We start from the raw sequence: 55,265 nt of genomic DNA on the forward strand, positions 1-55,265 counted from the left end.
GCCGACAATGCCGAGCAACCGATCGGATCGATCGATCTGCTCAGTGCCCAAGAGCGGCACCAGATATTGCACGACTGGAACGATACCGCTCGCGAGGTGGACCCCGCCACGCTGCCCGCGTTGTTCGAAGCACAGGTGCGCCGCGATCCCCAGGCAACCGCAGTGGTGTACGAGGACGAGCAGTTGAGCTACGCCGAGCTCAACGCGCGTGCCAACCGACTGGCGCACGGCCTGATCAGCCGCGGCATAGGCCCCGAGAGCGTGGTGGGCCTGTGCCTGGAACGGTCGCTCGATATGGTGGTGGCGCTGCTGGGCATCGTCAAGTCCGGCGCGGCGTACTTGCCGCTGGATCCGACCTATCCACGGGATCGCCTGCGGTTCATGCTGGCAGACGCCCGCCCGGTGTGCACGATCACGACCGCAACGCTGGCCGGCAGCCTGCCACCAAACACCGAACTGCTGCGGCTGGACGACCCGGCCGTGATCGCGCAGTGCGCGGTCCAATCCTCCGAAGACCCCACCGATGCGCAGCGCACCGCACCGCTTCATCTGCTGCATGCCGCCTACGTCATCTACACCTCCGGCTCGACCGGAATCCCAAAGGGCGTCGTCGTCTCGCACCAGGGACTTGCCAGCCTGTTGGCAAGCCTGAGCGATCAACTTCCTTTGGGAACCGAGACCCGAGTTCTGCAAGCGACTTCAGCCAGCTTCGATGTGTCGGTTGCAGATTTCTGCGTAAGCATCCTGTCGGGAGGCTGCTTAATTGCCGCGCGGCGCGAGGACTTGTTGGGAGATGCGCTGGTTGCGATATGCGAGCGATATGCGGTCACGCATATTTCGGCGTCCCCTTCTCTTCTGGGCACCATCCCATCCAGATCCCTGCCGGGCAGCATTGAACTGGTTTGTGCCGGCGAGCCATGCACGCAACAGCTTGCGCGGCAATGGTCTGGCGGGCGTCGCATGATCAACGCCTATGGCCCCACGGAGACCACCGTCTACACCACGATGAGCAGCCCCCTGTCCGGAGCCGAGCGTCCACCGATCGGCCGTCCGATCTGGAACACGCAAGTGTACGTACTGGACGGCGCCCTGCAACCCGTGCCAACGGGCGCGGCCGGCGAGCTATACATCAGTGGCGCGGGCCTGGCCCGCGGGTATCTGGGCAGACCAGGCCTGACCTCGGAACGGTTCGTGGCAAACCCATTTGGCCCGCCGGGCAGCCGGATGTATCGCACAGGCGACGTGGTGAAGTGGCGCCCGGACGGCGTGTTGGATTTTGTGGGCCGCGCCGATGGGCAGGTGAAAATCCGCGGGTATCGCATCGAGCCGGGCGAGATCGAGAGCGTACTGCTGAGCCACCCTTCGGTGAACCAGGTCGCCGTGGTGGTACGCGAGGATCGCCCAGGCGAGAGACAACTGGTTGGCTATGTGGTGGCGACCGATGGTAGTGAGCCGGACCCTGCCGAGCTACGGCGACATGTCGCCGCTCGGTTGCCGGAATACATGGTGCCGGCGGCGGTGATGGTGCTGGACGCATTGCCGCTGACACCGAACGGGAAACTGGACCGTCAGGCACTGCCAGCGCCGTCGTTCGTGGCCAGCCTGGGCCAGGAGCCGCGCACGCCGCAAGAAGAGATTCTGGCCAGACTGTTTGCCGAGGTACTTGGCCTGGATCGGGTCGGGATCGAAGACAACTTCTTCGACCTTGGAGGGCACTCGTTGCTGGCAGTACGATTGCTCAGCCGGATACGGTCGACGCTAAAGGTTGAACTCGCTGTTCATGCGATTTTCGAATCGCCAACGGTCGCGAGCCTGGCGCAAAGGCTGTATCAACAGAACGATACACTGCATTCCTTTTCGGGGCTTCTTCCCCTTAGAAGCAAAGGCGAATTTCCACCCTTATTCTGCGTGCATCCCATTACGGGTTTGAGTTGGTGCTACTCCAGCTTGATGGCCCCGATAGAGCGCAATTATCCAATATACGGAATACAGGCCACAGGGCTACTGCAAGAGCGTGCTTTGCCCATTTCAATTACTGAAATGGCGGATCAATACATAGAGCAGATTCGGGAAATTTCTCCGAACGGACCATACTACTTGCTGGGATGGTCGTTTGGCGGATTTGTCGCGCAAGAAATAGCATCCCGGATCTGCGCTCGCGATGATGGATCTATTCTCGTTCTTCTCAACTGCTATCCCGACGCTTTTTCCGACACGACAAGACCGCCCGCCCCGCTCGAGGAAAGCTCCGAAGCGCTGGAGGATATCTTCGCGCAGTACGGGATTCCCGCTGATCAAATTCCTTCTCCGATTTTTGGAAGATTGAAGAAGGTACTGATAAACAATTCTTCAATATTGGAAGAACATCGACCGTCTGCAGCAAATGTAGATTGGGTATTCTTTCAAGCCATGCATAGTCACGGCGCTGAAGATCCTTCGGCGTGGCAGAAATATATTACGGGCTCTTCGATGGCGCATGAGATTGAGTGTTCGCACATGGAGCTAGCGCTTCCGGAGAATCTCACGGCGATAGGACATATGATTTCTGCCGTACTGAAGCAAAAATCGCAGACAGACAAACCTAAGGATGACACTCATGGCCGGCCCATTTGAAAACGACCAAGAACGGTATATTGTATTAATCAATGACGAAGGCCAGCATTCCCTATGGCCTGAGTTGATTGCTGTGCCTGCCGGCTGGAGCCGATCGTTTGGCCCGGAGAGCAGAAAATCCTGTCTCGAATATGTGGAAAAGCACTGGACGGATATGCGGCCGGAATCTCTTGCTAAAGCGACCGCCCAGTGACGTCGGTCTGGACACGGAAGCACTCACCAGCGCCCACGTGCTAGCTGACGAAACGCGGCAAGTACAGCGAAATCGCCGGGAACAGGACCAGGATCGCCAAGCGGCCGATGTCACTGATGACGAACGGCGTCACCCCGCGGAAGATCGTCTGCGATGACACGCCCGGCAGCAAGCCCCGCAGCACAAAGACATTCATGCCGAACGGCGGGGTGATGAAACTGATCTCGGTGACCACTACCACGATGATGCCGAACCAGATCAAGTCGAAACCCATGCTCTGCACCAGTGGGTAGAACACCGGCACGGTCAGCAGGATCATCGACATGCTTTCCAGCACGCAGCCCAAAACAAGATAGATGCCGCAGATGGCAAAGATCACGACCAACGGGCTCAATTGGTAGCGTTCCACTAGGTCCAGCAGGTCGCTGGGCAGCGACGTGAAGTTGATGAAATTGGCCAGCATCAGCGCGCCTATCATCACCACGAAGATCATGCCGGTGGTTTTGACCGATTCCACCACCACTTCCACGAACTTGCGCCAGGTCATGGCCTTGCGGCAGCAGGCGAATACGAACCCCAGGAACGCGCCGACGCCGGCGGCTTCGGCAGGCGTGAACACGCCGGCATAGATACCGCCCATCAGTATGGCGATCATGGCAAGAATCGCCCACACTTTGCCCAGCGCCTGACGGATTTGCGGCCAGGTGCTGCGTTCCCCCTTGGGGCCAGCGGCGGGGTCGCGATATACCACCCAGCTGACCGCGAGCATGTAGCAGCCTATAGCCAGAATGCCCGGCAGTACCCCGGCGGCAAACATTTTGCCGATGCTCTGTTCCGTCAGCAGACAGTACACGACCATGATGATGGACGGCGGAATCAGGATCCCCAGCGTGCCGCCTGCCGCAATCGACCCGGCTGCCAGCTTCTCGCTATAGCCGATACGGCGCATTTCAGGATAGGCCACCTTTGCCATGGTGGCTGCCGTGGCCAGACTGGAGCCGCAAATGGCACCAAAGCCGCCGCACGCCACGATGGTGGACATGGCCAGCCCACCGCGCCGGTGCCCAAGTACAGCATGGGCGGCCGCGTACAGCTCGCGCGACATGCGCGACTCTGTCACGAAGTTGCCCATCAAAATGAAAAGCGGCAGCACCGACAACAAATACTGGAAACCGCTTTCGTAGATAACGGATCCCGCCATGGCGTAGGCGGCATTCCAGTTGCGCAGTAGTCCCAGGCCGATGAACCCTACCAGCGCCATGGCGAAAGCCACCGGCACGCGCACGAACACCAGCGCCAGCATGGTGCCCAGGGCGATCAAGGCTTCGGTCATGGTGTCGTTTCCTCTGGGGCCGATAGGGGCCGGCACATATTGGATAGTTGGTAAATGGCGTCCAGCGCCAGCAGTACCGCCATGGCGTAGACGAATGGCGCGAGCGGAATACCCAGCATGGCGGTGATGTCGCCGTAGTCGGCGGTGCTGTCTGCCTTGCTCCAGGTAACCCAGGCCAGAAAGCCGCTGACCACGCCGGCGAGCAAGGCACCGAAACGGTCTTGCAGGCGTACGGCGCGCGCCGAGAACAGGTGGCTGAAGCCATCTACAGTAATGTGGCCGCGCGCACGGGTCATTAGAGGAATGCCAGAGAAAATGACCGCGATCATCATCAGTTCGACCAGTTCCACCGAGCCGAGGATGGGGCGGTTGAACAAATAGCGGCCGGTGGCATCGATGACAGTCAGCAGGCTCATGCCGCACAGGCTGATCACCGCCACGGCCCTGAGCGCGGCCTCAATCACGTAGTTCAAGTATTTCAAGCTGTTCTCGCAGTAGCGGGCACCCGGGCAATCCCGGGCGATACGTCGCGTCCGGGGCGCGTTTATTGGCTGTCGAGCTGCTTGATCTCGGAGCGGAACGACGCCAGGGCGGCGGGACCGTCGATGCCCTGGGCCGCGGCGGCGTCCAGCCAGACCTGCTCGAAGCCTTGCGTGCGCTCGCGCACCGCCGCCACCAAGGCGTCGTCCGCCTTCACGACCTGTATGCGCCCACTGTCCAGCACTTTGTGGGCCTCGGCATCGTGCTTATCCCAGGCTTTGCCGGCGATCTCCGCCAGATGCCGGCCCGACAGTTTCAGCACGATGTCCTGGTCCTGCTTGGACAAGCGCGCGAAAGCGTCGCGGTTCATGATCACGGCATGGGTATCGGAGTACAGCCCGCCGGGGAACACGGTCGCATGCTTGATGAGGCCGTCCAGCTTGAACGACACTAACGATTCGGCCGGGAAGAACACGCCGTCGACCACACCCGTGCTTAGCAGTTCATACGACTCGGGGGCCGGCTTGGCGATCGGGGTGGCACCCACCGCCTTGGCGACATCGGCGGCCATGCCGCCGCCCACGCGCACTTTCAACCCCTGAAAGTCGTCGATGTCGGCAACGGGCTTGCTGGTGGTGAACACAATGCCGGGGCCATGTGCATAAATGCCAAGCAATTGCACGCCTTTGTGCTCGTCTGCCTTGAGCAAGTACTTTTCGTAGGTATCCCACGCGGCAACCGAACGCGACACCGCCGTATTGCCCGAGAACGGCATCACGGCGAACTTGGTCAGCTGGAAGCGGCCCGGGTAGTAGGCATGCGATACGAACGAGATGTCCACCAAGCCGTCGCGCACCGCATCAAAGTGGCCAGCGGGGTTGGTAACCGGCTTGGGCAGCAGGCGCAGCGTGACTCGCCCGTCGGTGGCCTGTTCGATTTCCTTGGCCCAAGGCATGATGAAGTCCGCCACCACGGCATGCGTGGGTGGCAGCCAGCTCGACACCGTCAGTTGGACTTTCTGGGCGTGCGCAGGCAAGGTCGCGGCAAGTGCTGCACCGGTGATTGCGATGTTTGCCAGGGTTTTGATCATTGTGTCTCCTCGTGTGGTCTTTGTGTTTTGATGGGCAACGATAGGCGGGCGCAAGCGTGAGCAGGCCCTAGAGGGTCTGGGCCGCGTGATCCAGCAAGGTCTGTAGATTGCCGTCGTGGCGAAATCCCGCAGCGCAGGCGGCGGGCGTGGATAGCGGCGGTTGACTGCCGAACTGCGCTTCAATAGCCGGCTCGGGGGCATAGCACACGCGCGCGCTGGCCGTGCCATCGCCTCGTGCATCGAAGGCCGCAACGATCTCCCGCACCGATACATGCAGCGCGGGCAGGGTCCAGGCTGTTTTTTCGCCAGGTGCCTGAGTGGCTAACCAGGCTGCGTTCAACAGATTGTCGATGCAGCACGTGCGAGACATGAGCCACAGCGTTGCGTCGGGGCCGACCGGCATGGTGCACGATTGGCCGGCAGCTAGCGAGCGGATCAGCGTGCTGGAAAATGCTGACCAGGCGCCATTAGGCGCGGGCGGGCGCGGCACGATGCCGGGCAGGCGCACCGTACGCGCTCGCAGAAAACCGCGGCGTGTGTAGTCCGCCAGCAGAATCTCCATGGCCAGTTTGTGCGCGCCGTAGCTCAAGGCCGGCGCGGCAGGGGTTTGCTCATCGACGTGATCGGGTAGCGGTGCGCCGAACACGGCGATGCTGCTGGTGAACACAAACCCGGGCGATTTGCCTTGCTGGCGCAACCGCTCCAGCAATTGCAGCGAGCCGGTCAGGTTGACCTGCAGGCCCAAATCGAATTGCTCTTCGGCACGCCCGCTGGCCACACAAGCCAAGTGAAACACTAAGTCGGGCGCAGGCTCTGTTATCGCCGCCAACACCGCCGAGTCGGCAAAGCTGCCTTCAATGCCGCGCACGCGAGGGTCAGGCGGCAGCTCGCCCAGTTTCACATCGCACAGGGTAATCCGGGCCGGCACCCCATAGCCGGGCAGGTCGGTCAGCGCACACAATCGCTCGACCAAAGCATGGCCGATGTATCCGCCGGCACCGGTAACGAGAATGTTCATGGCGTGTCTTGATTGTCCAGTATGGCGTGGTAGGCGTGCCGCCATACCAGGTTGGCCGAGGTGTCGCCTTTCGGGATGTATTCGCAGCCGACCCAGCCGGCGTAACCATGGTTTGCCAGCTTGCGCAGTGCACCCGCTACGGCAGGAGAGGCGGGGTCGGGCTCGTGGCGTCCCTGCGGGTTGGCAAACTGTACGTGGCGCACCAGGGGCAGCACGTCGTCAAGCGTCGTGCCCAGGTCCAGACCTTCACGCTGGGTATGGTAAAGATCGAACTGCAGGCCGACTGCATCGTGCCCCACGGTGTTGATAATGTCGGCGACTTGATCCGGCCGGTAGTAAAAATAGCCCGGCAAGTCAGTGCGGTTCAGCGCCTCCAGCGTCAGTGTCACGCCTGCTTGTTGCGCCCGCTTGGCAGCTTTGCGCAGGTTGCTGATCAACGTGGCGCGGCAGGCGCTAGGCACGGCACCGGCAGGCGGCACGCCCGCCATGACGTGAATCATCCGGCATTCAGTGGCCTCGCACACCTGCAGGGCGCGCTGCAATGCATGGCTGAAATCGTCTTCCCGGCCTGGCAAGCAAGCCAGCCCCTTTTCACCCGCCGAGCCCACCGGCGTGTTGACCAGCACCAGTTCCAGGCGATGGTCGCGCAGCATCGTGGCCAACTCACGGGGGGCGAGGTCGTAGGGAAACAATATTTCCGCACCGGCAAAGCCGTCGCGCGCCGCCGCAGCCATGCGTTGCGCCAACGGCAGCCCCGGGTACAGCAGCGAAAGATTGGCAGCCAGTTTCATCGTGGTTTCTCGTGAGAGGCGGGGCGTTCGGGCCAGGCAACCCGCACGATGTCGGACAGGTCGGCGTTGCCCAGGCCTTGCGCGGCGGCCGCCCGATAGCTAGCCAGCACGCCGTTCAGGCCCGCCAATTCGGTGTCGGTGACGCGCGCCAAGGCTGCCACGTTTTCGACGTCTTTCAGCATGGTGGCCACCGAGCCCAGCGGCTGGTCGATAGGGCCGGTCATGCGCGGTACGAAAGTCTGCAACAGGGTGGAGTCGGCCCAGCCGCCTGCCAACGCGGTATTTAACGCAGCCGCGTCGATGCCGCTGCGCTGGGCCAGCGCGACCGCCTCGGCGACCGCGTTCACAGTGCTGGCGACGATAGTCTGGTTGCACAGTTTGGTGACTTGGCCCGCCCCCACCGCACCCATGCGCGTGATACGGCCGGCGTAGGCACGCATGTATCGCGACGCCGTGTCGATGGTGTCGGCCGGCCCGCCTGCCATGATGGACAGGGTGCCGGCCTCGGCGCCAGCCACGCCCCCTGAAACCGGTGCATCCACCCAGACGCGGCTACTGATTTGCCGCAGTTCCGCGGCATAGCGGCGTGCGGCATCCGGAGCGATGCTGGAATGATCCACCAGCCAAGCACCGCCGGCGTGATGTACGCCTTGTGCACCAAATACCGTGTCGTACACGGCACGTTCGTCGGTCAGGCACAGGAACACGCCGTCGCAGCCATGCGCCGCTTCGGCCGGTGTTGCCGCCAGTTCGGCGCCGTCGGCCACCAGGGCCTGGGCCTTTGCGGGGCTGCGGTTCCATACCCGTACGCGATGTCCCGCCGCAAGCAGGCGGCGCACCATGGGCGCACCCATCAGTCCGATACCGCAAAAAGCCAGGGTGATGCTCATTCTGTCTCCGGAGTTTCATAAGGCCATTGCACATTGCCGGAATGGGTTACCGCGCCTTCGTGCGCCGGCCGTACCAGCAAGGCATACTTCTCGAGCGCGCCGGCTAATTGCGGCCGTACGGGCGGCATGTAGTCGGCACGTCGGGCTGCCAGTTCGGTATCGCTCAGATCCACATTCAGCGTGTTGGCCCGGGCATCGATATGAATCATGTCGCCATCGCGTATCAGTCCTATGGGTCCGCCTGACGCAGCTTCGGGCCCGGCATAGCCGATGCACAGACCGCGCGTGGCGCCCGAAAAACGGCCATCGGTCAGCAGCGCCACTTTTTCGCCCATACCTTGCCCATATAACGCCGCCGTTACGCTAAGCATTTCCCGCATGCCCGGCCCGCCCTTGGGGCCTTCGTTGCGTATGACCAGCACTTCGCCCTGCCGATAGGTGCGCTGCGACACCGCGCGCATGCAGTCTTCTTCATTCTCGAACACCCGCGCCGGGCCGGAAAATTGCAGCGACTTCAGGCCGGCAATTTTCAGCAGCGCCCCTTGGGGGCTGAGATTACCCTTGAGCACCGCAACACCTCCCGAAGGATGAATGGCTTGTGTGCAGGGCCGCACAACCTGGCCGTCCGGTTCCGGGGCATCGGCCAGCGCCTGTTCCAGGCTGCGGCCGTCCAGGGTAAGCACATTGCCATCCAGGTAGCCGCTCGCCAGCAATGCCTTTAGCACGGCCGGCACGCCGCCGACTTCGTGCAGATCGCGGGCCAGAAAGCGCCCGCCGGGCTGCAGGTCGGCAATCAAGGGCGTGCGGCGGAATACGTCGGCCACGTCGTCCAGCGTGTAGCGTATGCCGGCTTCGTGCGCGATAGCGGGAATATGCAGCGCGGCGTTGGTGGACCCGCCCGTTGCGGCGACGGCGGCACAGGCGTTGTCAAGGCTGGCGCGGGTGACGAGGTCACGCGGCAGTGGGCCGCCATCGGCCAGTATGCGCATGACCCGCTGACCCGCCTGCTGAGCAATGGCCAGGCGTTCGCTGTAAACCGCCGGCATCATCGCGGAACCCAGCGGCGACAGGCCTAAAGCTTCGCCCACCATGGCCATCGTGTTGGCGGTGAACTGGCCCGGACACGAACCCGCGGACGGCGTGCACGTGCGTTCCATGGCTTTCAGTTCGACGGCCGTCATCGTGCCGTGCTGGACGCGACCCACGGCTTCAATGGTATCTAGGATGGTGGCCTGGCCGCCCAGGGCATGGCCCGGCAGCGTGGCGCCGCCATACAGAAACACGCCCGGCACATTCAGCCGCACCATGGCCATCATCATGGCCGGCAAGGTTTTGTCGCAGCCGGCGAACGCAACCAACCCGTCATAGGCGTGGCCGCGCACGACCAGTTCGACGCTGTCGGCAATGGTTTCGCGCGACAGCAAGCTCATGCGCATGCCAGCATGATTCATCGAGGTACCGTCCGATACCGAGATGGTCGAGAAACTCACCGGCACGCCGCCGCCGGCGGCTACTCCCAGGCGAGCCCGGTCGGCCTGGGGCGCCAGGCCCATCGAACAGGGGGTGTTCTCGCCCTGGGTGCTGACGATGCCGACTACCGATTTTTTCAGGGCGTCATCGTCGAAACCAGTGGCGCGCAAGAAAGCGCGATGCGGTGCCCGGGTCAAGCCATCGGTGACCATGCGGGAACGATGTTTGTGCAAAGACATGTCAGATCCTGTTAAAGCGTGGGCAGGCGTCAGGCGCCGGCCAGCATGCTGCGGTGTGCCGTCAATTTATCGAAAGCCCAGCAGATATCGCGTTCCATCGCTGCCCTGGCTTTGTTGGCGTCGCGTTGGGCAATCGCTCGCACGATGGCGGCATGGAATTCGGCGCTTGGCCGTTCATCAGAATGCATCAGTTCACGGGTGGCGCGCAGATAGGGGCCCGATTGCAGCCAAAGGCTTTCAATGGTGGCCATCATCGAGTCCGAACGCGCCGCACGGTAAATCGTGAAATGAAAAAGCTGGTTGTTTTCCAGACCGTCGGCCACCGAGCTGCGGTCGGTCAGTGACTGGCCGATATGCGCCGCTAGGTCGCGCAGCGCTTGAAGTTCCTCGCTGGTGATGTGTTCAACCGCCCAGGCCGTGACCGAGCCTTCGATCAGCAAGCGGGCGCGTCGGATGTCTTCCAGTCGGGTGCGCGAAATAACCGGCACGCGCATGGAACGGCTTTTCATGGGTTCCAGGGCGCGCTGCGCGGCCAGCCGGCGCAAGGCCTCGCGTACCGGCATGGCACTGGTGCCAAACGCGTCGGCCAACTCCTGTATGCCCAGCACCTCGCCGGCGGCATAGTCGCCGCGCATCAGGTGGTCGCGCAACCGGCGATACACCGCTTCGTTGACCGACGTGTGAACCAGGGGTGCCAGGTCAGGGTGAGTAGACATTCAGATCTTTGATCAAAAATCAAAGATGCGAATTTGCCCAAAAAATCCCGGCTCGCCTATCCAGGTTTCCCCTTATCGGTGGACCGGGGTAATCGTATCGAAACGGACGTGCCTCGGGGTTAGCACGTGAGCGTGCCAGTGAGCAGCGATAACTGCTGTCGGTGTTGATTTGCACGCAAATCTGACCCACTGGCCGCATGGCAATTTGCCACCAATCGTCGATCTCTTATTGAAACAAAATATTGTTACCACCACTTTCCCGACGGTCCTGCACGCTCCCTCGTTGACAGATGAGGATCAGTTCGCGCGCACCATCCGATTTTGTCCTATCCAGCTCAGCGGTTCGTTTATTTTTTTCTTGTGGTTACATATAGAATTATATATGTCCATTTGAAAACAAATTTAGGGAATGCGCCTGCCGCGGTTCCTTTAGTATGCCAGGTCGCTAACGCTTCATGACTACACAGTTCAGAATGGTGTATCGCTCATCCACGCGGGGTGAGATGCCCTCGATTGCAGACCTATCAAACATGCTGAATACGGACCGAATGATCCGGGTTTCGGTCGGTGCCGAGCCCTCCGGATTTCTGTTCGACACCATGCAAGGCACGGACGGCCTGTCTACCTTGTCCGAATACCGGGTGCGCCTGCTGCACCGTTCGATGCAGGTCGACGTCGGAAGCCTGCTGGGGCAACCCCTTACCCTGACGATAGAAGCCACGGCCACGCCTAGGTATCTCGGCGGCGTGATCGCCAGCTTTGCACTGCTGGGCCAGGCCGACGACACGGATCGCTATTTCGCCTACGAGGCCGTGGCGGTACCCTGGCTGTGGCTAGCCACGCACAAGCGGGAATTCCGCATCTATCAGAACCAGACCGTGCCGGACACTATCAAGCAGGTGCTGGCGCCTTACGGTTACGCGTTCGAATTCGAGCTGGCCGAAAACTACGAGCCGCGCGTCTATTGCGTGCAGTACGACGAAAGCGATTTCCAGTTCGTCAGCCGGCTGCTGGAAGCCGAAGGCATCCATTACTACTTTCGACACGCCCAGGACAAGCACACCCTGGTGATGAGCGACGAGGTGCAGAGCCACAAGACCGTGGCTGGCTATGAACAGGTCCGGTATTTCCCCGAAGACAAGCTGACGCTGCCGCAACAGGACTACATGACCCGGATGGCGGTGTATGAGGGCCTGCGGCCCGGCCGGTACACGACCAACGACTACAACTTCGTCACACCCAATGCCGACCTGAAGGCCCGCCAGCAAATCCAGCTACCCCATGAGCACAGCCAGGCCGAGGTATACGACTGGCCCGGTAACTACGGCGACACGCCACTGGGCGAGCGCTACGCACGCCAGCGCATGGAGGAACAACATCACGTACGCAACACCCGTACATTGCGCAGCACGGCCCGGGGCGTGGCCACCGGATCGCTGTTCAATCTGACCGGCTGCCCGCGCACGGAAGAGAACCGCGAGTATCTAGTGCTGGCCACGCGCTACGACCTGAAGGAAAACAACTACAGCTCCGTGGGCAACGATGCCTCGCAGGGCCACAGGTGCCTGTTCAACCTGACGGTGCAGGATACGAAGCTGCCGTTCCGGCCGCCCCGCATCACCGAAAAGCCGCGTTCCAGGGGCCCGCAAACCGCGGTGGTAGTGGGGCCGCAGGGCAAGGAGATCTGGACCGACGAGTACGGCCGGGTCAAGGTGCATTTCCACTGGGACCGCTACGACAAGCGCGACGAGAACAGCTCCTGCTGGATCCGTGTATCCACCAGTTGGGCCAGCGGCAATTTCGGCGCGATCCAGGTGCCACGTATTGGCGACGAGGTAATCGTGGATTTTCTTAACGGAGATCCGGATTACCCGATCATCACGGGACGGGTGTACAACGCGGCGAAGATGCCGCCCTGGAAGCTGCCTGACAACGAAACTCAGATGGGCATCTATACGCGCTCTAGCCCTGGCGGCAACTATCACACGGCCAATGCCCTGAGATTCGAGGACAAGACCGGCCAGGAAGAAATCTACGTTCTAGCTCAGAAGGACCGCAACGAGAAGACCAAGAACAACCATACCGAGCGGATCGACAATAACTGGGTGCAGTCCGTGGGGAACCACAAGGCCATCGAGGTCGATGGCAATCACAGTGAGTCGGTGCACGGCAACATGATGCTGCACGTGGGTCCCAGCGGCGTGGGACGCGTGTTGTCCGATTCGTTCCGCAAGTTGGTGGCGGGTATTGCTGACGTGGCCAAGGCGTTGCCGATCCCAGGCATCAACCAGCTGGGGCGCGGCGTTTATTCCCTGTTCGCGGACCAGGCCATCAACGAGGCCACCGCCGGCGTCAAGACCCAGTTCGTGGGCCTGACCAAGACCGTGACAGTGGGCGGCACGATCGTCGAAAGCGCCGGTCATTCGATACAGCTGACGTCGGGTTCCCACATCTCGGTGGACGCTGCGAACACGGTTTCCATGACCTCGAATGGCGAGTTCCATGTTCAGGTCGGAAAATCGGAGCTGCGCTTGACTGCCGATGGGTTCATTCGTTTGAGCGGAGACACGCTCTTTCTGAATTTCGAGAACGGCATCGAAATGCAAGCCACGAACGAGATTGCGCTTTCTTCCAAGAAAATCAATCTGAATTGATCGCCCTCATATCAGGATTCACTCAATCGCATCAGGCACATCAATCATCATGATTCACAACAAGCGACAGTTTTTTATCTCGGGCGTGACATTGTTGCTCGTGATCGCCGGTGTATTAATTGCATCGCATTTTTTTGGTGAGAAAGGCCAACCGCCACTGGCCTCGACACAAGGACAACTTTCTTGTGGCAGCGAGCAGTATGCCGAATACAACAAGAACATGGTGCTGGCCGGAGAAATGACTATCGGCAGGCAGCCGCCGTCGGGTACACGCCAGCAGCAGCAAGCCATGGTCGACGCTTTCGGGGCACTCACCCTGCCAACGGACAAGACCATCATTTCCGCTGGTCACCTGAAAACGGGGAAGGTGTATACAAAGGTATGTCAAAACGAAAAATGCACCATGAACGAGATGGCGGAGCCCGAGCAGGCCTGCTTGACCGAGAATTGGAGTGGTTGTCGATATCTGGCAATGCAATTCAGAGAAAAACAGTACTGCTTCCTGACGCCCTCGGATCAGTGACATGAGCGACACAGAATTTCCATTTGGCAATGACCTGATGAAACCCGACGATTGGGTGGGCACCATGGGCGCGAAATCCACGCGTTGGCTCATTTCCTATGAGGGCAGCCTGGCCGTCGTATGCGGCTACCACAGCTTCATTTTTCTTGGCCTGGACAGCATGGCCATCAGCGTGGTGAACATCCTGAACTGCGGCTTCACCCTGAGCGTCCCCGTCGGCAAGTTACTCAAAGCCGGAACCAGCTCCGTCAGGGAGGCCTTGGCTTTCGAGAAAGCCAACGATCTCGTCGGGAACGCCAAGAAAGTCGACGATGCCATCAACATGGAGCGGGAACAAAGCGAAGCCAACAGCGGCATAGCGCTGTACGAGCGCATGCAGAAGGGGATCCCTCAATTGATCTACGCGAGCAAGCCCTTTTCGTTCAACGACCTCGCGGGCATGCTAGGCGGCATCGCCGGCGCCGAGATCGAGGCTGGCGGTGCCGCGGCCATATACCGAATCGAAGGCTACGACGGTATAACGGGAGGTTTGACGAGCGATTTTTTCTTCCGGGCCACGATCGCCAACGCTGGGACCGGATTAGTATCAGGTGGCGTGGGAATATCCGCGGGCATCTGGAGCGTCGAAGGCCCCCGCAATCTCTATTGGGAGCTGGCAGCGCGCGCACGCGCGCGCTGTGTCGTGGAAAACAGCGCACCGAGCTACGACCAGCCCTATCGGCAGATTCGCAACCTTCATCCGTATCTGCAGGGCCTGCCTCCGGCAGGCTGCTCAATCGCAGAAACCAACTTCAATCCTGCCCGGCTCATGCAGCAACGGATCCCGTAACCCAATGAATACGCAAAGCGCAATCGAATCCAGCAAGCCGGCATTGGCTGGCGCCATACTGTCCAAAGGTGGCCAGAGCTTGCCGGATCTGTGGCGCATTCAACACTCGAACGCCAACGTGTTCCTCCGCTTTGTCAAAACGGGGCAGCCTCAACGAGCGGCAAGCATCTCGGCGATGATTGGCGAAGGAGAGCGCGCCATCCGTCGGGAATTGCAATCCATTCCCGCAGCTTCCTGGTTAAGCCTGTGCGCGGCGGCCGGCTGGACGCATGTCGGTGCAGCATCGCTGTCCTGGTGCGACGGTGCCAGCGAGGCACAGGTATGGCAGGCGTGGACCGAGGCCACGCCATCGGTGGCGTCCCCCGGGGATGCCTTCTTTATCGCAGCCGGGTCGATGAACCCCGCGTTCCTGTTCGAAGACCAGACCCTGTCGTCTTTCGTGCCCCATCTGTTGGCGGACAAGATGAAGGTGTGTGTATCGCTGGCAGCACGTTGCGAGCAGGTGTCGTTGGATTGCTCGCCGGCGGCGCTGCATGCCCTGCCCAAGGACTTTCAGCAGTTCCTGTCCCATCGAGAAATCAAGCTCGCCCAGACGGACGCCAGGCGCTGAACGCCGCGCCTATCCGTATGACCCACCCTGTTTCGGGATATAGACACGACCATGCCAGCCGCAGCCAGACTCAACGATCAGGCCTCTGACCATGACGGTGCGCCGCCGACACCGTGTACCGGTGCCTCGGCCGATGTCAGCATCGACGGCCGCGCCGCCGTACGTGAAGGAGACCCCTTCGCGTCGCACGCCCGCCCGGACGAGTCCGACCATACGCGCAGCCTGGCGGCAGGCTCGAGCTCGGTGTTCATCAACGGCAAGCCTGCCGGCAGGATAGGCGATCCGATTTCATGCGGCGGCGAGATCGCGGAAGGCTCAGAGACCGTATTCATCGGCGGCTGAGCACGGCTTGTACCCACATCAAGAAATCGACAGGATCCAGCGCAGGCGTCTCGCGGTCTTGCTGCCGTAACCTCGCATGCGCCCGCCGAATCACACGTTCGCCCCACGAGTCTGGCGCAGTGTCCTCCAGCGCGCGAAAGAAAACCTCCTGAGAAGCTCGAGCAGACAGGCCCTACACCGCAATGGCCTGGGCCAGCTTCTGGATGGACAACGGCGCGCAGCCCTCGGCATCATTACTGACCGTCACGTAGGCCGGCTGGCCCGCGCCCGTGATCCCGCGGATCGTACGCGCCAGCACCATGCGGGTAGGGAGATCCTCGCTAAGAATGGCATTGAACGGATCGTGCTTTTTCTGCGCGTCGGCATAACCATACGCGCCGAAAATGCGGTTCAGGTTCCACCGGCAGACCAGCGGCCCCGGCCATAGCGCGCGCAGCATCGGCAGTTGCTCTTCGATCGGCGGCATCTTGCCATGCAGACCCAGGCAGAAAGTGGCCCCATGCGCCTTGAGCGTATCAACTAGCGCCTGCCCCAGCAGTTCTGGGTCCCGCACTTCCACCGCAACGATCACAGCGCCATGCTCGGACAAAGTCTCCCGGACAGTCGCCAGCATGCAGCCCAGCTTCTCAAACAGCGTTGCGGAGTGACTCAGCCACCCCCAAGGCAGAGGACTCAGCTGAAACACCAGAACGCCGAGCTTGACGCCCAGACCTTCGAGCGCCGGCCGCACGAATTCCTGGATGGCCAGCGACGGATCGAGGAAAACCGGGTTGACCTCGCGCGTCCTGCCTTCTTCGCCACGCACCTGGGCGTCGGTAATGCTGGCCGGACATTTGACGACGAAACGGAAGTCGTCATCGACCTGCCCCGCATAAGCGGCATACTGGCTCGCCGTCAACGGGCGCCAGAACGTGCGGTCCACACAAACCGTGCGCAAAAGCGGATGCTGGTGGTAGGCGCCAAGACCATGCTTGGACAGCGTGCTCGAATCGTATTCGTCATCCCAGACCAGCCCTTCCCAGCCCGGGTATGACCAGGTAGAGACGCCAAAGCGCAACTGCGCCGGAAGCTGCCGCGCGAGCGCGCTCCACTCCTGCGCCGCAGGAGCGGGAAGCACCTTGGCCATGTCCCGGAGGGTGGAAACCTCCGGATTCGCACGAGAGGCCGCAGAGTTCGAGGAGTTGCTCGAAGGCTGGAGAAGCGCATCGCCGAAAAGATCGTCTTGCATACTTGTGACTGGCACGGAGGTAGGCTAAAAGCGGTTGGGCCGAGCTTACCGCATGCTCAGGAAAATGCTGGCTCGAGGCGATCACCGAATAATCAGGCGAACGACTGCTCCGACCCGTTGCCGTCATCGGGTTCGGCTTGAAGGAATTGCCAGGCGCGATGCTACTTGTCATATGGATTGGCTGTGCGAGGTGCATTGGGCAGTTGCTCGTCAAGTGACTGCCGATACCGGATGCAGCCACGCATGAATTGAGGCCACTCGGGCACGACTGGTTGCGGATCGGTTCGCTCCGGCAACAATGCCCAGAGGTCTGGGTGATGCCAACATAATTCGTGGCCACTGCTGTCACGGTGGCTGCGAATGCCTTGACGCAGCTTGATGATTTCAGCCACCAACTGCTCGCGCGACATTCCTTGAAGATCACTGTCCATGGTTTTTCCTCGACGTGGTCGTAACCCGGATCGTATCTAACCTTGTTTTGGACTACCTGCGTAGCATACGGCATGCTGCTGGTGGATGTCCGGCTTGGCGAATTCCTCGGCGCGATCATGGTCGTGTTCCTCGGCACCGCGATGGCCGGCGTACCGACTGTGGCGGAAGCCGGCTTCCCGGGCTATGAGGCCATGACCTGGATTGCGTTGTTTGCACCGAAAGGCATGAATTCCGAGAACCTGAACAAGCTCAGCGAAAGAGTCAATTCGATACTCGCCGAAGATTCGTTCAAGAAGAGCGTGGCCGCAAAGGGTTTGGAGGCGGTGGGATCGCCCCCCAAGGCGTTGCAACATTTCCTGGAGGCGGAGTCCCGGAAGTGGCGGGCCGTCATCCAGCTTGCGAACATCAAGCTCGACTGATCCGTTCGATCGCTGCGTAGACTCACTCAGTACCAGCAGAATTCGCCCGCAGCCAAGGCACCCGGAGCCCCGAGGCTGATGGGGGGGTGCCGCAGCCGCGCGAGCCAGCGCTCGTCAGTACAGTGCCGGCGTGGTGGATCCGCGCATTGTCCGTTGTCGGACTAGGCGAGATGATTAAAGGGGGGTTGGATAGTAATCAAACGCCTCAACGTAAAGCATCATATATGAACATTTATACTTGAATTTCGTTCATATTTGCTATTTCGGGGGACATCGTGGCGACTGACGACACTGAGCAACGTAAAATGTCAGGCCTCCAGCCTCCACATGCTTGCCTTATGAACCTTGAACGACTGCGTCGCGAATTTCCCGACTTCGACATAACAACCCTGCCGACCATACCCGAAGGGTATTTCGACGCGTCGAGCTACATCGATGCAGCGCCTTCATTCGAGAACACGGAGCGCGGTTTGAAAGTGTATGTCGACTACGCCAACTATGCCGACCGCGAATCCGGCAGGAGCCAACGCTTCTGCGTTTCGCGCTACGACGAGGAAGCTGGCGACTTCGAGGACGTCGCCCTGTCGACTAACGATTGGGCCGAAGTCACTCGCTTTCTGAGCGCCTGAACGCCCTCGCCAGGGGCGATCGATTTCCGCTCTGATCGTCGAATGATCGACCCCGCGCGCTCTTGCGCTCCCGTGGTCTTTCTTGATTTCGACGGCATCCTGCACTCCTTCAGAGAGAAGGCGGTTGACGAGTACTTTCGACTGCTGCCGAAGATCCCCGCGAGTCGCATGACGAATTTGATCTGTTGACCAACCGGCTTTCATCGCCGCGAGCCCAAAGACCGCTTTGTTACTTTCGAACTGGTATCGACAGTTCTCCCCTATATGGATCGCGTAGCGCTGGTGCGTCAGGCAAGATCAGGAAAGGCTGCCCCCAATCTGGTCGACAGAAGCCTATAGACTGGACGATAGGCCGCCATCGATTCGCAGATTCACGCCGGTAATGTATCCGGCAAGTGGACTGGCGAGGAAGGCGATAGCGTCCGCAACTTCGTCTACTCGCCCAACCCGGCCAACAGGAACCTGAGCAAACATCGGCAGGACTGCACGCTCTATAACCTGCCATGGCGCGTCCTTATCCGCCACGCCGCGCTCGGCAGCGACTTGACGGAATCGGCTATCAAGGGCGGAACTGTGTATCGTGCCAGGAGAGACAGCGTTGACCGTGACCCCGTTTGCCGCCACCGCCTTTGCCATCGACGCGGTCATGGCGTTTATCGCGGCCTTGCACGCCGAATAGTCGGGTGCAGTCGGCGGTGGCATCGTCGCAGCCAGGCTCGAAATGTTGATCACGCGTCCCCATCCGGCTTGCTGCATGCCGGGCAGCAGCAGCTTCGTGACACGAAGGGCAGCCAGGACATTGCGATCATAGGCGCACGCCCATGAGGCCGGCTGTGTGTTTGCCCAGCTCTCTTTTGAGCCACCCGACCCGCCGGCGTTGTTGATCAGAATATCGATAGGGCCTGCGAGCTTTACCGCATCCTCGCCCAATCGCTGCACATCATCGTCGTGCGTTAGATCGCCAACCACCACATAGGCGTGGCCGCCCTGCGCGGTGATGTCATTGGCTACTTTCTCTGCCTGAGCTTTATCGCGGCCGTGAACGATGACGATTGCCCTCTCCAGCGCAAGTTTCCTGGCAATGGCTTCGCCAATGCCTTTGCTGCTCCCGGTGATCAGCGCCTTCTTCCCATACAATTGCAAGTCCATCGCACGTAACCCATTTTTCAAGTTGCAGAGATCTTTCAGAGTAGGGAGAGATGATGGACGAAACAAGTACGCACCTTTATGTACCCACCCCGTTGGAGGCACGGGAAGTCTGTCTCGGACCCGACGGATCTGTTGCGCACGTGACCAGGGTGATACGGATGATCCACGGTCGGTGGAAGCTGCCAATCCTCTTCAGGCTCTACGCCGACCCCTCGATGCGAACCTTGCAGTTGAAGCGAGACTTGCCAGGCATCTCGCAAAAAATGCTGACCCAACATCTTCGCGAGCTAGCGGACGATGGCCTGGTCGACAGAGTCGACTTCTGTGAGAAACCTCTGCGGGTCCAATATCAATTGTCAGAAATGGGCAGGCAACTACTGCCCGTCCTGATAGCGGCGCGTAGATTCTCGACTCGTCACCCTGCTTAACGAGCGGTTGGGGTATGGGATGGATGCTGTCACGGCGGTCGCGCGCCGGCTTAAGGCTTTGCCGGGCATATACTCTGCCTGTTTCCTGCTGCCAAGAATAAACCGAGCGAATGTGGAACAATAGCCAGCTTAACCAAACTAGAGAGATTTCCATGGGCAACAAAATCGTTACTGAAGCCGACCGCAAGCGCACTCCCCCTCCCGCCGCTCCCAAGGGCGTGACCTTTACGACACAAGGCCGCGGCCAACGTGTGAGCCTGGAGCGTGGCTCGCATACCCACCACAAGAAAAATGCCGGCAAGCGCGCGCACTCGGGTTAAGTTCCGGGGGCAGTTCGCCACCAGCATCCTTCAGCCCGCCTAGTGGCGGCGCTGACCCTGCTCCTGGGTCTTCGCGCGTGTAAGATCGGCGGCGTCCAGCCTCTCCTACGCCCCTCATACCGGGGCCGCCACGCCTTGAAGTCGACTCCTGGAATCTCAGGAATCTCAACAGATATCGTTATTTTTCGCTATTATGGACAAATTAGAATTATATAGTCCATAATAGCGAACATGCCACGCAAACCACCTATCGTCTTCCCACAAGAGCAGCGTCTCCTTTCCTCACTGGGAGAGCGGCTGCGTCTTGCCCGCAAGCGACGCAAGCTAAGCAATGCCGTCGTAGCGCAACGAGCAGGAATTTCAAGGACCACCTTGTACAAGGTTGAGGCGGGTGATCCTGGGGCTACGCTGGGGTCCTATGTTCGAGTTCTGGCCGTGCTTGGCCTTGAGGGCGACCTCAATCAGCTTGGGGCCGACGACAAAGTTGGTCGGAAACTGCAGGACCTGGAGCTTGAACCAACTCCCAAGCGCCGCACGGCCACCCGTGCCAAAGCGATCCAGCCCTCGTCCTCAAACAGCGAGGAATCGACATGAGCACGCAGGACAACACCCTGGAAGTCTGGTTGAATGATGACCTCGGCCCTGCACGCCAAGTCGGCACACTCGCCCATGACCGCGGCCAAATCCGCTTCCATTACGAACGTGATTGGCTACAAGACCCTCGCGCCTTCGCGCTGGACCCCGATCTCTCTCTCGACGAACACCCCTTCTTTCCCAAGCCTGAGCTAGGCAACTTCGGCATCTTCCTGGATTCGTCACCAGACCGCTGGGGACAAACACTGATGAAGCGGCGCGAGGCCCTACAGGCAAAGGACGAGCAACGCTCTCCCCGTACGCTGTACGCCTGGGACTTCCTGATCGGCGTGCAAGACCTCACTCGCCAAGGCGCGCTGCGCTTTCGCTGGCCAGGTACGGAAGCGTTTCTTGGCGACGAGAAAATGGCAGCTCCGCCGGTGACGACGCTACGAGAGTTGGAAGCCGTGGCCTACCAACTCAGCAACCGGCGTATCGACGATCTAGATGCGCTACGAAAATGGCTCGCCGTGCTCGTCGCACCTGGCGCGTCTCTGGGCGGAGCAAGACCAAAGGCCAACTTTACCGAAGCCGATGGTTCACTCTGGATCGGCAAGTTCCCCGCCAGGGATGACGATCGGGACGTCGGAGCTTGGGAGTATGTCGTTCACCAACTCGCGCAAAAAGCGGGGATAGACGTACCGCCTGCGAAGCTCATCAAGCTAAACAACGACTTCCATACCTTCTGCGTCCAAAGGTTCGATCGCGCCAACAGTTCGCGACGCTTCTATGCCTCGGCGATGACATTGCTTCGCAAGACTCAAAGTGAAGGTACGAGCTATCTGGAATTGGCGCAGTTCATTCGAGCTCAGGGGGATGCCGAGCATGCGGATGCAGACTTGGAGCAACTATTCCGGCGCGTGACGTTCAACGTCGCGGTTGGCAACCGCGACGACCACCTTCGCAATCACGGATTCGTGCTTGGCAAGACAGGATGGAGGCTTGCACCCGCATTTGACGTCAATCCGAACATCGACAAGGCAGAACATGTCTTGAATATCGACGACGTCGACAATCGACCTAGCCTAGAGACTGTTCTCAGCACGGCCGCTTTTTACGGCCTGGACGATGTGCAAGCTCGGCAAATAGTGGATGAGGTAGTCATGGTTGTCGATCATTGGCAGGACGCTGCTCGCCGGATGCACATTAGCGGTGCGGATATTGATTTGACTGCAGGGGCGTTCTCGGCCAATAAAGCATAAAGGATAAGGCACACACCTACGGATGCCGCCTCTGGTCGATAACAGACGCTCATATAAGCCTTCCCCGTTACTTGGCATTTCAAATATGTCCGTCAGTCAGCGCGACCGTCACACTCTAAATCCCAAATTAGACGGAATAGCAGCCATGGCCGCCTCGGCGCCAAATTGCGGACAGCAACAATGCATGCCAGCCCACCGCATTGATGGCCCGAAAAAAGTACCTGATTGGGGGTGCTAAAGGCAGATTTTCCCGATCCCAGCGTTATTAGGAAAAAAACATCACTGACATTCAATCACTTGGATTTTGCTCCCAAAGTGACGAGATAAGTGCGAGCCTTGAATTGGAGCGGGTGATGGGAATCGAACCCACGCTTGAGGCTTGGGAAGCCGCCGTTCTACCATTGAACTACACCCGCTTCGGTGTCGTGCCGCGCCTGTAGGCGCGNCAGAGGGTGTGGATTATAGCGCGGGTTTTGCCGCGTGTTTAATTGCCCTTGATTCCGGCGGCTTTGACCACTTTGCCCCAGCGGTCGTATTCCTCTTGGGTGTATTCCGCCAGTTTGGCGGGGCCCATGAATTCCGCTTCGGCGCCCTGCTCTGCCGCTTTTTTACGGAAATCCTCGGTCTTCATGATGCCTTCAATAGTGCCGGCCAATTTATCGATGACAGCCTGGGGCGTACCGGCCGGCGCATACATCGCAAACCACGACGACACCAGCAGATCCGGGTAACCGGCCTCGGCCGCCGTCGGTACGTCAGGCAGTGATTCCAGGCGCTTCGGGCCCGTGACGGCCAGCGCGCGCAACTTGCCTGCCTTGATATGCCCCAGCAACGGCGGCGGCGTCGTGACGGTCATATCCACCGCGCCACCCAGCAGATCATTCAAAGCCGGGCCCGTGCCCTTGTACGGAATATGCGCGATCTTGATATCCGCCATCTGCTTCAACAACTCGGTCGCGACGTGCTGCAGCGCGCCGTTGCCGGACGAGGCATAGTTGAGCTTGTCTGGGTTGGCCTTGGCATACTCGACCAACTCTTTCAAGGTCTTCACCGGCAGGCTGGGACGGACCACGATGACTTGCGGGGCGGACAAGATATTGGCGATAGGCGCAAAATCTTTGATGGGATCCCAGCTCACGGGTTGGACGTGCGGGGAAATGGCGTTGTAGCCGGAATACTGCAACAGCAACGTATAGCCATCGGGTTTCGCGCTGGCGACGGCCTGCGAGGCGATGCTGCCGGACGCGCCGGGCTTGTTTTCTACGACAACGCTTTGGCCCAGGGCTTCGCCCAGGGGTTGCGCGATTAGGCGAGCGGACAGATCTGTCGTGCCGCCAGGCGCCGCCGGCACCAGTAAAGTAATCGGGCGATCGGGATAGTCGGCCAACGCAATAGCGGGACTGGCGACGACGGCGAACGTCGCGGCGGCTAGCGCGGCGCGCAAGGGGCTGGATAGAAAAGAAACCTTCATGGACATAGTCTCCTGGTCATTTGTTATGAGTGGTGCCGTTCGACCGCCTGAGGCGGTTCAAACGCTTGGATGCGACGAGGTGTCGCCTGACAAGTCAGTACGGATTGCTGATTAGGCTGGCGTTTGCGTCGGCCCGAATTTTTCTGCCAACCACGCCGGCGGCTGATGTGTCGCCAGCCTGGGGCCGGCGGCCAGCAACGGCGTGGAAAACTCGCGCTGCACGAGTTGCGGCAAACCTTGCACGATGTCCAACAGCGGTTGCAACGACACCCCCGTCCGCACGCCCATGCACTCGAACATATGCACGAGCTCTTCGGTGTTGACGTTGCCGCTGGCGCCCGGCGCAAAGGGACAGCCGCCCAACCCGCCCGCCGCCGCGTCGAACCGCGTCACGCCCGTTTGCCAGGCGGCAATGGCGTTGGCCAGGGCCATGCCACGCGTGTTGTGCAGATGAATGGTGATGGGCAAGCCGGGCAGCGCGCGGGACACGGCCTCGCAAAGGGCGGCGACTTGAGTGGGATAGGCCATGCCGGTGGTGTCGCACAGCGTGATACCGGTCGCGCCGGCCTCGACCAATTGAGTGGCCAGGCGCAGGACCTCACCCACGGGGACGTCACCATCAAAAGGGCAACCAAAGACGGTCGACAACGAGACGTTGCACGGGACGTGGGATCCCTTGGCGGCTTGCAAGATGGCGGTCAGCTCGGCCTGCGATTGATCGCGGGTCATGCGCAGGTTGGCGCGATTGTGTGTCTCGCTGCTGGACATCACCAGATTCATCTCGTCGGTGCCGACCTCCAAGGCTCGCTCCAGGCCACGGATATTGGGCACGAGCGCGGTGTAGACCACGCCGGGGCGACGACGAATGCGGCGCATGACCTCTTGCGCGTCGGCCAGCGCGGGGATGGCTTTGGGCGAGGTAAAGCTGGTGACTTCGATGCGTGCAAAACCACAATCGGATAGCGCGTCCACGAGAGCGACTTTATCGTCGGTCGCGACAAAGGTTTTTTCGATTTGCAGGCCGTCGCGCGGGCCGACTTCGTTGATTTCGATGCGAGGGGTACCCGTGTTCATGCGATGACTCCGCGAGCGCGCAATGCGGCGCGTTGATCTCCGCTCAGGCCGGCGTCGGCCAGAACGGTGTCGGTGTGTTCACCCAGAGTGGGCGCACGGTCATGAATGGCGCCGGGGTTATCGGACAGCAAGGGAAACACCGCCGGCATTTCGACGCGGATGCCGCTGGCGCCCTCGATCTCGGCGATGGCGTTGCGGGCACGATAATGCGGATCGCGCGCAATGTCGGCGATGGAATAAATCCGGCCGCTGGGCACGCCCGCCTCGAGCATGGCTTGCAAGACCTCATCAATCTCGCGTTGCGCCGTCCAGGTACCAATCGCGCCATCGATCTCATGCACGCGAGCGGCGCGACCGTCGTTGTGCGCCAAATCGGGATCACGCCCCAAATCATCACGGCCGATGCGCGCCATCAGTCGGGTATAAATCGCGTCACCGTTACCCGCAATGAGGACATAGCCGTCTTTGCAGGGATAGGCATTCGACGGCGCGATGCCCGGCAACGAGGCACCGGCCGGCTCGCGCACCGCGCCAAATGCGGCGTACTCGGGCAGCAGGCTTTCGGTCAGGTTGAACAAGCTCTCGTAAAGCGCGGCGTCGATGACTTGACCTTGCCCACCGCGCGCGTCGCGTTGATACAGCGCCAGCAACACGCCTAGCGCGCCATGCAAGCCGGCGATGGTGTCGCCCAGCGACAAGCCGGCACGGACCGGCGCGCGACCGGGCTCGCCGTTCAGATAGCGCAGGCCAGCCATGGCTTCGCCGATCGCCGCGAAGCCCGGCTCACGGGCTTTCGGGCCCGTCTGCCCATAGCCCGACACGCGCAGCATGATCAAGCGCGGGTTCAACTCATGCAGGGCTTCCCACGACAAGCCCCATTTTTCCATGGTGCCGGGGCGGAAATTTTCGATCAGGACATCGGCTTGCGAGGCCAGCATGCGGACGATTTCCTGCCCGTCTTCTTGGCGCAGGTCGACGCAAACGGATTGCTTGTTGCGGGACTGGGCTTCCCACCAGACCGAAGTGCCCTCGTGCAGCAAACGCCATTTACGTAGCGGGTCGCCCAGGCCCGGCGGCTCGATCTTGACGACCTGCGCCCCAAAATCTGCCAAGGTCTTAGCGGCGAATGGCCCTGCGATCAGTTGTCCCAACTCCAACACGCGTATGCCGGCGAGAATCTGCCCTGCCATGCCTGCTCCCCATTGTCTTGATGAATGCAATGGCGGCGAGTGTGCGCGACAACCTCTCGCGCGGGAATCGTTTTTACGAGAAATGGGGTTTCCCAAACGCGGAAGCCTCTATGGGAAAAGGCAAAACCCCAGGACCCGATAAGGGTATGTACTAACCCGACGCGTGGGCATAATGATGGGATATCGACGAACGCGGACACGCCTCTATGGATTTTCCGGCAACCGCCTATTGACTCATCTCACCACACGATGCCCTCGCACCCTTTACCCATTCTGTATTCATTCAGGCGCTGTCCCTATGCGATGCGCGCGCGGCTGGCGCTGGCCGCAAGCGGCCAACCGTGCGAATTGCGCGAGGTGGTATTGCGTGCGAAACCGGCGGAATTACTGTCGGCCTCGCCCAAGGGCACGGTGCCCGTATTAGTGTTGCCAGATCGCGTGATAGACCAGAGCCTGGACATCATGCATTGGGCGCTGGCCCAACACGATCCAGAACACTGGCTGACGCCGGACAAGAACTCGACGGTGGAGATACTCCCCCTGATCCAGCAATGCGACGGCCCGTTTAAAACCAACCTGGATCGCTATAAATACCCCGATCGCTACGAGGATGTCGATGCCATCGCACACCGGACAGCCGGGGCAGAATATTTAATGGATCTGGATCGTCGCCTGCAAAGCAACGAGTATCTATTCGGCACTCGACCTTGCCTGGCCGACATGGCCATCGCACCCTTTGTGCGCCAGTTCGCGCATGTCGATACGATGTGGTTCGAAGGCCAAGCCTGGCATGCCTTGGCATGCTGGCTAAACGCCTTTCTGGCGAGCGAGCGCTTTCAACGGATTATGGAGAAATACCCGGCCTGGCAGTCCGGCACAGAGGGGATCCGCTTCCCCTAGATCTAACTTCTCCAGCTCCAACGTCCCTAGATCCGCTTTCCCTGAATCCACGTGCGTTAGGCCCGCTCCCCGCCACTATCCTTGCGCAAATGCGCTAGCAACAATCGCGCCGCTACCGTCAGCGTATCTGCATCGCGCACCCCCAGCAGCAGCCAGCGACGCGCCCACTCATCGGTCAGCGGAATCAACCGAATCGACATCGATCGCGCATGCGGCTCCGCGGCCATTCGCGGCAGCACGCCCACGCCTCCGGTCGCCACCACCATCCGGCACATCGCATCAAAACTGCGCACCTGAATGCGCAAACGCATGGTCTGGCCCAGGCGCACACTCTCCTCATTCAGGCGCAACGCCAGCGAAGTCATCTGCGGCAAACTGACATATTCATAGTCCAGTGTCTCGGCAAACGCGACACGCGGCAGGCTCGCCAAAGGATGACGCTGTGGCGCGATCAGCACCAGTTCATCCGGCCGATAGGGCACCGTCCACAATCCCGATGCCGGCGTCCGGTCCGCAAAGACCCCGATATCCGCCCGGTTTTCCAGCACCGCCGTCACGATATCGGTGCTGTTCTGCTCCTCGAGATCAATACGCACCGCCGGGTGCTCGTCCATGAAAGACGCCAGATCCTCCGGCAAAAACTGCGTCAGCGACGACGTATTCGCCGCGATCCTCACCTGTCCCTTCACCCCTTGCGCAAAGTCGGACAAACTCCCCGCCATCTGCTCGACCTCTTGCAGGACCCGCAACACATGTGTCAGACAGGCCTGCCCGGCGTCGGTCAGCTCTACCCCCGCCGTATTGCGATACAACAACGGCGTACCCAGCGCGGCCTCTAAATCGGAAATCCGTTTACTCGCCGCCCCCACCGCCAGATGCGACAAACGCGCGCCCGCGGAAATACTGCCGGCGCGCGCAACGGCGGCAAACAAGGCAAGCGTAGTCAAATCAAAACGGGCAACATTCATTCCGCAAATGCTACCCCAATTGGTCCACCGCCCGGGCCTACTACAATTCAGCGTATGAACACGAACACCCCCGCCCCCCAGGACGCGTCCCCCCTGTCGGACGCAGCCCGTGCCGCCCTGGAGCCGGCCACGCAAGCCCCGCCCAGTCCCGGCGTCCCGCACATCCGCAGTTTTGTCCATCGTCGCGGCCATATTACCCAGGGCCAGCGCGACGCCCTGGAGCAACTGCTCGACAAATGGTCTATCCCCTATCGCCCTACGCGCCTGGATCTCGCCGCCGCCTTTGGGCGCACCGCACCCACCGTGCTTGAGATCGGCTTTGGCATGGGCGAAACCACCCAGAAAATCGCCCAGACCCGCTCGGACGACAACTTTCTCGGCGTCGAGGTCTTCAACGCGGGCGTAGGCGCCCTGTTGCGCCGTATCGAAGACGCCCAGTTGCAAAACCTGCGCATCATCCAACATGACGCCGTCGAAGTCGTCCGCGACATGATCGCCCCCGATAGCCTGGCCGGCGTGCATGTGTATTTCCCGGACCCCTGGCCTAAAAAGCGCCACCACAAACGCCGCCTGCTGCAGCCGCCGTTTGTCTCTCTGCTGGCCAGCCGCATTGCCCCGGGTGGCTACCTTCACTGCGCCACCGACTGGCAGGATTACGCCGTGCAAATGCTGGAAGTCCTGAGCGGCGAACCCCTGTTGCGCAACACCGTTGCCGACTACGCGCCGCGGCCTGATTACCGTCCGCAAACCAAATTCGAAACGCGTGGTCTGCGCCTGGGCCACGGCGTTTGGGACTTGATTTTCCAAAGGATCGCTTAACGATGTTGTATCCCGCTATCGAGCCCTACCGCCATGGCATGCTGGACACTGGCGACGGACATCAGATTTATTGGGAGCTCTGCGGCAATCCGCAGGGCAAACCCGCCGTGTTCTTGCATGGCGGCCCAGGTAGCGGATGCGCGCCCGTGCACCGCCAATTATTTGACCCCCAACGCTACAACGTGCTGCTGCTGGACCAACGCGGCTGCGGTCGCTCGGAACCGCACGCCAGCCTGGCCAACAACACCACCTGGCATCTGGTGTCGGATATGGAGCGCCTGCGGACCGACGTCATGGGCGTGGAACGCTGGCTGGTATTCGGTGGCTCGTGGGGCTCCACGCTAGCATTGGCCTATGCACAACAACATCCCGAACACGTCAGCGAAATCATCGTGCGCGGGATATTCGGACTGCGCCGGGCTGAACTGCAGTGGTTCTACCAAGAGGGGGCCTCCTGGCTGTTTCCCGATCACTGGGAAGCCTACATCGCCCCCATCCCCCTCGACGAACGCGACGACATGATCGCTGCCTACCACAAGCGATTGACGAGCTCGGACCCCGTCGAGCAATTGCGGGCCGCCAAAACCTGGAGCCGTTGGGAAGACAGCACCATCACTCTCATGCCCAGCCCCCGCCACCAGCAAAGCCATGCGGCCGACCGCGCGGCGCTGGCGTTTGCCCGCATCGAAAACCATTACTTTGTTAATGGCGGCTTTATGGAAGAAGGCCAACTGATCCGCGATGCGTACAAATTACACGGCATTCCCGGTACGATTGTCCAAGGGCGCTATGACATCTGCACCCCCGCGCGCACGGCCTGGGAACTGCACCGTGCTTGGCCGCAGGCCCAGTTTCATCTGATCCCGGACGCCGGCCATGCTTTCGACGAACCCGGCACGTTGGCCAAGCTCATCGAAGCCACCGATAGCTATGCAGCACAGTAAGGAAGCCATCATGCACATCACACTGAACGGCGACGCGCGCGAATTTCCGCTCGACACCACGGTCATCGAGGTCCTGCAAATTTTGGGCTACGCCGGCAAACGCGTGGCCGTCGAACGCAACGGTGAAATCGTGCCCAAAAGCCAGCATGACTCCACCATCCTGAAAGACGGCGATCAAATCGAAATCGTCGCCGCTGTCGGAGGCGGGTGACGTCAAAAACCGAACCCGGCGAACGTGACCATCTGTGTCAATCCCCGGGTTATTCGCCACATATTGTGAGAATTGTGAACCGTGCGATAGCCGATGACGCATACAGCGCTTATATGGCTTGCGTCAGGTCAGCCACGTAGTACTCTTGCGCCTGTGCTTGACGCTAGCTAGCGCGGGGCCTGTCATGTTGCACCCCAACAAATTCGCTCCGCCCACAGGAGTTCTACATGCTGCTGAAGTTCCTGACCGAGGATCCATCCGGTCTGCCCATCGGCTCGCGGTTGTTTCGTATTGCAGGTGTTGCGGGCCGCGCGACCGGCCATGTCGCGGGTCGCATCGGTCGCCACTCCTGGATCGCCGAGCGCGTGCGCTTTGTACGCGCCTGGCGTGCCAACCCCAAAGGCATTGGCGCCATCTGGCCCTCTAGCGCACGCTTGGCCGCCGCCATGACGCGCGACATTGGCCCGACCTCGGGCCCGTGTCTGGAACTCGGCGCCGGGACAGGCGCCTTTACCCGTGCGCTCGTCGCACGCGGCCTATCCTCCGCCCAATTGACGCTCATCGAAATGGACCCGCAATTCGCGAAGCAATTGCGGCACGATTTCCCCGAAGCGTACGTATACCAAGGCGATGCCGGCAAGCTCGCCGGCCTGCCCTTGTTCGCCGATGGGCTCGCCGGGGCGGCCGTCTGTGGCTTGCCCTTGCTGAATATGCCCGTCAAACAGCAGATCGGCATCCTACGCAGCACCTTTGCACACCTCAAGCCCGGGGGTTCAATGGTCCTATTTACCTATGGCCCCCGTTGCCCGGTGCGCCAACGCGTCCTCGATCGTCTGGGGCTGCGAGCGCGCCGCGTCGAAACCGTCTTGGCCAACATGCCTCCCGCACATGTGTGGAAGCTCACCCGACGGTCGGCTGCCGGATCCCTTCACGCCCCTGTTTGACAATATTTAGTTACACATTTTCAGTCGAGCATCAGCACATCGCTCATCGATTCGGCCCATAATCAATCTCCAGTAGGTGGCGAAATCAAGCCAAATTCTGCCATCTTCTGCCATTAAGCACTTAACGTTTCTTAACAGTCAAAAAGGAAACACTATGGGTCTGCTAAGCTTTATTAAAGATGTCGGTGAAAAACTCTTTGGCGCCAGCGAAGCCCAAGCGGCGACGGTCGACGAACTGAAGAAAGAACTGGACAAGCACGGCCTGAATGCCGAAGGCCTGGACATCCAAGTCAACGGCGACAAAGTCACCGTCTCGGGCGAAGCCGCCTCGACCGAAGACGCCGAGAAAATCGCCCTGGCGCTGGGTAACACCGTAGGTGTGGCCCAGGTCGACAACCAACTGTCCGCCAAGCAAGCCTCGCCGGACGCCAAGATGTACACCGTACAAAAGGGTGACAACCTCTGGAAAATCGCCGAAGCTCAATACGGCGCTGGCCAGGGTGCCAAGCACACTGTCATTTTCGAGGCCAACAAGCCAATGTTGAGCCATCCGGACAAGATCTACCCGGGCCAAGTTCTGCGCATCCCGCCGCTGAACTAAACACCACAGCACAAACTGGCAAGCCCCGTAGCGTTTGCCAGTTTGCACCAGAGCGGACTAATCCCCGTTCGCTTTGGTCAACTCGGCCAGACGCCTGTCTGGCCGTTTTTTTTGCTGCCGGGGACCGCGCGCCTACGGCGCAGCGTGGGGACTTTCTATTTGCTGTCTCGTCTGGCTGGCGTGCCTGGCCGGAGGCATGCCGAATATCCGACCATAGTCGCGGCTGAACTGAGATGGGCTTTCATAGCCGACCTGAAAGCCCGCACTGGCCGCGTCCATCGCATCGCTCACCATCAGCCGACGCGCTTCCTGCATTCGCAACTGCGTACGGAACTCGATGGGGCTCATGGTCGTGACCGCCTTGAAGTGAAGGTGAAACGTCGAGCGGCTCATTCCTGCGACCTCGGCCGCGTCTTCAATGCGGCACGGGCCACGAAACTGCCCCCTGATCCAGACGATCGCGCGGGCGATCTGGTTCAGACGGCTGTCTCTCTGGGCCATGTGCCGGATGACGCCACTACCGGCGCCGGTCAAGAGGCGATAGAGAATTTCGCGCAGCGTGAGCGGCGCGAGCGCATCGATGTCATGCGGAGTATCGAGCAATCCAACCAGGCGAATCGCCGCATCGAGCAAGGGCGGGGTAGTCTTGTTCAGCGTCAATCCAGCGGGGATGGCGACCGCGTCCTTCTCCGATGCCGGGTAGCGGATCGCAATATCCGAGAGCTCCGCCGAATCCAGATCAAGCTGCAGGCATAGGTAGGGATGACTCGCGCTTGCCTTGATCACCGCCCCCATCACCGGTAGCTCAACGGAGGCGACCAGGAAATGCGCCGGGTCGTAGCGATAGGTCGTCGTGCCGAGGGCGGCCCGCTTGGTGCCCTGGGCAACCAAGCAGAGCGTCGGCGCGTAGATCACCGGCATCGGCAGGGTCGGGGAAGAGGCGCGAATCAACTTCACCCCCGGAATCGGGGTCTCGTGCGTGCCATCGACGGGCGCATGCCGGCCGATGAGATCGACGAGCGTATCGAGTGTGTTCATGGCGGCCATGTTACGCGGGCAATAAAAAAACCAAAAGACAAAAACACCCGGCGTAGGACGATCGTGCAAGCAAATCGGACAAGCAGGCTACCCGCATCAGCAGGGGTTGAACGAAGATTCTGTCAATCAACCACACGACGCGATTCTGCAAATCACCACACGACGCAGATGCGCGACAGGATTGCGACCCATGACGACATCAAACTCTCTCGACCAGTACCGTTTGCTCGGACGCTCCGGCCTTCGCGTCTCACCCTTGGCACTCGGCACCATGACCTTCGGCGCCGATTGGGGTTGGGGTACCGACGACGCCGAGGCAAAGCGCATTTTCGATGCGTACGTCGATCGCGGCGGTAATTTCATCGACACCGCCGTCAACTACACCAACGGTAGCGCTGAACGAATCCTGGGTGGCCTCATCAAGGACAAGCGAGAGCGCATCGTGCTTTCCACCAAATTCACGATGGCGCGCGAACAGGGCAATCCGAACTCAGGCGGCAATCACCGCTTGAACCTCGTGCGTTCCGTCGAGACCAGTCTGCGCCAACTGGATACGGATCGGATCGACCTCCTCCATGTCCATGCGTGGGACTTCACCACGACCCCCGAAGAGGTAATGCGGGCGCTCGACGATCTGGTGCGGGCAGGAAAAATCCTGTACGTCGCGATCTGCAATACGCCGGCCTGGCGTGTCGCACAAATGCAGACGATCGCCGACCTGCGCGGCTGGTCGCCGTTCGTCGCACTGCAGATCGAGTACAGCCTGGTCGAGCGGTCCGTCGAACATGAACTGATTCCGATGGCGCAGGCGCTGGGTCTAGGCGTGTTGCCCTGGTCTCCACTCGGCGGCGGCATCCTCACCGGCAAGTACAGCCGTGCCGATCTTTCCGACGAGAATGCCGCCGACGTCTCGCCCACGCGCAAGGGCATCATCGCATCCACTGGGCACCTGAACGAACACGCGCTGACGATCGCCGACGTGGTGGGCGACATTGCCGGGGAACTCGGTGTCTCGCGCTCGCAGGTGGCGCTAGCCTGGACGCTGCGCAATCCGGCCGTCGTCTCGCCGATCGTGGGCGCACGCACGCTCGCGCAGGCCGAGGACAACTTCGGCGCCTTGGCCGTGGCCTTCACTCAAGCGCAACTCGACCGCCTCGACCAAGCCAGCGCACCGGACCCGATCTTTCCCGAACGGTTCATGGGCCGTCCCATGGCACAGCAACTGATGTTTGGCGGCGCAACCGTCATCGACCGCAAGCCATGACGGCAAACCGCGAGCGACGTTTGATGGTCGACATGTCGGTTAGCGAGCCTCTGCACTAAGGGTGCGTCACGAGACTGTTCAAGCACACATCGCCACCCAACGCGCGTCCCAGGAAGCACTCGACGCGATCACCTCCCAGTCCAACCACTGACCAATGAAAGGATCGAATACATGCCATTGCTGACCTCTCTCCGATTCCGCGCAGGCCTCGTCGCCCTCGGCGTCGTTGCCAGCTTCGCCTTGCTACCGCAGTCGACGTACGCCTCTCAAGCCACGAGCGCCGAGTCCCGCAACAAGCAGATCGTCACCGAAGCCTTCGATCGCTGGGAAAGCGGCGGGACCGGCTTCTTCGACGAGCTCCTCGCGCCCGATGTCGTCTGGACAATCAAAGGGTCCGGCCCCAGCGCGGGCACCTTTCAGGGACGCGACGTCTTCGTCGATCAAGCCGTGCGTCCATTCGTGTCTCGCCTTTCGACCCCGATACGCCCAGTAGACAAGCGCGTCTGGGCGGACGGCGACCATGTCATTGTCAACTGGGATGGCGAAGGCATGGCGCGCGATGGCGTCCCCTATCGCAACAGCTACGCATGGATACTGCGCATGCGCGACGGAAACGCAGTGGAAGTCATCGCGTTCCTCGACCTTACGCCCTATGACGATGTGCTGCGGCGCGTCCCCGCGCCCACGACCAACGGAGAACACCCGTGAATATCATTACGTGGATCTCGGTCGGCATAGTTGCCGTTCTGGCAGCGTCCGTAGCGGCTCAGCCAACGGTCGGCAACGAGGCGACACGCCCGCCGGCCAACGCATCCACGGCCACCCATCAAAAGGACAACGAAAAGGACAACGCTATGCAGCAACACACCTATGTCGGCATGTGGGTCACGGCGGATGCATACATTCGCCATGAGCTTTTGCCCAATGGCCGCTACGACGAAGCGCGAGGCAATCGTGAAAGTGATTATCAGGGTCGCTACGAGATCCGTGGCAACCAAATCAATTACTGGGACGATACCGGGTTTACCGCCGATGGCACCTTCGTCAGTCAAGACGAACTGCATCACGGCGGCATGGTGCTCTTTCGACAAAAGTAACGGCATTCACCAAAAACGTCCGTAACGATATGGGTCACCACGGTCTCGACTTACGCCTTTGTCAATGACGTGCAGCCACGGCGACCCACAGATAACGATCGCCTGGTTATCGTTCACCGCTTCGCAGACGAAAACCACATAGGCGGTTATGCCGATGCCTTGAGTACGTCGACCAGGCGCTGGGCGGCAGCGGTCGACGAGCCCGGGTTTTGGCCGGTGATCAACAGGCCGTCCTGCACAACATACGAACCCCAGTCTGGACCGCTCGAGTAAATGCCGCCCTTGGCCTTCAATTCGTCCTCCACCAGGAAAGGGACGATCTCGGTCAGACCGACGGCAGCCTCCTCGGTATTGGCGAAACCCGTCACCTTCCTGCCCTCTACCAGCGGGCGTCCCTCGGCATTCTTCACGTGACGCAGCACGCCCGGCGCGTGGCAAACCAATGCGATGGGCTTGTTGGCGGCGATGAAACGCTCAAGCAGATCGGACGAGTCCTTGCTGTCAGCGAGATCCCAAAGCGGGCCATGGCCGCCCGGATAGAAAACAGTATCGAAGTCATCCGCAGAAACGTCGGCCAGTTGCACGGTGTTCGTCAGTGCCTTGTTCGCCTCGACGTCCGCTTCGAAGCGGCGGGTCGCGTCGGTCTGGAAACCGGGCTCGTTACTTTTGGGATCGAGTGGCGGCTGGCCGCCCTTCGGCGACGCGAGCACGATCTCGTAGCCGGCCTCCTTGAACACGTAATAGGGAGCGGCGAGTTCCTCGAGCCAAAAGCCGGTCTTGCGGCCCGTGCTCCCGAGTTGATCGTGCGAAGTCAGAACCATCAGAACTTTCATGTTGTTGCTCCAGATTGAAAGGAAACAATTAGACCGGTCGTCTTTTATGACAATATAAAAAAAGCACTTCTACAGAAGTGCAGCTACATCTTCCCTTCCGGTCAGCTGGAAAGACGCAACATTTGGCGAGTGGCCGTCATGGCCGTCTCAAAAGGTTGTGGGTTGCGAACGATTTTCACCATCACGCTCGCGCCCAGCCAGAGTTGATAAAGGCTTTGAGCGGCATCCTGTGGCGTACCCTCTACGGACAGCGAACCTTCCTTCACGCCGGCCTGGATTGCGCCCGCCAAACGGTCGATGATGCCGGTGGTCCCGCGCTGAAGCGCGAGGCGCATGGCCTCGGACAGGTCGGCCACCTCCGCGCCCAGCTTCACCGCCAAGCACTTGCCTTGGCATTCATAGAACAGTTGGTTGTCCTGCCAGTACGTCCAGTAGTTCATCAGCCGCTGCGCCATGGTCAGACCCGCTGCCCCCAAGGTGGCGTCGAGTTCGGCAAGATACGCTTCGAAGTAATTTTCGAGAAGGGCTTCGCCGAAGGCGTCCTTCGAGCCGAAGTAGTGATAAAACGAACCCTTCGGAACGCCCGCGGCGGTCAGAATCTCGTTGATGCCCACGGCAGAGAAACCCTTGCCGGCCATGATGCGTTGGCCGTTAGCAAGGATGCTCTGGCGAACGTCGTTCGTTTCAATGGTGCGCAAAGTATCCATGAGGTGAATATACCACCCATTAGACCGGTCGTCTATTAGTATGGCTCGATTATTTCCTTGGTCTTCTCCAGCCGTCCCAGCGTGGCGATGTTCTTGTCGGCCGCTCGCGCCTCGGCGCAACCGCGCACCTCCATCCCCGCGCTACCGTACCGGCACACGCATCACTGGAGGCCGCGCGGGGTTTTTTTGCCGCCGGGCCGCCCCAAGGCAAAAAAGCGCCCCCTTGGGGGGCAGCAAGCCGAAGGCGCCGCGTGGGGGCTTTTTTTGCCTGTAGCCCTTTAACGCATCCCGCCAAAGCGTCCCATGCCCTTCATGCCGCCCATGGAGCGCATCATCTTGGCCATGCCACCTTTTTTCATTTGCTTCATCATGCCCTGCATCTGCTCAAATTGGGCCAGCAGACGATTGACCTCTTGCACAGGCACGCCCGAGCCGGCTGCGATACGGCGCTTGCGCGACGCCTTGATCAATTCGGGTTTCGCGCGCTCGGCCGCCGTCATCGAATTCAAAATGCCTTCGGTACGGCGCAGCTGCTTTTCAGCCTGCCCCCCCTGCAATTGGCCAGCCGCCTGTTGGAACTGCGAGGGCAGCTTTTCCAGCAAGGAACCCATATCGCCCAGCTTTTTCACCTGGCCCAATTGCTCGCGGAAATCGTTCAAATCGAACTTGGTGCCCGATTTGAGCTTGGTCGCCAGCTTTTGCGCCTCGGCGATGTCGATGTTCTTTTGGGCCTGCTCGACCAGCGACACAATGTCGCCCATGCCCAGCACGCGTTGCGCCATCCGGTCTGGATAAAATGGCTCCAGGCCATCGAGCTTTTCTGACACCCCGACGAATTTCAGGGGCTTGCCCGTCACGTGACGCACCGACAGCGCCGCGCCACCGCGCGCGTCCCCGTCCAGCTTGGTCAGGACCACACCGGTCAGTGGCAGCGCATCTGCAAAGGCCTTGGCCGTATTCACGGCATCCTGCCCCTGCATGGCATCCACCACGAACAGCGTCTCGATCGGCTTGACCAGGTCATACAACGCGCGGATCTCGTGCATCATGGCTTCGTCGATACCCAGGCGACCCGCGGTATCCAGAATCAGCACATCGTAATGATGGCGACGCGCGTGGTCGACGGCGTTACGCGCAATGTCTTCGGGTTTTTGGCTGGGATCCGACGGCAGGAAATCAATCCCCGCCTGGGCGGCCACGGCCTTGAGCTGATCGATAGCAGCTGGGCGGTAAACGTCGGCACTGACCGTCAGGACCTTTTTCTTGCCGGTATTGCGGCCATTCTGGACGTGGTTGCCCTCGGCCAACCAACGACCGAGCTTACCGGTGGTGGTCGTCTTACCGGCCCCCTGCAGGCCAGCCATCAGGATAATGGCCGGCGGCTGCACCGCCAGCGACAGGTCGCCCGCACCGGCACCCAGATCACCGCCCATCAGCGACGTCAGCTCTTTGCTGACCACGCCAACGAGGGCTTGGCCCGGGCTGAGGCTGCCCACGACTTCCTCGCCCAGGGCTTTTTCTTTCACGCGCGCGACAAAATCGCGCACGACAGGCAAGGCCACGTCGGCCTCGAGCAAGGCCATGCGTACTTCGCGCAGCATTTCCTGCGTGTTAGCCTCGGTCAGGCGGGCTTCGCCGCGCAGCGTCTTGACGACGCGCGACAAACGTTGTGTCAGGTTATCGAGCATGAGATGCGTTTCCGCTTACACTAGTTGATTGAACGGTGGCCCGGGCAGACAGGTTTTACCCCTGTCGGCGACTAGCGCCTAAGCGGCCCCATCCAGACAACGGTTTTTATGTCATTAGGCATTGTATTTCACGCAGCGGCTGCCCTGGCCTATGCCGTGCTCGCGGGGGGCCTCTGGTGGCGCCTCCAGGGCGCAGGCAGCGTCGAAAAAGCGGGCAAACTCGCCCGGGTGGCCCTCCTGGGCGCCCTGGTATTGCACGGCATCGGTCTCTATCAGGCCATGCTGGGCAACTCACACCTGTTTCTTGGCTGGGCCATCGCCATGTCGGCCGCCGTCTGGCTGGGCATGGTGATCTTCTGGCTCGAAAGCCTGCTTGTACGCATCGACGGCCTGCAATTGCTGCTCGTGCCGGCCGCTACCGCGGTCTGCGTGCTGGCAGCGCTGTTCCCCCAGGGGCAAGTCGTACCCCATACCGATTACGGCTCGCTGCGCGTGCACCTGCTGATCGCGCTGGCGGCCTATGCGCTGATCACCGTAGCCGCCCTGCATGCCCTGCTGATGGCCCTGCTCGACCGCCACCTGCACCGCCCGCTCGAGGCGCCCGCCGAGCGCAGCATCATCGGCCGCGTCCTCGATGCGCAGCCGCCGTTGCTCGTCCAGGAAAACCTCCTGTTCCGGGTCATCTGGATCGGCTTTGCCGTGCTGACGGCGGCGGTCATCAGCGGCTCGATGGCCTCCCTGTCCCTGACAGGCAACATCCTGCCGTTTGATCACAAAACCGTTTTCACGCTGCTGTCGTGGTTGACCTTTGGCGTCTTGCTGCTCGGCCGCCACATCCGCGGCTGGCGCGGTCGCGTCGCATTGCGCTGGACGTTGACCGGATTTGCGTTTCTAATCCTCGCCTACACGGGCAGCCGGTTTGTGCTGGAAGTCATTCTTCATCGGAGTTGATGTGGGCAAGGTCTTAATTTGGGTCGTCGTCATCCTGGCGGTCATGGTCATCATGCGGATTGTGTCCGCGCGCAACAGCGCCAGGCGCCAGGCTTCCCAGACGCCCCCTGCGCCGGCCGCGCCGGCCGCGCGCAAACCCGGCGACAAACAACCCGCCGAATCCATGGTGCGCTGCGCCCACTGCGGGATTCACCTGCCACGCTCCGAGGCCTTGCTCCTGGAGGGCAACACCTGGTGCGGCCACGAGCACGCCAAACTGGGCAAACGCTAGCCCCCCAAGCCGATCCCGGTTGATCGATCAAGCAAGGCAGGCATAATGGGGTTTACGCATCCCGTTAACGAGTCCTGACTATGTTTCTACAGCTTGACCGACACGGGTGGCTGAGGCCCACACCCGCCGTGCGCCTGCTGCCCTCGCCCAACTGCGACACCCGCCCAGCGGGCACCACGGTTTCATTACTGGTCGTCCACAACATCAGCCTGCCGCCGAACCAATTCGGCGGCCCGCACGTGGCCAGGCTTTTCCAAAACCGCCTGGACTACACGGCTCATCCCTGGTTCGAACGACTGCGCGGCCTGCGCGTATCCGCGCATTTTTTCATCCGGCGTGACGGCAGCCTCGTGCAATTCGTCCCGACCTGCAAGCGCGCCTGGCACGCCGGCGCCTCGCGCTTTGGCAAGCGCGAGCGCTGCAATGATTTTTCGCTAGGCGTCGAACTGGAAGGCACCGACACCTTGCCCTACACCGACGCCCAGTACACCACGCTCGCCAAACTCAGCCGCGTACTGCGCGCCCGCTACCCGCTGCGAGCCGTCTGGGGCCACGAACACATTGCGCCGGGCCGTAAAACCGATCCCGGCCCCGCCTTCAACTGGTCCCGCTTTGGCCGCAAAACAGGCTTCATGCGGCGCCACCTCGCTCCGCAATCCTAAGGAATCACCATGATCAAAATCTGGGGCCGCTCAAGCTCGGTCAACGTACAAAAAGTCTTGTGGGCGGTGCGCGAGCTCGCGCTGCCCCACACCACCGAACAAGTCGGCGGCGCATTTGGCGGTCTGGACACGCCCGAGTACGGCGCCATGAACCCCAACCGCAAGGTCCCCGTCATTGACGACGGCGGCCTGATTCTGTGGGAATCCAACGCCATCGTGCGCTACCTGGCCGCTCGCTACAGCGAAGGCGCCCTCTGGCCCACAGACGTCGCCCAACGCGCCCTGGCCGACCAGTGGATGGACTGGACCGCCACCGAATGGCAACTCGCCATCGTGCCCGCGTTTCGGGGGCTGATCCGCACCCCCGAAGACCAGCGCGACCTGGCCGCCATCGAAGCCTCGACACGTCAAGGCAACGCCCTGGCCCTGATCCTCGAAAACGCCCTGCAAAAACACGAATACATCGCAGGTAGCCAATTCTCCATGGCCGACATTGTGCTGGGCTGCGTCGCCCACCGCTGGCTCTCCATGCCCATCGAACGGCCCGCCACGCCGACGATGTCCGCCTGGTATCGACGCCTGATGATGCGCCCCGCCACACAAGGCGTGCTCGTCCTGCCCTTGTCGTAACGCGTTGAACGTCGGGACTGGCCGTTAGGCCAGCCCCGACAGGCAGTCCCGTGCACGCCGTAACCGGGACTTTCTTTGACACGAGGTAGTCGTTATATTGATATCCAGTTTCGTCAGATCTGAGCCTCACCCAATATGGCAGGCGGCTCGCCCTGCTTAATCAAGGAGACCGATGATGATGAAGTACGTAGAAGGTTTCGTGGCCGCGGTACCGGCCGCCAACAAAGAGGCCTACATTAAGCACGCCGCGGCCGCCGCCCCCATCTTCAAAGAATTCGGCGCGACTCGTGTGGTCGAATGCTGGGGCGACGACATCCCCGACGGCAAGGTCACCGACTTCCGCGGCGCGGTCAAGGCCAAGGACGACGAAGTCGTCGTGTTCTCGTGGTTCGAATATCCCTCGAAAGAAGTCCGCGACGCCGCCAACGAAAAAATGATGACGGATCCCCGCATGCAGAACATGGGTGAATCCATGCCATTCGACGGCAAGCGCATGATCTTCGGCGGCTTTGTTCCCGTGCTGGACGCTTGAGCCGAAAACAGTCAATCCCGGCCGCGTATGCCATGGGGCGCCAGCCTGGCGACACGAGCTCATGCAAAGGCGTAGCAGTATCGCGCTTGGCCTGCGCGGTACGGAAATTGACCTATCCCAGCCGTCCCAACAGCCCGATCAACTGTTCGCGCTCCACGTCACTTAGCTGCGCGCTAATACGCTGATCGTGNGCGCGTACCGCGCGCGTGATGCTCGTGTGCGCCCGTCGCCCCGCCGATGTCAGCGTCAACGCATAGGCCCGTTTATCCCCCGCCGCATCGCGACGCGTGACATAGCCCATCGCCTGCAACTGATCGACCAACTGCACCGCCCCCGACCGCGCGATCCCCAAAATACGCGCCACGTCCGTCAGCTTCAGATCGGCATTCGACGCAATTAGCGTCAGCGCCGAAAACCGCTGGGGCGTAATGTCCCACGGCGCCAGTGCCGCCAGAAAATCCTCGTAAATCAGAATTTGTGCTCGGCGAATGGCATAGCCCACCAGCGAATCCAGGGCGCCGTACGACACCCCGGCAACATGAGGCTCGAAATGTTCACCGCGCGCAGCAGGCCGGCGGGGTCGTGACGCAGAAGCTGAAACCATGGCAATCCGTACGATCAAAAGGAACTACACACTACTCCAGACCGACTAGCCACGCTACCCATATGCCACATCGCGCGGCTGGCCCAAGCCTGATCCCGTCCCTAACGCACCCAAACGCATTCGGGGTTAGCCCCAGTGTGGCCGATTCGCCTATTTTGTTATGGTACATAACAATATAAAATCCAGAAAAACCCACCACAATCAGGAGACAAATGGCTATGCATATCGTGATCGCCGGCGGCGGGATCGGCGGACTGACGCTGGCCCTCATGCTGCATCAGCGGGGCATCTCGTGCCGCGTCTACGAAAGCAGTCAGGAACTGCGCCCCCTGGGGGTCGGCATCAACCTGCTGCCTCATGCGGTCAACGAGCTCGAGCCACTGGGCCTGCTGGACACCCTGGCCGAACACGCCATCCCGACGTCAGCCCTGCACTACTACAACAAGCTCGGCCAACCCATCTGGCGCGAGCCGCGTGGCCTGCAGGCAGGTTATGCCTTGCCTCAATTTTCGATTCATCGGGGCGAGTTTCAAATGCTGCTGGCCGCCGCCGTGCGCGCGCGACTCGGTGATGACGCCATCGTGACAGGCATGGTGCTCGAGTCCGCCGATCATGACGCCCAACACGCGCGCGCGCATTTTCGCAGCCGCGCCGACGGGTCGCTTCATACCGTCGAGGGCGACGCCGTCATCGGTGCCGATGGCATTCACTCGGCATTGCGCCGCCAGTTTTATCCCACTGGTGACGAACCCCGTTTCTCGGGCCGTATGCTGTGGCGCGCCGTCACCGAAGCGCCGCCCTATCTCGACGGCCGCACCATGTTCATGGCGGGCCACCAAGACCAGAAATTCGTCTGCTATCCGATCTCGGCTGCCTTGCATCGCGAGGGTCGATCACTGATCAACTGGATCGCTGAACTCGCCATTCCCGCCGCCACCCTGCCCGCCACCGATTGGAATCGCCGCGTCGACAAATCGATCTTTGCCGACCGCTTTGCCGACTGGCGCTGGGACTGGATCGATATCCCGTCCATCATCGACGGCGCCCAGGCCATCTACGAATTTCCGCTCGTCGATCGGGATCCCTTGCCACGCTGGACCAAGGGTCGCCTGACCCTGCTGGGCGACGCCGCACACCCGATGTACCCCATCGGCTCGAACGGCTCGGCACAAGCCATCCTGGACGCGCGCTGCCTGGCAGACAGCCTGGCACAGGCCCGCCAAGGCAAACTGCGCGTCCTGGAAACCGCCCTGCTCGAATACGAAGCCGAACGCCTACCGCGCACCGCCGGGATCGTACTGCGCAACCGCCTCAATGGCCCCGAACAAGTCATGCAAATGGCCGAAGAGCGCGCACCGCAAGGTTTCAACCACATCGCCGACATCATTCCCGAAGACGAATTGCAAACCATCTCACTGCGCTACAAGCAATTGGCCGGCTTCGATCCCGCCGCCCTGCGCCGTCAATCCTGAGAAAAGAAATGACCACGCCCTCGACATCCCCGACGCCCCCGCCACTCGAGCACATCGCCACCCTGCACGTACAGGTCGGCCCGCCCCAAGAGGTCGGCGACACCCCGCAGGGCCGTCGCCGTGTCATTCCGATCACGGGCGGCATCGTCGCGGGCCCCGTGCTCAACGGCATCATCCTGCCCGGCGGCGCCGATTTTCAATCGATACGTACGGCGACATATACAGACATCCACGCGCGCTACGTCATCGAAACCGCCGAAGGCCACCGTGTCTATGTCGAAAACACCGGCATCCGTACCGGCAGTGCCGAGGACATCGCCAAGCTCGCGCGTGGCGAACGCGTCGACCCGTCGCGCATTTACTTTCGCAGCTACCCGCGATTTGAAACCGCCGCCCCCGAGCTCGCCTGGTTGCACGACCAGATTTTCATCGGCACCGGCGCACGTTTTCCGGATCACGTCGAACTCTGCTTTTACCGAGTCTGCTGAACGGTTGTTTGATCACCCAACACACAACCACGTGGACCATACCGACGACACCGACTCGCGCTCACTCACTCGCCGCATTCATTCACGCTTGACCCCACGACACCACGCACGCCCTCACATATCGCTATCGGCAACGCACCCATAGCCCCTATCGCCAAATCAAGGAGACAACCCATGCAATTCCCCCTGCGTCGACTGATCCTCACCGCGCTGCTGTGCCTGCCCGCCGCCGTCTTTGCCCAATATCCTGACGCCCCCATTCGCCTGAACGTCGGCTTCCCGCCGGGCACCGGGCCGGACATCGTCGCTCGCACCCTTTCCCAGCAACTCGGCGAGCGCCTGAAACAAAGCGTCGTTGTGGAAAACCGCGCCGGCGCTGGCGGCCAAATCGCCGCCCAAGCCGTCGCGCGCAGTCCCGCCGACGGCTACACCCTGCTGTTGGGTGAAGTTGGCTCCATCAGCATCTCGCCCGCCACCTATAACAACCTGAACTACAACCCCGCCAAAGACTTCGCCCCGATCTCCGAAGTCGTCCGCGCTGATTTTGTGCTGGTCGTCCCCGCCACCTCCCCCTACAAAGATCTGGCAGACTTTGTCAACGCCGGCAAAGACACCAAAGACCGCGTGAACTTTGGCACTTTTGGCGCGGGCACTCCCGGTCACTTTGGCGCCGAACTCTTTGCCCGCGAAGTCGGCATGCAGATCGAACCCGTCCACTACCGCTCCACCGGCGACGCGGTCTCGGCGCTGATCTCGGGCGGTGTCCAGGCGGCCTTTGTCACCACCGCGCTCGCGGCCCCCCAAGTCAAGGGCGGCAAAATGCGCGCCCTCGCCATCACCGGCGCCCAGCCCTCAGCCACCTTGCCCGGCGTGCCCACCTTTGGCCAAGCCGGCTATGGCAAAGTCGACTTCGGGGCCTGGTTCGCCCTGTTTGCGCCGGCCGGCACCCCCGACGCCATCCTGGATCGCCTGCAGACCGAAAGCGCCGCCGCGCTGCGCACTCCCGAGGCAACACGCACGCTGGGCGATGCGGGGTTCACCATCGTCGGGTCCACGCGCCAGGACCTGCAACGCCTGCTGCAGACCGAGGCCGAACGCTGGACCGCCGTCGTCAAAGCCACCGGCTTCAAGGCGAATTGATAACAGGTCGGACGCAACGCATCACAGCCGCTTTGCGTCCACCGAACCACGACGCCGGCCAGCCAAATACACAGCTGCCGCCATCACCTGAATCACCAGCGCCGTCGCAAACAGCAAACGGGAATCCGGCCCGATCGTCATCGGTCCATCCACCGCCGACGAATGCTGCAGCAAGCCAAACACGGCCGGCCCAAACGCATAAGTCCCCTGGCTCATTGCCACAATCAACGCGACCACGCGTGGCACATCCCGCGTCGCAAAATCCGTCTGCGCAATCAACGGTGGCAACGACGTCGCGTTACCGATCCCTGCCCCCACCAGCGCAACGCCCAACACAATAGGCCAAACTCCATCAGGCGACGCGAACAGCAGTACCGCGGACCCCACGGCCTGCATGCCATAGCTGGCCGCGGCAATCACGCGTCGATCCCCGACATACGTGATCGCTCGCGCGGCCACCGCCCGGCCGACAATCGCGCACGCCGTGCCGCCGCCCATCAACAACCCGGCGTTCTGCGCACCCAGCGTAGGCACCAACAGTTTGAACAAATGCGCCAGCAAACCAATCTGCGCAAACAAGCCGATTGCCATTCCGATGGCCAAGGTCAAAAACGCGCGATCGCGCCATAGCGCCTTACCGGGTAATGCCGCAGGCCTGGCCGCATCTGTCTTGCCCGCCGATGCGGCGGGCGTGACGTTCACCACCGCCCCCGCATAGCCATCGACCGATTGCCCCTGCCGCTCGGGCGTCTGAGAAAAAACCGTCACGCTCAGCCCCGCGACCACGACCACCATGACGACCCCGACCAACGCCGCCGCTCCCGGAAACCCCAGTCCCTGAATCAACGCCACCCACAACGGCGCAAAAACCGCCCCGCCGATACTGGCGCCGTTATAGGCCTTGCCCAGCGCGACAGGCCGACCGGCGGCGTACCATCGCGAAACCAGTGCAGTGACGGCAACAGCACCCATCATCACCCACCCCGCACCGCCCACCAGCGCCACCACAAAGAGCTGCCAAGGTTGCCACACCACCGCCCATCCCAACACCCCTATCGCCGTACACACTGCGCCCAGGGCGATGCTCGGCGCGAGTCCCATCCACGCGTGTAAACGCGGCAAGTTTGCCACCACGATCGCGCCAAACAGAAAATGCACCGTCACCGCCACCGAGACCATCTCCAGCGACCACCCCGTGCGCGTAATCACCTGCGCCAGATAAATCGCGGGCCCGTAGAACCCTACCCCCCAGCCAAACATGGCCAGCACAAAGGCGGCCCTGACCACCCATACGCCGAAAAAACCAGATTGCGGCAACACCGATGCGGTAGACATAGCGGAAAATTCCAGAATTCAGTCCGCACACTTTGCCACGCGCCGACCACGCGATGCTACGGTCCAGGCCGTAGCATCGCTGGCTGAAAAGTTGCTAAGCTTGCCTGAAATCCCACCGCCATTTCACCGAAATGCCCTGGGCCTCACCACAGGAGCGACCATGGTTAGCACCGCAGCACTGGCTGAAACCGCCGCACTCATCGGCGACCTGGCGCGCGCCAACATGCTCGCCGCCCTGATGGATGGACGCGCACTGACCGCCACTGAGCTCGCACACGTCGCGGGGATCTCCCCGCAAACCGCCAGCGGGCACTTGTCAAAGCTGAGCGGGGCCGGTCTATTGACCCGAGAAAAGCAAGGGCGCCATCAGTATCATCGACTCGCCACGCCCGCCGTGGCAAGCATGCTGGAACACCTCATGTCGGTGTCGATCGAACGTGAACAAGGCACGGCAAAGCGCGGCCCCACCGTCGTCACCGGCCCCCGCGACAAGGCCCTGCGTTACGCGCGCACCTGCTATGACCACCTGGCGGGCGAGATCGCCGTCGCCATCACCGACCGCATGATCGATACGGGGCACATCGAGATGACCTCGGAGGCCGGTGCGCTCACACCCAAAGGCGCATCGCTGCTCCATGAACTCGGGATCAACATCGACCTCGCGACGACGCATCCCACACATCGAAAATCCGGCCGCATTTTCTGCCGCCCCTGTCTGGACTGGAGCGAACGACGCCACCATATCGCAGGCACACTCGGCGCCGCCCTGCTGCAACATTACCTACAACAGGGTTGGGTCCGGCGACTCGATAGCACACGCGCTGTCGCGGTCACCCCCTCCGGGCGCAGCGCGTTAAAGCAGCTCTTCGGGGTGTCACTGTAAAGGCCCTGTTAACGTCATTCCCTACTTAAGACAAAGGGGATTTTCACAGGGCCTGCACCTTGCCCCCGCCGATTTATTCCACCCAGGGAGTGTTTGCCCAGATTTCACGCAGGCGCACATCATCACCCTTTAGACGCTCTTGCCATTGAGGTCCATCGAGATAATCCATTTCGGTGAACTGTTGCTTCATTTTGGCCTGAAATTCAGGATTGGCAGCGACCTTGCCCAAGGCCTGGCGCAGTTTCTCCGATACCTCGTCAGGCAAACCTTTGGGCGCCACGATACCGCGCTCGGACGCGAAGACCAGATCGACACCCAATTCCTTGAACGTCGGCACGTCCGGCCCTAACGGCGACCGCTTTTCACTCGCCTGCGCCAGCACACGCATATTCTTTCCGTGATAGGGCATGACTTCACCGAGGTTCAAACCCCCAATCACCGTATGCCCACCCAACACCGCCGTGCGCAGCGGCCCCGCGCCGTTATACGGCACGTGATTCAACTTTGTGCCCGTCAAACTCTGGAATAGCACCAACGCCAAATGGTCGTCCGTGCCCACACCGGTGGAGCCATAGCTGATCGTGCCTGGTTTGGCACGAGCATCGGCAATCAACGCCTCCAACGATTGATACGGGCTGTTGCTCGCCACGCTGAATGCACTCGGATCGCGCACCAGATTCGCCAAATAGGTGAAATCCGTCGTCGCAAATCCCGCATCGCGTTCAATAGGCAATGACACGAGCCCCGGCATATTCGTCATTGCCAACGTATAGCCATCGGGCTTGGCGCGCGCCACATACGACAGCGCAATGGCGCTCGATGCACCCGGCTTATTCTGTACCACGACCGTCGTCCCCAGTTCCTTTTCCAGAAACACGGCCAACGAACGGGCGGTGATATCCGTACCTCCACCCGGTGCAAAACCCACAATCAACTCGATAGGTTGATCGGGCCATGCCCAGGCCGGCATGGTGGCGCACAGTGCCGCCACGGAAAGCGCGGCACGCGCAAAGCGCTTGCGAAAACCAAACATCATTTTGTCTCCTCAGATCAATAAAAATGAAGGTCCGTAGAAGATATACACACCAAATCTACGCACCGAATACAGGCACCAGAACAGACACCGGATACACGCCACTTTCGCATCGCGGCCTACGGACAATCGCCTTTCGATTCCATAGGCAGCACCTTGCCCGGATTCATCACACCCCGCGGATCGAGCGCCGTTTTGATCCGCCGCATCAGCGCCAACTCCACGTCGCTCTTGTAGCGTTCCAGATCCTCGACACGGTGTTGGCCGATGCCCTGTTCCGCGCTGATCGAACCCCCCGCCGCGTGCACGCGGTCATGGACCAGGCGTTGAATATCCGCCTTGGACGCACCACGCGGCGGCAACAGGTTGTAGTGCAGATTGCCATCACCCAAATGCCCAAACACGCGCATACGAACACCGGGAAACGCCGTCGCCAACGCCCGATCCGTCTCTCGTACAAAGTCAGGGATCTTCGACGCCGGCAATGAAATATCGTGTTTGACGCAAACGTCGGCCTGCGCGAGCGCCAACGTAATGCTCTCGCGCAAATGCCAGAACGCCGCACTCTGCGACTCGGACACCGAGACAACTACATCCGACACCTCGCCGGCCTCCAATGCCCCCGACAACACGACCTCGAGCCGATCTTGCGCGTGCTGTTCGCCCTCGTTATCGGAGACTTCCAACAGCACGCACCACATGTCGTCGTCAATCTCGGTAAACGGCAATCGCTGCTGCGCAAAGGCACGCGTCACATCGCGCAAACAGGGCGTGGCCATCACCTCAAACGCCGTGAGCTCCGCGCCAAAACCCGCGCGGGCACGTTGCAATAGCAGCAGGGCTTGCGACAACCCCGGCGTCGCGATCAGCGCGGTACGTTGCGCGCGCGGCAACGGAAAGAGCTTCAAAACGGCGGCGGTAATGACGCCCAGCGTGCCTTCACTGCCGATATACAAATCACGCAGGTCATAGCCGGTATTGTCCTTGCGCAGGCCACGCAGCCCGTCCCAGATTTCGCCCTCGGGCGTGACCACCTCCAGCCCCAACGCCAACTCTCGTGCGTTGCCATAGCGCAGGACCTGCGTCCCCCCGGCATTGGTCGCCAGGTTCCCGCCGATCGTGCAACTGCCCTCTGCCCCCAGCGACAGGGGAAACAACCTGCCGGCCTCTCGTGCCGCCTCTTGCACGGTCTGCAAGACGCAACCCGCCTCGACCGTCACCGTGTCGTTATCCGGATCAATGGCACGGACTCGATTCAACCGCAGCAACGACAGCACCACAGCCGAAGCACTGGCATCCGGCGTGGCCGCGGCCACCTGACCCGTATTGCCTCCCTGCGGCACCACGGGCGCACCGGCCGCCGCGCACAGGCGCACCACCTGAGCCACCTCATCACGATTCGCGGGCCGCACCACCGCCACCGCACGCCCCGTCACGGTCTTTCGCCAGTCGGTCAGATACGGCACAGCATCATCGCCGGTCAGCACATGCTCCGGCCCGACACAGGCCCTCAGATCGGCCAACAATCTCGCCTGCGCCATTACGACGACTCCCGCAATGCGATAGGCGTCAAGAGTTTGCCGGACTGCATGAACGCGATCACGTTATCCAGCACCAGCTCGGACATCGCCTCGCGCGTCTCGCGAGTCGCACTGCCCACATGCGGCATCAACGACACCTGATCCAACGCCGCAAACTCCGTTGCCGGCGCAGGCTCTTGCTCCAGTACATCCAGCCCCGCCCCGCCGAGCTCGCCCGAACGCAACGCACTTAACAGCGCCGCCTGATCGACCACGCTGCCGCGTGCGATGTTAATCAGAATCCCTCGCGGCCCCAGCGCACGAAGCACTGGCGCATTCACCAGATGTCGCGTGGCCGCACCGCCCACGCAAGCCACCACCAGAAAATCCGACCACCCCGCCAGCGCCACCAACGACGCCTCGTAGCCATAGGGGACGCCCTGCCGAGGCGTACGGCTGTGATAGCGAACCGCCATATCGAAACCCGTCCCGCGTCGGGCGATGGCTTCCCCAATACGGCCCAGCCCCAGGATGCCCAGTCGCTTGCCCGACACCTTGGTCGTCAATGGAAATTGCCCCAGCGCCCGCCACTGCCCCGTTTTGACATAGCGATCGCCCTCGGCTGTACGCCGCGCGGTCGACAGCAACAACGCCCAGGCCAAATCGGCCACACAATCATCGAGCACACCCGGGGTCGTGCTCACGGCGACGCCGCGATCCGCCGCGGCCGCCAGATCCAGGGTATCGTGGCCAACACCCCAGCTGCAGACCGCTTGCAACGCGGGCATGGCCTCAAACATCGCTTGCGTAAAACCATGTCGCACCGACGTCACCGCCACCCGCACACTTTTCAGCTCATCACCAAACCCCGCCAGTCCCCGCGGGGACTGCCAGGTTTGCAGGACGCGATAGCGTGCCGCCAGCCGCTCATCGAAGCCCTGGCCTAACGATGCCACCTGCACCACATCGTAAAGCGTCACCCACGGCCTCCGGTGCTGGCAGGAATATAGTTCGCCGCGGCGGCCGCCTCGGCAAAACTCATACCGTCACGGATTCCCTGCTCGACACGGCCATCGACCTCCAGGGCCTGCTGCGCAGCCACCAGGACCTCTTCCAGACGCCCGCGTGGCACCACGATCAGGCCGGTATCATCGCCAACCACCAGATCCCCCTCGGCGACGGCAACACCGCCTATCGTGACGGCCTCGCCCATGGACTGCAATCGCAGCCGCGTCTTGCCCGTCAGCGGCGTCACATGACGGCTGGCCAGCCAGAGTCCCGTCTCCTGGATCTCATCGACATCCCGGCATGCCCCATCGATCACGACGGCGGTCGCGTCCCGTTTCGAGGCCGCCATCGACGCGATACCGCCGAACGTCGAAATGCATGCGCCCCCGGCATCGACCATCAGCACGCGCCCTGGCCCTGTCGCCGCTACCAGCCGACCCACCGCAAAATCCGACTTTTCAAAATCGCCCAACTCGCCCCAGACATGGCGCGCCGTCACCGCAAAGCCGACGACACGTCCCTGCCCCGCCCGACGTGTGATTCCCTGCGTCACGCCGACGATTCCCAGCGTGTCCATGGCATCCGCCCACGTACTGGTTCCGATCTCGGCGCAGCGCGCCAACAATTCCTGATCCGATTGACTCATGATGTCTATTTCCTGTCGAAAATGATCAATGCCGCGCGTTAATCGACTTGCGCGCCCGACAGCTTCACGCCCTCGGCCCAGCGTGCCGCTTCGGCATTGATAAAGTCCTGGAATTCCTTGGGCGAACTATTGTTCACGTCGCCCCCCATGGCTTGCAGCTTCTTGGTCATCTCGGGCGTGCCGACGATCTTGGACACGTCCTGATAGATTTTCTCGCGCTGATCCGCCGGCATCGAGGCAGGCGCAAACAGCCCAAACCACGTCGCCGCCTCAAAGCCCTTCATCCCACTCTCGTCCATGGTCGGCACATCCTTGATCGCATCGACACGACGCGAATGCGCCAGGGCGACCGCGTTAAGCTTGCCCGCCTGAATATGCGGCAACGCAGCCGACAGCGTCACAAAGGCCATCTGCACCTGACCGCCGAGCAGATCGGTCAACATCGGCGCGTCACCCTTGTAGGGCACATGAATCAGATTCAGGCCCGTCTTCGACTTGAAAATCTCGCCCGTCAAATGCTGCGGCGTGCCATTGCCCGTGGATGCCATCGTCATCCCGTCGGGCGCCTTCTTGCCATACGCAATCAGTTCGTCCAGCGTCTTGACCTTCAACGAAGGCGTGGTGACTAACACCAGGGGGATCGTCGCGGTCAGCGTGATCGGCGCAAAATCTTTCAGCGGATCGTAGTTGAGCTTCTTGTACAGGCTGGCGCTGATCGTGTGGGCGGCCGTCGTCATATACAGCGTATAACCATCACCCGGCGCACGCGCCACCGCCTCGGCGGCCACTGTCGTGCCGGCACCCGGACGATTGTTGACCACAACGGGCTGCCCCCATGTGTCCGGCAGTTTCTCCGCAATCATGCGGGCGATCACATCCGTCGCGCCCCCTGCCGGATACGGCACGACCAGCGTGACGGGCTTATCCGGATAGCCGGCCGCCAGCCCCGCACTCGTTCCCAGGGCCATACTCAGGCCCACCATCAATCCGACAAACCGCTTGTGCATCTTCATCATCTGTCTCCTGGCTAAGTTGTTTTCGTGACTACTGAAGGACGTACGCCGCGCCGCAACGACTGCAGATCTCGCGGATGTGGGCATCCAGCGTCTGAGGAATCGGAATGCCCTCGCGTAGACGCTGTTCGTGGGTGACCGCCTCCGGGTCGCCGGCCACCAGCACCGGCTCATCAGGGTTGGCAGCCGTCGTGGCATGCAGCGCGTCGATGGCCGCATCCAGATCGTTTTCAAACGCGTCCTCATCACGAAACGCGTCCGGATCAATCGCCATAAAGAAATGGCCGATGTTGTCGGGATCGCCGGGCTTCTGCGTCCGATTGCGGATCGGCGAAAACGAGCCGCCCATCAACGTACCCGCCAGGATGTGCACCATCATGGCCAGGCCATAGCCCTTGTGGCTACCCAACTCCAACGCCCCGCCCAGCGGCGTCAATCCGCCATCGGGTCGCTTAAAGACATAGTCCATGCCGACATGCGGATCACGCACCGACTGCCCCTCGGCATCCACCACCCATCCCGACGGCATTGTCTTGTCGTTCAGGTGATAGACCTTGACCTTATTGGCCGCCACCGTCGTCGTCGACATATCCAGCACAAAAGGCCGATTACGCCCCGCCGGCGCCGCAAACGCCAACGGGTTCGTCCCCAATACGGGTTCCGCGGCGCGCGGCGGCACCAGCGATATCCCGCGCGTCGCCGTGGTCACCAACCCCACGACACCCCGCGAACTCGCCATCCGCGCATACAGACCCGCCGCGCCGAAATGATGCGAATTGCGCACGCCCACCACGCCGACACCATGCTCCAACGCCTTGTCGATCGCCAACTGCATCGCCATCGACGACACCGGGTGCCCCAAGCTCGCTCCCCCATCCAGTAACGCCGTACACCCGCGATCACGCACGACCGTCGGCCGCGCCTGCAGCGACAACATGCCCGCATTGCGCATGTCCTCATACATCATCAGCATCGACACGCCATGCGAATCCACGCCAAGCAAATCAGTCTCGACCATGATGTCTGCTGCCACCTCGGCCAGATCCTGCGCCATCCCCCAAGCATCCAGAATGCCCAGGATCTGACGCCGTACGCGTTGCGCATCCACATTGATTATGTTCATTCGCTCCATCCTCATGTTGTGGTTAGCAGGTCTGTTTATTTCTTTGTCTGACCCGCCGCAGTCAACAACTCACCCCACAAGTCCGTCTGTGCAACGACGTAATCCGTAAATGCCTGTGGTGTGCGTGGTGCCGCCTGCTGTCCCTGTCTGGCAAAGAACGCCGCCGCCTCATCGCTCTTTAAGGCCTGCACAAAGGCCTGATTCAATCGCTCGATCACGGGCGCAGGCGTGCCGGCCGGGGCAAACAATCCGCCCCAGGCCACAAACTCATAATCGGGCAGACCCGCCTCGGCAAACGTCGGCACATCAGGAAAGGACGCGACGCGTTCTTTGGGCGTCACGGCCAGGGCACGCAACTTTCCGGCCTCGACATACGGCCGCGTCACCGAGATATCCGTGATCATGAAATCCAGCCGTCCCGCCAATACATCCGTGATCGCCTGAGGCGTGCCCGCATACGGGACGTCCATAGCCTGAATGCCCGCCATACTCTTGAGCATCTGCGCGGCCGCCAAACTACCGGTATTGCCCGTGCCGTAATTCAATTTGCCGGGATTCGCCTTCGCGTACGCAAGAAACTCCTCGACATTCTTCGCCGGCAGATCTGGTCGAACCACCAGTACCAACGGATTCATCGTGAACTGCGTGATCGCCGCAAAATCGCGCGCCGGATCATAAGGCAGCTTTTTAAACAGATGAACGTTCGCGGATTGCGTCGAATTCGTGCCCACCAGCAACGTATAGCCATCGGCTTTCGCGCGGCTCACTTCCGAGGCCGCAATGCTGCCCTGCGCGCCGGCCTTGTTCTCTACGACGACACTTTGCCCCAACGTCTTGGCTACCCGCTCGCCCAAAAATCGGGCCATGGCATCCGTCGTGCTGCCCGCCGGGAACGGCACCACCAAATGCACGGGCCTGGCCGGATAGTCATCCGCGGCATTCACCGACGCCGCGATACCCAATGACAAACCACCCAACACCAACCACTGCGCGATTCTCATCCCTCTGTCTCCTCGTGTACGCCTCGGATCGCTTTGTTGCGACCTTGCTTTATTTCGCACGACCACTCTTGGATCGGCCTTTCCAGCGCAGCGTAGCGGACCTCATCGACGTAAGGCCCGCCACGCCTCATGACTTAATTTTTCTCTTGTGCTTCACGCCAGGCTAACAGCCGCGCCACGCCTTCGGCCATTTTGACCTTGGGCTGCCATCCAATATGCTGGCCCGCCAGATCATGCGGAATATGGAACGCGCCGCCCGAGGTTAGGCGCACGGTGCCGGGAGGATCGGGCTTGATCTCCGGTTGCAGATCGCTCTTGCAATAATCCAGCACCAGCCGCACCAACTCGCCCGTCGTGATTGGCTCGGGGCCTGACACATTCACCGCGACATCCGTCGCCGTACTCTGAAACGCCGCGACGTTGGCGCGTGCCACATCGGACACGTGAACAAAATGCTTGGTATCCGTGCCATCGCCCGGCAATACCGGACGCTCGCCCTTGCGCACGCGATCATAGGTTTCCATGATGTAGAGCGAATTCGCCGCGCGATAGTGCTGTCGTTCGCCATAGACCGTGGAATAGCGCAGCACCACATAGTTCTGTCCGAACTTCTGATAATACTGACGGCACAGTTGCTCGCCCATGATCTTGGACGCGCCGTACAAAATCGCCGCCGGAGGCGCCCCCACAGAATGGAACGGGCCCGTTTCTTCCAGCGCCCCCACGATGCCCGTTCCATAACCATAGACGGCGTTCGACGACGCGAAGACCACCTTTTTGACTTTATTCGCGCGGCAGGCCTCCAGCATATTCTGCGCGCCGCGCACGTTCACATCGACCGCCTGCCAAGGCGTTTGCGAAAAACCCAGCGTCATATAGGCCGCCAAATGCAGCACGCCATCCACGCCCTCGGTCGCCGCCAACAAATCCGGCAAGCGCATCAAATCCCCGCGCACCAACTTCACACGTGGAT

59 protein-coding genes, 1 tRNA gene and 1 pseudogene (1 of these 61 running past the window's edge) are annotated in these 55,265 nt (G+C 61.2%); 31 read left to right on the forward strand and 30 right to left on the reverse strand.

The window, feature by feature from the left end; genetic code table 11:
- Window positions 1–2,613 (forward strand): amino acid adenylation domain-containing protein (locus ACNAZS_RS25355; protein WP_415793338.1); only part of this gene is annotated, 2,613 nt, incomplete at its 5' end.
- Window positions 2,597–2,806 (forward strand): MbtH family protein, encoded by a 210-nt coding sequence (locus ACNAZS_RS25360; protein ID WP_415793339.1) that lies wholly within the window; start codon window positions 2,597–2,599, stop codon window positions 2,804–2,806. The genes ACNAZS_RS25355 and ACNAZS_RS25360, both read left to right, overlap by 17 nt.
- A gap of 40 nt (window positions 2,807–2,846) precedes the next feature.
- Here ACNAZS_RS25360 and ACNAZS_RS25365 read toward each other — a convergent pair whose 3' ends face one another.
- From ACNAZS_RS25365 to ACNAZS_RS25400, 8 genes are all read right to left on the reverse strand, one after another.
- Window positions 2,847–4,139 carry a TRAP transporter large permease gene (locus tag ACNAZS_RS25365; RefSeq protein ID WP_415793340.1) on the reverse strand — a complete coding sequence of 431 codons (1,293 nt, stop codon included), beginning with the start codon at window positions 4,137–4,139 and terminating at the stop codon, window positions 2,847–2,849.
- The gene (locus ACNAZS_RS25370) at window positions 4,136–4,621 is read right to left on the reverse strand and encodes a TRAP transporter small permease (RefSeq protein WP_415793341.1); all 486 of its coding nucleotides are present in this window, start codon (window positions 4,619–4,621) and stop codon (window positions 4,136–4,138) included. Before ACNAZS_RS25370 ends, ACNAZS_RS25365 begins: the two co-directional genes overlap by 4 nt.
- 62 nt (window positions 4,622–4,683) lie before the next feature.
- Window positions 4,684–5,709 (reverse strand): TRAP transporter substrate-binding protein, encoded by a 1,026-nt coding sequence (locus tag ACNAZS_RS25375; RefSeq protein WP_415793342.1) that lies wholly within the window; start codon window positions 5,707–5,709, stop codon window positions 4,684–4,686.
- Window positions 5,710–5,776: 67 nt separating this feature from the next.
- Window positions 5,777–6,727, reverse strand: a complete 951-nt coding sequence (locus ACNAZS_RS25380; protein ID WP_415793344.1) for an SDR family oxidoreductase — start codon at window positions 6,725–6,727, stop codon at window positions 5,777–5,779.
- Complete coding sequence (locus ACNAZS_RS25385; RefSeq protein ID WP_415793345.1) at window positions 6,724–7,518, reverse strand: hydroxypyruvate isomerase family protein; 795 nt, start codon at window positions 7,516–7,518, stop codon at window positions 6,724–6,726. Before ACNAZS_RS25385 ends, ACNAZS_RS25380 begins: the two co-directional genes overlap by 4 nt.
- Complete coding sequence (locus ACNAZS_RS25390; protein WP_415793346.1) at window positions 7,515–8,408, reverse strand: NAD(P)-dependent oxidoreductase; 894 nt, start codon at window positions 8,406–8,408, stop codon at window positions 7,515–7,517. Before ACNAZS_RS25390 ends, ACNAZS_RS25385 begins: the two co-directional genes overlap by 4 nt.
- The gene (gene ilvD / locus ACNAZS_RS25395; RefSeq protein ID WP_415793347.1) at window positions 8,405–10,117 is read right to left on the reverse strand and encodes a dihydroxy-acid dehydratase; all 1,713 of its coding nucleotides are present in this window, start codon (window positions 10,115–10,117) and stop codon (window positions 8,405–8,407) included. The genes ACNAZS_RS25390 and ilvD overlap by 4 nt, the downstream gene beginning before the upstream one ends.
- A 29-nt stretch (window positions 10,118–10,146) precedes the next feature.
- Window positions 10,147–10,833: a GntR family transcriptional regulator gene (locus ACNAZS_RS25400; protein ID WP_415793348.1), complete on the reverse strand. Its 687-nt coding sequence runs from the start codon at window positions 10,831–10,833 to the stop codon at window positions 10,147–10,149.
- 455 nt (window positions 10,834–11,288) lie between these two features.
- On the opposite strand from ACNAZS_RS25400, the gene ACNAZS_RS25405 reads away from it, so the two are divergent.
- From ACNAZS_RS25405 to ACNAZS_RS25425, 5 genes are read left to right on the forward strand one after another with little or no spacing between them, the layout of a single operon-like run.
- A complete protein-coding gene (locus ACNAZS_RS25405; protein WP_415793349.1) occupies window positions 11,289–13,487 on the forward strand; it encodes a type VI secretion system Vgr family protein in 2,199 nt (732 codons plus the stop codon).
- A 49-nt stretch (window positions 13,488–13,536) separates the two neighbouring features.
- Window positions 13,537–14,010, forward strand: coding sequence for a hypothetical protein (locus tag ACNAZS_RS25410; RefSeq protein ID WP_415793350.1), 474 nt, complete (start codon window positions 13,537–13,539; stop codon window positions 14,008–14,010).
- A gap of 1 nt (window position 14,011) precedes the next feature.
- A complete protein-coding gene (locus ACNAZS_RS25415) occupies window positions 14,012–14,839 on the forward strand; it encodes a hypothetical protein (protein WP_415793351.1) in 828 nt (275 codons plus the stop codon).
- A gap of 4 nt (window positions 14,840–14,843) precedes the next feature.
- Window positions 14,844–15,449, forward strand: coding sequence for a hypothetical protein (locus tag ACNAZS_RS25420; protein ID WP_415793352.1), 606 nt, complete (start codon window positions 14,844–14,846; stop codon window positions 15,447–15,449).
- A 51-nt stretch (window positions 15,450–15,500) separates the two neighbouring features.
- Window positions 15,501–15,791 carry a PAAR domain-containing protein gene (locus ACNAZS_RS25425; protein ID WP_415793353.1) on the forward strand — a complete coding sequence of 97 codons (291 nt, stop codon included), beginning with the start codon at window positions 15,501–15,503 and terminating at the stop codon, window positions 15,789–15,791.
- Window positions 15,792–15,963: 172 nt separating this feature from the next.
- Here ACNAZS_RS25425 and ACNAZS_RS25430 read toward each other — a convergent pair whose 3' ends face one another.
- Window positions 15,964–16,917 (reverse strand): DUF72 domain-containing protein, encoded by a 954-nt coding sequence (locus tag ACNAZS_RS25430; protein WP_415793400.1) that lies wholly within the window; start codon window positions 16,915–16,917, stop codon window positions 15,964–15,966.
- 263 nt (window positions 16,918–17,180) lie between these two features.
- Window positions 17,181–17,450 carry a hypothetical protein gene (locus ACNAZS_RS25435; RefSeq protein ID WP_415793354.1) on the reverse strand — a complete coding sequence of 90 codons (270 nt, stop codon included), beginning with the start codon at window positions 17,448–17,450 and terminating at the stop codon, window positions 17,181–17,183.
- A 72-nt stretch (window positions 17,451–17,522) separates the two neighbouring features.
- Between ACNAZS_RS25435 and ACNAZS_RS25440 the strand changes: the two genes are divergently transcribed.
- Window positions 17,523–17,870, forward strand: coding sequence for a tripartite tricarboxylate transporter substrate-binding protein (locus tag ACNAZS_RS25440; protein WP_415793355.1), 348 nt, complete (start codon window positions 17,523–17,525; stop codon window positions 17,868–17,870).
- A 338-nt stretch (window positions 17,871–18,208) separates the two neighbouring features.
- Complete coding sequence (locus ACNAZS_RS25445) at window positions 18,209–18,499, forward strand: hypothetical protein (protein ID WP_415793356.1); 291 nt, start codon at window positions 18,209–18,211, stop codon at window positions 18,497–18,499.
- 333 nt (window positions 18,500–18,832) lie between these two features.
- Here the strand turns inward: ACNAZS_RS25445 and ACNAZS_RS25450 are convergent, their stop codons facing one another.
- Complete coding sequence (locus tag ACNAZS_RS25450) at window positions 18,833–19,648, reverse strand: SDR family NAD(P)-dependent oxidoreductase (protein WP_415793357.1); 816 nt, start codon at window positions 19,646–19,648, stop codon at window positions 18,833–18,835.
- Window positions 19,649–19,806: 158 nt separating this feature from the next.
- Between ACNAZS_RS25450 and ACNAZS_RS25455 the strand changes: the two genes are divergently transcribed.
- From ACNAZS_RS25455 to ACNAZS_RS25470, 4 genes are all read left to right on the forward strand, one after another.
- Window positions 19,807–20,076 (forward strand): winged helix-turn-helix transcriptional regulator, encoded by a 270-nt coding sequence (locus ACNAZS_RS25455; protein WP_415793401.1) that lies wholly within the window; start codon window positions 19,807–19,809, stop codon window positions 20,074–20,076.
- Between the two features lie 152 nt (window positions 20,077–20,228).
- Window positions 20,229–20,396 carry a hypothetical protein gene (locus ACNAZS_RS25460; protein ID WP_415793358.1) on the forward strand — a complete coding sequence of 56 codons (168 nt, stop codon included), beginning with the start codon at window positions 20,229–20,231 and terminating at the stop codon, window positions 20,394–20,396.
- A gap of 231 nt (window positions 20,397–20,627) precedes the next feature.
- Complete coding sequence (locus ACNAZS_RS25465) at window positions 20,628–20,990, forward strand: helix-turn-helix domain-containing protein (protein ID WP_415793359.1); 363 nt, start codon at window positions 20,628–20,630, stop codon at window positions 20,988–20,990.
- On the forward strand, window positions 20,987–22,231 hold the full coding sequence (locus tag ACNAZS_RS25470; protein ID WP_415793360.1) for a type II toxin-antitoxin system HipA family toxin: 1,245 nt from the start codon (window positions 20,987–20,989) through the stop codon (window positions 22,229–22,231). Before ACNAZS_RS25465 ends, ACNAZS_RS25470 begins: the two co-directional genes overlap by 4 nt.
- Window positions 22,232–22,573: 342 nt before the next feature.
- Here the strand turns inward: ACNAZS_RS25470 and ACNAZS_RS25475 are convergent.
- The 4 genes from ACNAZS_RS25475 to ACNAZS_RS25490 form a co-directional block, all read right to left on the reverse strand.
- Window positions 22,574–22,647, reverse strand: a tRNA-Gly gene (locus tag ACNAZS_RS25475).
- 68 nt (window positions 22,648–22,715) lie between these two features.
- Window positions 22,716–23,702, reverse strand: a complete 987-nt coding sequence (locus ACNAZS_RS25480) for a Bug family tripartite tricarboxylate transporter substrate binding protein (RefSeq protein ID WP_415793362.1) — start codon at window positions 23,700–23,702, stop codon at window positions 22,716–22,718.
- Window positions 23,703–23,813: 111 nt separating this feature from the next.
- A complete protein-coding gene (locus ACNAZS_RS25485) occupies window positions 23,814–24,776 on the reverse strand; it encodes a hydroxymethylglutaryl-CoA lyase (RefSeq protein ID WP_415793363.1) in 963 nt (320 codons plus the stop codon).
- Window positions 24,773–25,966, reverse strand: coding sequence for a CaiB/BaiF CoA transferase family protein (locus tag ACNAZS_RS25490; RefSeq protein WP_415793364.1), 1,194 nt, complete (start codon window positions 25,964–25,966; stop codon window positions 24,773–24,775). The genes ACNAZS_RS25485 and ACNAZS_RS25490 overlap by 4 nt, the downstream gene beginning before the upstream one ends.
- Window positions 25,967–26,215: 249 nt before the next feature.
- Here ACNAZS_RS25490 and ACNAZS_RS25495 point away from each other — a divergent pair, with 249 nt between their 5' ends.
- Window positions 26,216–26,866, forward strand: coding sequence for a glutathione S-transferase (locus ACNAZS_RS25495; RefSeq protein WP_415793365.1), 651 nt, complete (start codon window positions 26,216–26,218; stop codon window positions 26,864–26,866).
- A gap of 56 nt (window positions 26,867–26,922) precedes the next feature.
- On the opposite strand, the gene ACNAZS_RS25500 is transcribed toward ACNAZS_RS25495, so the two are convergent.
- Window positions 26,923–27,834: a LysR substrate-binding domain-containing protein gene (locus tag ACNAZS_RS25500; protein ID WP_415793366.1), complete on the reverse strand. Its 912-nt coding sequence runs from the start codon at window positions 27,832–27,834 to the stop codon at window positions 26,923–26,925.
- 54 nt (window positions 27,835–27,888) lie between these two features.
- On the opposite strand from ACNAZS_RS25500, the gene trmB reads away from it, so the two are divergent.
- The 5 genes from trmB (at window position 27,889) to lysM (ending at window position 31,353) form a co-directional block, all read left to right on the forward strand.
- On the forward strand, window positions 27,889–28,653 hold the full coding sequence (trmB, locus tag ACNAZS_RS25505; protein WP_415793367.1) for a tRNA (guanosine(46)-N7)-methyltransferase TrmB: 765 nt from the start codon (window positions 27,889–27,891) through the stop codon (window positions 28,651–28,653).
- Between the two features lie 2 nt (window positions 28,654–28,655).
- Entirely contained in the window at window positions 28,656–29,597 is a 942-nt protein-coding gene (gene pip, locus ACNAZS_RS25510; RefSeq protein ID WP_415793368.1) for a prolyl aminopeptidase, read from the forward strand.
- A gap of 10 nt (window positions 29,598–29,607) precedes the next feature.
- Window positions 29,608–29,808, forward strand: coding sequence for a sulfur carrier protein ThiS (thiS, locus tag ACNAZS_RS25515; RefSeq protein ID WP_415793369.1), 201 nt, complete (start codon window positions 29,608–29,610; stop codon window positions 29,806–29,808).
- Window positions 29,809–30,035: 227 nt separating this feature from the next.
- The gene (locus tag ACNAZS_RS25520) at window positions 30,036–30,752 is read left to right on the forward strand and encodes a class I SAM-dependent methyltransferase (protein ID WP_415793370.1); all 717 of its coding nucleotides are present in this window, start codon (window positions 30,036–30,038) and stop codon (window positions 30,750–30,752) included.
- A 154-nt stretch (window positions 30,753–30,906) separates the two neighbouring features.
- Complete coding sequence (gene lysM, locus ACNAZS_RS25525; RefSeq protein WP_415793371.1) at window positions 30,907–31,353, forward strand: peptidoglycan-binding protein LysM; 447 nt, start codon at window positions 30,907–30,909, stop codon at window positions 31,351–31,353.
- Between the two features lie 132 nt (window positions 31,354–31,485).
- Here lysM and ACNAZS_RS25530 read toward each other — a convergent pair whose 3' ends face one another.
- Window positions 31,486–32,391, reverse strand: a complete 906-nt coding sequence (locus ACNAZS_RS25530; protein WP_415793373.1) for an AraC family transcriptional regulator — start codon at window positions 32,389–32,391, stop codon at window positions 31,486–31,488.
- Window positions 32,392–32,581: 190 nt separating this feature from the next.
- Here ACNAZS_RS25530 and ACNAZS_RS25535 point away from each other — a divergent pair, with 190 nt between their 5' ends.
- The 3 genes from ACNAZS_RS25535 (at window position 32,582) to ACNAZS_RS25545 (ending at window position 34,752) form a co-directional block, all read left to right on the forward strand.
- Window positions 32,582–33,655: an aldo/keto reductase gene (locus ACNAZS_RS25535; protein ID WP_415793374.1), complete on the forward strand. Its 1,074-nt coding sequence runs from the start codon at window positions 32,582–32,584 to the stop codon at window positions 33,653–33,655.
- A gap of 177 nt (window positions 33,656–33,832) precedes the next feature.
- Window positions 33,833–34,363 carry a nuclear transport factor 2 family protein gene (locus ACNAZS_RS25540; RefSeq protein WP_415793375.1) on the forward strand — a complete coding sequence of 177 codons (531 nt, stop codon included), beginning with the start codon at window positions 33,833–33,835 and terminating at the stop codon, window positions 34,361–34,363.
- A complete protein-coding gene (locus ACNAZS_RS25545; RefSeq protein WP_415793376.1) occupies window positions 34,360–34,752 on the forward strand; it encodes an Atu4866 domain-containing protein in 393 nt (130 codons plus the stop codon). The genes ACNAZS_RS25540 and ACNAZS_RS25545 overlap by 4 nt, the downstream gene beginning before the upstream one ends.
- A gap of 146 nt (window positions 34,753–34,898) precedes the next feature.
- Here the strand turns inward: ACNAZS_RS25545 and ACNAZS_RS25550 are convergent, their stop codons facing one another.
- The 3 genes from ACNAZS_RS25550 to ffh all read right to left on the reverse strand — a co-directional run bounded on the left by ACNAZS_RS25550 (window position 34,899) and on the right by ffh (window position 37,980).
- Complete coding sequence (locus tag ACNAZS_RS25550; protein ID WP_415793377.1) at window positions 34,899–35,585, reverse strand: type 1 glutamine amidotransferase domain-containing protein; 687 nt, start codon at window positions 35,583–35,585, stop codon at window positions 34,899–34,901.
- A 101-nt stretch (window positions 35,586–35,686) separates the two neighbouring features.
- Window positions 35,687–36,292, reverse strand: a complete 606-nt coding sequence (locus ACNAZS_RS25555; RefSeq protein ID WP_415793378.1) for a TetR/AcrR family transcriptional regulator — start codon at window positions 36,290–36,292, stop codon at window positions 35,687–35,689.
- A 278-nt stretch (window positions 36,293–36,570) separates the two neighbouring features.
- Window positions 36,571–37,980: a signal recognition particle protein gene (gene ffh / locus ACNAZS_RS25560; protein WP_415793379.1), complete on the reverse strand. Its 1,410-nt coding sequence runs from the start codon at window positions 37,978–37,980 to the stop codon at window positions 36,571–36,573.
- A 108-nt stretch (window positions 37,981–38,088) separates the two neighbouring features.
- On the opposite strand from ffh, the gene ACNAZS_RS25565 reads away from it, so the two are divergent.
- From ACNAZS_RS25565 to ACNAZS_RS25585, 5 genes are all read left to right on the forward strand, one after another.
- Complete coding sequence (locus ACNAZS_RS25565) at window positions 38,089–38,931, forward strand: cytochrome C assembly family protein (RefSeq protein ID WP_415793380.1); 843 nt, start codon at window positions 38,089–38,091, stop codon at window positions 38,929–38,931.
- 1 nt (window position 38,932) lies between these two features.
- Window positions 38,933–39,202: a PP0621 family protein gene (locus tag ACNAZS_RS25570; RefSeq protein WP_415793381.1), complete on the forward strand. Its 270-nt coding sequence runs from the start codon at window positions 38,933–38,935 to the stop codon at window positions 39,200–39,202.
- An 80-nt stretch (window positions 39,203–39,282) separates the two neighbouring features.
- Window positions 39,283–39,864, forward strand: a complete 582-nt coding sequence (gene ampD / locus ACNAZS_RS25575; protein ID WP_415793382.1) for a 1,6-anhydro-N-acetylmuramyl-L-alanine amidase AmpD — start codon at window positions 39,283–39,285, stop codon at window positions 39,862–39,864.
- Between the two features lie 9 nt (window positions 39,865–39,873).
- The gene (locus ACNAZS_RS25580) at window positions 39,874–40,494 is read left to right on the forward strand and encodes a glutathione S-transferase family protein (RefSeq protein WP_415793383.1); all 621 of its coding nucleotides are present in this window, start codon (window positions 39,874–39,876) and stop codon (window positions 40,492–40,494) included.
- Between the two features lie 178 nt (window positions 40,495–40,672).
- Window positions 40,673–41,026, forward strand: a complete 354-nt coding sequence (locus ACNAZS_RS25585) for a DUF1428 domain-containing protein (protein WP_415793402.1) — start codon at window positions 40,673–40,675, stop codon at window positions 41,024–41,026.
- 191 nt (window positions 41,027–41,217) lie between these two features.
- Here the strand turns inward: ACNAZS_RS25585 and ACNAZS_RS25590 are convergent.
- Window positions 41,218–41,630 (reverse strand): annotated as a pseudogene (locus ACNAZS_RS25590) (MarR family winged helix-turn-helix transcriptional regulator); the annotation flags it as partial.
- Between the two features lie 218 nt (window positions 41,631–41,848).
- Between ACNAZS_RS25590 and ACNAZS_RS25595 the strand changes: the two are divergent.
- From ACNAZS_RS25595 to ACNAZS_RS25605, 3 genes are all read left to right on the forward strand, one after another.
- Window positions 41,849–43,102 carry a flavin-dependent oxidoreductase gene (locus ACNAZS_RS25595; protein ID WP_415793403.1) on the forward strand — a complete coding sequence of 418 codons (1,254 nt, stop codon included), beginning with the start codon at window positions 41,849–41,851 and terminating at the stop codon, window positions 43,100–43,102.
- An 8-nt stretch (window positions 43,103–43,110) separates the two neighbouring features.
- On the forward strand, window positions 43,111–43,590 hold the full coding sequence (locus tag ACNAZS_RS25600; protein WP_415793385.1) for a DUF3237 domain-containing protein: 480 nt from the start codon (window positions 43,111–43,113) through the stop codon (window positions 43,588–43,590).
- 174 nt (window positions 43,591–43,764) lie between these two features.
- Window positions 43,765–44,730, forward strand: coding sequence for a Bug family tripartite tricarboxylate transporter substrate binding protein (locus ACNAZS_RS25605; RefSeq protein WP_415793386.1), 966 nt, complete (start codon window positions 43,765–43,767; stop codon window positions 44,728–44,730).
- A gap of 21 nt (window positions 44,731–44,751) precedes the next feature.
- Here the strand turns inward: ACNAZS_RS25605 and ACNAZS_RS25610 are convergent, their stop codons facing one another.
- Window positions 44,752–46,065 carry an MFS transporter gene (locus ACNAZS_RS25610; protein WP_415793387.1) on the reverse strand — a complete coding sequence of 438 codons (1,314 nt, stop codon included), beginning with the start codon at window positions 46,063–46,065 and terminating at the stop codon, window positions 44,752–44,754.
- A 160-nt stretch (window positions 46,066–46,225) separates the two neighbouring features.
- On the opposite strand from ACNAZS_RS25610, the gene ACNAZS_RS25615 reads away from it, so the two are divergent.
- Window positions 46,226–46,948, forward strand: a complete 723-nt coding sequence (locus ACNAZS_RS25615; RefSeq protein ID WP_415793388.1) for an ArsR/SmtB family transcription factor — start codon at window positions 46,226–46,228, stop codon at window positions 46,946–46,948.
- A gap of 73 nt (window positions 46,949–47,021) precedes the next feature.
- Here ACNAZS_RS25615 and ACNAZS_RS25620 read toward each other — a convergent pair whose 3' ends face one another.
- The 8 genes from ACNAZS_RS25620 to ACNAZS_RS25655 all read right to left on the reverse strand — a co-directional run.
- Window positions 47,022–47,984, reverse strand: a complete 963-nt coding sequence (locus ACNAZS_RS25620; protein WP_415793389.1) for a tripartite tricarboxylate transporter substrate binding protein — start codon at window positions 47,982–47,984, stop codon at window positions 47,022–47,024.
- 116 nt (window positions 47,985–48,100) lie between these two features.
- Window positions 48,101–49,522 (reverse strand): FAD-binding oxidoreductase, encoded by a 1,422-nt coding sequence (locus ACNAZS_RS25625; protein WP_415793390.1) that lies wholly within the window; start codon window positions 49,520–49,522, stop codon window positions 48,101–48,103.
- Complete coding sequence (locus tag ACNAZS_RS25630; protein WP_415793391.1) at window positions 49,522–50,481, reverse strand: 2-hydroxyacid dehydrogenase; 960 nt, start codon at window positions 50,479–50,481, stop codon at window positions 49,522–49,524. Before ACNAZS_RS25630 ends, ACNAZS_RS25625 begins: the two co-directional genes overlap by 1 nt.
- Entirely contained in the window at window positions 50,478–51,155 is a 678-nt protein-coding gene (locus tag ACNAZS_RS25635; RefSeq protein ID WP_415793392.1) for an RraA family protein, read from the reverse strand. Before ACNAZS_RS25635 ends, ACNAZS_RS25630 begins: the two co-directional genes overlap by 4 nt.
- Window positions 51,156–51,193: 38 nt before the next feature.
- On the reverse strand, window positions 51,194–52,171 hold the full coding sequence (locus ACNAZS_RS25640; protein ID WP_415793393.1) for a Bug family tripartite tricarboxylate transporter substrate binding protein: 978 nt from the start codon (window positions 52,169–52,171) through the stop codon (window positions 51,194–51,196).
- Window positions 52,172–52,199: 28 nt separating this feature from the next.
- Window positions 52,200–53,291, reverse strand: coding sequence for an Ldh family oxidoreductase (locus ACNAZS_RS25645; protein ID WP_415793394.1), 1,092 nt, complete (start codon window positions 53,289–53,291; stop codon window positions 52,200–52,202).
- A gap of 35 nt (window positions 53,292–53,326) precedes the next feature.
- Window positions 53,327–54,292, reverse strand: coding sequence for a Bug family tripartite tricarboxylate transporter substrate binding protein (locus tag ACNAZS_RS25650; RefSeq protein ID WP_415793395.1), 966 nt, complete (start codon window positions 54,290–54,292; stop codon window positions 53,327–53,329).
- Window positions 54,293–54,426: 134 nt separating this feature from the next.
- On the reverse strand, window positions 54,427–55,265 hold the 3' portion of the coding sequence (locus ACNAZS_RS25655) for an NAD-dependent epimerase/dehydratase family protein (protein WP_415793396.1). Its footprint extends 184 nt past the window's final position; 839 of the gene's 1,023 nt are visible here — the last part of the coding sequence; its start codon lies beyond the right edge, outside the window — the gene reads right to left on this strand; its stop codon occupies window positions 54,427–54,429.

Source organism: Bordetella tumulicola, assembly GCF_965138755.1.
GTDB classification, from domain to species: Bacteria; Pseudomonadota; Gammaproteobacteria; order Burkholderiales; family Burkholderiaceae_B; genus Bordetella_A; species Bordetella_A tumulicola.

Bases quoted from the DNA above. Each gene is read 5' to 3' on its own strand.
- ffh (WP_415793379.1), bottom strand. From the start codon at position 37,980: ATGCTCGATAACCTGACACAACGTTTGTCGCGCGTCGTCAAGACGCTG.
- pip (WP_415793368.1), top strand. From the start codon at position 28,656: ATGTTGTATCCCGCTATCGAGCCCTACCGCCATGGCATGCTGGACACT.
- ACNAZS_RS25480 (WP_415793362.1), bottom strand. From the start codon at position 23,702: ATGAAGGTTTCTTTTCTATCCAGCCCCTTGCGCGCCGCGCTAGCCGCC.
- ACNAZS_RS25435 (WP_415793354.1), bottom strand. From the start codon at position 17,450: ATGGACAGTGATCTTCAAGGAATGTCGCGCGAGCAGTTGGTGGCTGAA.
- ACNAZS_RS25460 (WP_415793358.1), top strand. From the start codon at position 20,229: ATGGGCAACAAAATCGTTACTGAAGCCGACCGCAAGCGCACTCCCCCT.
- ACNAZS_RS25420 (WP_415793352.1), top strand. From the start codon at position 14,844: ATGAATACGCAAAGCGCAATCGAATCCAGCAAGCCGGCATTGGCTGGC.
- ACNAZS_RS25465 (WP_415793359.1), top strand. From the start codon at position 20,628: ATGCCACGCAAACCACCTATCGTCTTCCCACAAGAGCAGCGTCTCCTT.
- ilvD (WP_415793347.1), bottom strand. From the start codon at position 10,117: ATGTCTTTGCACAAACATCGTTCCCGCATGGTCACCGATGGCTTGACC.
- ACNAZS_RS25650 (WP_415793395.1), bottom strand. From the start codon at position 54,292: ATGAGAATCGCGCAGTGGTTGGTGTTGGGTGGTTTGTCATTGGGTATC.
- ACNAZS_RS25400 (WP_415793348.1), bottom strand. From the start codon at position 10,833: ATGTCTACTCACCCTGACCTGGCACCCCTGGTTCACACGTCGGTCAAC.
- lysM (WP_415793371.1), top strand. From the start codon at position 30,907: ATGGGTCTGCTAAGCTTTATTAAAGATGTCGGTGAAAAACTCTTTGGC.
- ACNAZS_RS25385 (WP_415793345.1), bottom strand. From the start codon at position 7,518: ATGAAACTGGCTGCCAATCTTTCGCTGCTGTACCCGGGGCTGCCGTTG.
- ACNAZS_RS25500 (WP_415793366.1), bottom strand. From the start codon at position 27,834: ATGAATGTTGCCCGTTTTGATTTGACTACGCTTGCCTTGTTTGCCGCC.
- ACNAZS_RS25520 (WP_415793370.1), top strand. From the start codon at position 30,036: ATGCTGCTGAAGTTCCTGACCGAGGATCCATCCGGTCTGCCCATCGGC.
- ACNAZS_RS25615 (WP_415793388.1), top strand. From the start codon at position 46,226: ATGGTTAGCACCGCAGCACTGGCTGAAACCGCCGCACTCATCGGCGAC.
- ACNAZS_RS25430 (WP_415793400.1), bottom strand. From the start codon at position 16,917: ATGGCCAAGGTGCTTCCCGCTCCTGCGGCGCAGGAGTGGAGCGCGCTC.
- ACNAZS_RS25625 (WP_415793390.1), bottom strand. From the start codon at position 49,522: ATGGCGCAGGCGAGATTGTTGGCCGATCTGAGGGCCTGTGTCGGGCCG.
- ACNAZS_RS25425 (WP_415793353.1), top strand. From the start codon at position 15,501: ATGCCAGCCGCAGCCAGACTCAACGATCAGGCCTCTGACCATGACGGT.
- ACNAZS_RS25455 (WP_415793401.1), top strand. From the start codon at position 19,807: ATGATCCACGGTCGGTGGAAGCTGCCAATCCTCTTCAGGCTCTACGCC.
- ampD (WP_415793382.1), top strand. From the start codon at position 39,283: ATGTTTCTACAGCTTGACCGACACGGGTGGCTGAGGCCCACACCCGCC.
- ACNAZS_RS25565 (WP_415793380.1), top strand. From the start codon at position 38,089: ATGTCATTAGGCATTGTATTTCACGCAGCGGCTGCCCTGGCCTATGCC.
- ACNAZS_RS25530 (WP_415793373.1), bottom strand. From the start codon at position 32,391: ATGAACACACTCGATACGCTCGTCGATCTCATCGGCCGGCATGCGCCC.
- ACNAZS_RS25405 (WP_415793349.1), top strand. From the start codon at position 11,289: ATGACTACACAGTTCAGAATGGTGTATCGCTCATCCACGCGGGGTGAG.
- ACNAZS_RS25605 (WP_415793386.1), top strand. From the start codon at position 43,765: ATGCAATTCCCCCTGCGTCGACTGATCCTCACCGCGCTGCTGTGCCTG.
- ACNAZS_RS25580 (WP_415793383.1), top strand. From the start codon at position 39,874: ATGATCAAAATCTGGGGCCGCTCAAGCTCGGTCAACGTACAAAAAGTC.
- ACNAZS_RS25445 (WP_415793356.1), top strand. From the start codon at position 18,209: ATGAACCTTGAACGACTGCGTCGCGAATTTCCCGACTTCGACATAACA.
- ACNAZS_RS25415 (WP_415793351.1), top strand. From the start codon at position 14,012: ATGAGCGACACAGAATTTCCATTTGGCAATGACCTGATGAAACCCGAC.
- ACNAZS_RS25490 (WP_415793364.1), bottom strand. From the start codon at position 25,966: ATGGCAGGGCAGATTCTCGCCGGCATACGCGTGTTGGAGTTGGGACAA.
- trmB (WP_415793367.1), top strand. From the start codon at position 27,889: ATGAACACGAACACCCCCGCCCCCCAGGACGCGTCCCCCCTGTCGGAC.
- ACNAZS_RS25450 (WP_415793357.1), bottom strand. From the start codon at position 19,648: ATGGACTTGCAATTGTATGGGAAGAAGGCGCTGATCACCGGGAGCAGC.
- ACNAZS_RS25485 (WP_415793363.1), bottom strand. From the start codon at position 24,776: ATGAACACGGGTACCCCTCGCATCGAAATCAACGAAGTCGGCCCGCGC.
- ACNAZS_RS25585 (WP_415793402.1), top strand. From the start codon at position 40,673: ATGAAGTACGTAGAAGGTTTCGTGGCCGCGGTACCGGCCGCCAACAAA.
- ACNAZS_RS25440 (WP_415793355.1), top strand. From the start codon at position 17,523: ATGCTGCTGGTGGATGTCCGGCTTGGCGAATTCCTCGGCGCGATCATG.
- ACNAZS_RS25550 (WP_415793377.1), bottom strand. From the start codon at position 35,585: ATGAAAGTTCTGATGGTTCTGACTTCGCACGATCAACTCGGGAGCACG.
- ACNAZS_RS25535 (WP_415793374.1), top strand. From the start codon at position 32,582: ATGACGACATCAAACTCTCTCGACCAGTACCGTTTGCTCGGACGCTCC.
- ACNAZS_RS25595 (WP_415793403.1), top strand. From the start codon at position 41,849: ATGCATATCGTGATCGCCGGCGGCGGGATCGGCGGACTGACGCTGGCC.
- ACNAZS_RS25470 (WP_415793360.1), top strand. From the start codon at position 20,987: ATGAGCACGCAGGACAACACCCTGGAAGTCTGGTTGAATGATGACCTC.
- ACNAZS_RS25365 (WP_415793340.1), bottom strand. From the start codon at position 4,139: ATGACCGAAGCCTTGATCGCCCTGGGCACCATGCTGGCGCTGGTGTTC.
- ACNAZS_RS25640 (WP_415793393.1), bottom strand. From the start codon at position 52,171: ATGATGAAGATGCACAAGCGGTTTGTCGGATTGATGGTGGGCCTGAGT.
- ACNAZS_RS25620 (WP_415793389.1), bottom strand. From the start codon at position 47,984: ATGATGTTTGGTTTTCGCAAGCGCTTTGCGCGTGCCGCGCTTTCCGTG.
- ACNAZS_RS25645 (WP_415793394.1), bottom strand. From the start codon at position 53,291: ATGAACATAATCAATGTGGATGCGCAACGCGTACGGCGTCAGATCCTG.
- ACNAZS_RS25390 (WP_415793346.1), bottom strand. From the start codon at position 8,408: ATGAGCATCACCCTGGCTTTTTGCGGTATCGGACTGATGGGTGCGCCC.
- ACNAZS_RS25600 (WP_415793385.1), top strand. From the start codon at position 43,111: ATGACCACGCCCTCGACATCCCCGACGCCCCCGCCACTCGAGCACATC.
- ACNAZS_RS25610 (WP_415793387.1), bottom strand. From the start codon at position 46,065: ATGTCTACCGCATCGGTGTTGCCGCAATCTGGTTTTTTCGGCGTATGG.
- ACNAZS_RS25375 (WP_415793342.1), bottom strand. From the start codon at position 5,709: ATGATCAAAACCCTGGCAAACATCGCAATCACCGGTGCAGCACTTGCC.
- ACNAZS_RS25410 (WP_415793350.1), top strand. From the start codon at position 13,537: ATGATTCACAACAAGCGACAGTTTTTTATCTCGGGCGTGACATTGTTG.
- ACNAZS_RS25380 (WP_415793344.1), bottom strand. From the start codon at position 6,727: ATGAACATTCTCGTTACCGGTGCCGGCGGATACATCGGCCATGCTTTG.
- ACNAZS_RS25555 (WP_415793378.1), bottom strand. From the start codon at position 36,292: ATGGATACTTTGCGCACCATTGAAACGAACGACGTTCGCCAGAGCATC.
- ACNAZS_RS25495 (WP_415793365.1), top strand. From the start codon at position 26,216: ATGCCCTCGCACCCTTTACCCATTCTGTATTCATTCAGGCGCTGTCCC.
- ACNAZS_RS25635 (WP_415793392.1), bottom strand. From the start codon at position 51,155: ATGAGTCAATCGGATCAGGAATTGTTGGCGCGCTGCGCCGAGATCGGA.
- thiS (WP_415793369.1), top strand. From the start codon at position 29,608: ATGCACATCACACTGAACGGCGACGCGCGCGAATTTCCGCTCGACACC.
- ACNAZS_RS25360 (WP_415793339.1), top strand. From the start codon at position 2,597: ATGGCCGGCCCATTTGAAAACGACCAAGAACGGTATATTGTATTAATC.